This window comes from Flavobacterium terrigena, assembly GCF_900108955.1.
In the GTDB taxonomy this organism is placed as follows: Bacteria; Bacteroidota; Bacteroidia; order Flavobacteriales; family Flavobacteriaceae; genus Flavobacterium; species Flavobacterium terrigena.
Map to the genome: position 1 here is coordinate 1 of NZ_FNYA01000009.1, position 57,671 is coordinate 57,671.

A 57,671-nucleotide genomic window follows, 5' to 3' on the forward strand; every position below is an offset into this window, starting at 1 on the left:
AAGCCCAACTGCGCAGATGGTACTGCAGTTATGTGGGAGAGTATGTCGCCGCCTTCTTTTATTAAAGCCTCAATCTTTTAGATTGAGGCTTTTTTTTTACCTATATATCGTCTCGTTAGAATAACGAGACGATATTTTTGTTTATAGCAGTTTGTATCTTATGAAAACCTACGCGTTAGTGGGTGAAGCGGCATCCTTTTATTTTGTTGCTTATCTATTTTAGCTTCCTCAAGACAAAACGCTACAACAAAATAAAAGATATAGCGAAACACACGACCTCGTTGTAGTAATTAAATTGATTTGAAATGCATACTTCTGCAACGAGGGAACGCCCAGAAAAATGATAAAATTCTCTTATTTGAATTGAAAGAATGAGTTTTTTGAGTGAAAATTGCTTAAATTATGAAGTATTTATGTGTTTTTGAAGTAATTACAATCATTTTTTAGGAAACAAATGAGGCATTTTGGATTACTTGGTCGGCAAATTTCTCTTCCTAAAAAGGATAAAGCCATTCCAATTTCGTTCCAAATTTCTTTTGGTAAGACTGTCATTAATTGTTTTTCAATTTTAATTCCGTCTTTAATTTCGTCTGTTAAACCAATTCTGGGTGCGACTCTAATTACGTGTAAATCGGCGATTATGCCTTCGGCGGGTTGGTTCATTTCTCTTAAAATGACGTTGGCAGATTTTCTCCCAATTCCTTTAAGTTGAATTAAATTATGTAATGTTAAGGGTATATTTTCGTCCTTTTCTAGATTTTTTGCAATATCAAAAAGCCAAGAGGCTTTGTTTTTTGAATTCATAACTTTAGAAATTATGTTTTCAAGGGAATCTAGATTTGAGCTATTAATTGCTTCTAAACTTGGGTATTTCTCAATAAAAATGGGCATAATTTTATTGATGTGTGCATCAGAATCCTGTGCAGATAAAAGTACAGCAACCATTAATTCGTATAAATTAGAATATTCCAAAGGATGTTTTCTGCCTTTATACGTTTCAATAATTGGTTGGAGAATGGTTTTCCAATCTTTTGGAGGTGTAAATAAATCCATTCTATAAAATTAAGCAAAAAAAAAGTCCCGATTGGGACTCTTAATGTATTAAATTCTTTTCAATTGTTGTTTCATCATTACAATTTGATCTTTCAACATATTATGTTTGTCTAATTTTTTAGCTTCACCTAATAATTTCTCTGCTTCAATTTTTCTTCTTTTTGAAGCTGCAATTCCTGCTAATTGTAATTTGGCTAAAGCTAAGTCTTGATCCATGCTTAAACCTAATTCAATTGCTTTTCTGAAGTATTTTTCTGCTTGATTTAAGTTTGTTTGAGAAACCATTAAGCCATTCAGGTAGTTATAATACCCTTGTTGTTTTTTTACTAAAGCACCTTCTGGATTTTTAATCATATCCAAATATTTCTTTGCACCTTCAAAATTTTGCTTTCTTAATTGTAAAAATGATAAGATAATTAACTCATTTTTAAAGTAAAACAAGATAAAAATTGCTGATAATAATAGTAAGAAAATACCATTTCCTATATTTGCTTCTGTAAATTGATAAATTGCAAATGCTATAATACAAGCTGCAACTATTAGTTTTATGTTTTTATTGAACATGATTTTTAATTTAGATTGCAAAGGTAATAAAATCTATTAAAAATATTTTTAAAAAAGTATTTGTATTTGAAAAAAGTCTTTGTATATTTGCACTCGGTTTAAAGAAAGCCATTTTATTAAAGAATTATATAGAATTTAAAAATACTAGCAATGAGTAAGAGAACGTTTCAACCATCAAAGAGAAAAAGAAGAAATAAGCACGGTTTCATGGACAGAATGTCATCTCCTAACGGAAGAAAAGTGCTTGCTCGTCGTAGAGCTAAAGGAAGACATAAATTGACTGTATCTTGTGAACCAAGACACAAAAAATAATGTTTTTATTTAAATAAAATATCAGGGTGTTACTATTTTTATAGTAGCACCTTTTTTTATAATTGCGAAGTAATACAACCCACAACAACACAACAAGATGCCAAAAGACAATTCAATTAAATCGGTATTAATTATTGGTTCAGGACCAATAGTAATTGGACAAGCCTGCGAATTTGATTACGCTGGTTCTCAATCTGCGCGCTCTTTAAGAGAAGAAGGAATTGAAGTAATTCTTATCAATTCGAACCCTGCAACTATCATGACAGATCCAACTATGGCTGATCATGTATATTTGAAACCACTTACCACAAAATCTATCATAGAAATCCTTAAAGCACATCCACAGATTGATGCCGTTTTACCAACAATGGGTGGACAAACAGCTTTAAATTTGTGTATTGAAGCAGATGAAAAAGGAATTTGGAAAGATTTCAACGTAAGATTAATTGGGGTTGACATCAACGCAATTAATATTACTGAAGATAGAGAACAATTTAAAAATTTATTAAATAAAATTGGAGTTCCTCAAGCGCCTGCAAAAACGGCTAATTCTTTCTTAAAAGGGAAAGAAATTGAGCAAGAATTCGGTTTTCCTTTAGTAATTCGTCCTTCGTTTACTTTGGGTGGAACAGGTGCTGCAATTATTTATAAAAAAGAAGATTTTGATGCTGCTTTAACTTATGGTTTAGAAGCATCACCAATTCACGAAGTGTTGATTGACAAAGCTTTAATGGGTTGGAAAGAATACGAATTAGAATTATTACGCGATAGTAACGACAATGTTGTAATCATCTGTACGATTGAAAATATGGATCCAATGGGAATTCATACTGGAGATTCTATTACAGTAGCGCCAGCGATGACTTTATCGGACACGACTTTCCAAAAAATGCGTGATATGGCCATCTTGATGATGCGTTCAATCGGAAATTTTGCTGGAGGTTGTAACGTACAATTCGCGGTTTCACCTGATGATAAAGAAGATATTGTGGCGATTGAAATCAATCCTCGTGTGTCTCGTTCTTCGGCTTTAGCTTCAAAAGCTACGGGTTATCCAATTGCGAAAATCGCATCGAAATTAGCTTTAGGATATAACTTAGATGAATTACAAAATCAAATTACAAAATCGACTTCTGCTTTATTTGAGCCGACTTTAGACTATGTAATCGTAAAAATACCACGTTGGAATTTCGATAAATTTGAAGGTTCAGACAGAACTTTAGGTTTACAAATGAAATCTGTTGGTGAAGTAATGGGAATTGGACGTTCGTTCCAAGAAGCTTTACATAAAGCAACGCAATCTCTTGAAATTAAGAGAAATGGGTTAGGAGCTGACGGAAAAGGTTATACCAATTACGAGCAAATTATCGAAAAACTAACTTATGCAAGTTGGGATAGAGTTTTTGTAATTTATGATGCTATTGCGATGGGAATTCCATTAAGTAGAATTCATGAAATCACAAAAATTGATATGTGGTTCTTAAAACAATATGAAGAATTATTCCACTTAGAGAAAGAAATTTCGAAATATAAAATTGATTCTTTACCAAAAGAATTATTATTAGAAGCGAAACAAAAAGGGTACGGAGACAGACAAATTGCTCACATGATGGGTTGTTTAGAAAGTCAAGTTCACAAATTACGCGATGAAATGAACATTCAACGTGTGTACAAATTAGTGGATACTTGTGCGGCAGAGTTTAAAGCACAAACGCCTTATTATTATTCGACTTTTGAAGCAGAAATTGAAAAAGCAGACGGAACAAGATACGTTCATAACGAAAGTATCGTAACTGAGAAGAAAAAAGTAGTGGTTTTAGGTTCTGGACCAAATAGAATTGGACAAGGAATTGAGTTCGATTATTCTTGTGTTCACGGAGTTTTAGCTGCGAAAGAATGTGGTTACGAAACGATTATGATTAACTGTAATCCAGAAACGGTTTCTACTGATTTTGATACAGCTGATAAATTATACTTCGAACCAGTATTCTGGGAACATATTTACGATATCATTCAACACGAAAAACCAGAAGGTGTAATTGTGCAGTTAGGTGGACAAACAGCTTTAAAATTAGCAGAGAAATTATCGAAATACGGAATTAAAATTTTAGGAACTTCGTTTGATGCATTAGATTTAGCGGAAGACAGAGGAAGATTCTCAGATTTATTGACTGAATTAAAAATTCCTTTCCCACAATTCGGAATTGCGGAAAGTGCAGAAGAAGCTTCTCAATTAGCAGATACTTTAGATTTCCCATTATTAGTTCGTCCTTCATATGTTTTGGGTGGACAAGGAATGAAAATCGTAATTAACAAACAAGAATTAGAAGAACACGTAATTGATTTATTAAAATCGATTCCTGGAAATAAATTATTATTAGACCATTATTTAGATGGTGCCATTGAAGCCGAAGCTGATGCGATTTGTGATGCAGATGGAAATGTATACATCATTGGAATTATGGAGCATATTGAGCCTTGTGGTGTGCATTCTGGTGATAGTAATGCTACATTGCCTCCTTTCAACTTAGGTGAGTTTGTAATGCAACAAATTAAAGACCACACGAATAAAATCGCGGTAGCTTTAAAAACTGTTGGATTAATCAACATTCAGTTTGCGATTAAAGACGATATCGTTTATATTATTGAAGCGAATCCAAGAGCCTCTCGTACGGTTCCATTTATTGCGAAAGCTTATGGTGAGCCATATGTAAACTATGCTACGAAAGTAATGTTAGGTCATAATAAAGTGACGGACTTTACTTTTAATCCACAATTGAAAGGATATGCGATTAAGCAACCGGTTTTCTCTTTCAGTAAGTTCCCGAATGTAAATAAAGCATTAGGACCAGAGATGAAATCGACAGGAGAAAGTATTTTGTTTATTGATGATTTAAAAGACGATCAGTTTTACGATTTATACGCAAGAAGAAAAATGTATTTGACGAAGTAGTGGCAGTTTGCAGTCTCAGTCTCAGTCTCGGTTTGAGTCTCGGTCTCAGTTGCAGTCTCAGTTTACAGTCTCGGTCTCAGTGGCAGTTTTACAGTCTCTTTTACTAAATACATATCAATATAAAAAAATCCAAATTTCAGAAATGAAGTTTGGATTTTTTGTTTTTATATGTAGGAGTAGATTTTGTCGGGACGTTTTTAGAAGTTCCCGATGCATTTTTAGAAGTTCCCGATGCGTTTTTAGAACTTCCCGATGCGTTTTTAGAAGTTCCCGATGCATTTTTAGAAGTTCCCGATACGTTTTTAGAAGTTCCCGATGCGTTTTTAGAACTTCCCGATACGTTTTTAGAAGTTCCCGATGCATTTTTAGAAGTTTCCGATACGTTTTTAGACTTTTACTATAGTTTTACGATTAATCTTTATCTCTGAATTTTAATTTAACGAACGCTTTATAATACGGTTGTGCTGCTTGTCCTAAAGATTTTAAGTAGGATTTCGTTTCGTTCATTACTTTAATAATGTTGATTTCTGTTAAATACATCGCGTTGTTTCTGTTTAAACGAGCGGTTATTAATTCGTTTCCGGCAGTATTAACTAGACTACTTAAAGTACTTAATTCTTGTTGGTAGGTTTGTAGATTGGCTACCTTAATATCATTTTCGTTAGGTTGGTATTCTGGATGAGAAGCCACAAAGTTTATTAGTAACGAAAGATTTGCGATTCTGCTGTCGTAACTCATTTGAGAAGTTGAAATTCCGGTAGTTTCAGAAGTTTCTGGGTTTATTGCTTTTGCTTTAGCATGACCTCGTATTTTTTTTACTTGACTTAGTATGTTTTCTTTGTCGGTTGTTGAGATGTTTAGTGATTTTGAGAAGTTAAGGACCTTTGTAGATGTTTTCCCTAATTTTTCGATAGCAACTTCTCTGTTGGCTACTGCGTTTTTGTAACTTGGGATTTTACTATTTAATTGCGTAATTGTCCCTTCAATTGCTGCTTTGAAACTAATTAAACTGGTTAATTGAATGTTGGTGTTTGAGGGATTGTATAGTGTTCCCATTTCTTGTAAAATTTGGATGCCTGTGCCTAAATTTGCAACGTTTTTTGCGTGTCCAACTTCAGATGTTGATGCCATAGTTTTAAATGTTATGATTTATAAGTTTTTTACTACAATTTTATTGCGGGCAAAAGTATGACGTAGGGAAGAAGTATTTTACGGATTAGGCGTAAAAAAAGTTAAATTTTGTTTTATTTGAGTGGAGAGCACGGATTACTTCGTTAGTTCGCTGGCGTTAGTGTGCAAATCCGTGTTAGCGGGTTATTTTGGTGAATAGTGAATAGTGAGTGGGGAAAATATTAGTCGTAAATTACATGGATTTAACGAATTGATTTAGGAATGGGCACTCGCGCTAGCAGGGGAATTATTTCTGTTAAAGATAAAATTTCTTGCGAAATGTAAACGTGTATTTACTACAAAATTCGCAATGTAGCCAAACGCCTGTTGTGCGTTCGGTTTTTTACGCATTTCCACTTATGTTTAATTCTGAATAATTCTGTTTTGTTAAATTAACTTTTAGATTTATATTACAATTTCCGCCATCGTGCATTCGGATTATTGAATATTTATATTTGTCTTTTATGTGTTTTTCTTTGCAATAACAACTTACCCAAACTTCAATTTCTTTTCTGGATTTATCACAACAATACATTGTTTGACGTAATTATTTATGTCTTTTAGTTTAGAGTTATTTTCTGCAAAACATTTCTTCAATATATTATCTAGTTTTTCTAAATCATTTTGTTTTAAATCATATGCTTTTATTGATTTTGGTTTATATCCATAATAAATGTTACTATGGTATTTTTCGTCGAATGAGAAAATGGCATAATCTTTAATTTTGTCAAATTTTAAACTATTTTTTGATTTTAATTTATTTCTTTTTATTTCGATTTTCAGCGGAAATTCTCCATCAACAAATTCTACGAAATTATTTTTAATTACTGCTTTTGTTGAATAATTTGGTTTGAAATCAGATGGAAAAAAGTTTATTGTGTCATTTATTATTTTGAAAAAACCATCAAACTTTTCAGTTTTTTCATAATTTGGGCTTGTTTCGTATCGAACACAAGTGTAAGAACTATCGGAATATATTTTCAGATTAATTTTACCAAACATTCCATAATTGTTTTCAGCATATATTTGCTCAATTTTAGTTTGTTTTTCAATTTTAATTTTTTCTTTTTTACAATTTATGAATAAAGATAAAATTAGAAAATATAGAATTTTGTTTTTCATTTTTCTTTCGGTTTTCTGTCGCTCTAAACTGACGCACAACGTTCCGGCGCTTGGCGAGGTTGCGAACTTCGGAACTAATTATTTTCTGTTAAAGATAAATTTTCTTGCGAGAAATAAACGTGTATTTACTACAAAATTCGCAATCTTGCCAAACGCCTGTTGTATGCAGTTTATCTATATGTTGAATTTGACCTCAAGACTTTTGTCTTTTTTAATCCTACTGATTTTATAAAATTTTCCATTTCTGATATTTGCATATTACATTTTGGACCTAAAATTATTTCAGGAATTAAATTTGAATTGAATTTAGTTCCAAATTCGTATTCGAAATATGATTTGATTCTATTTTCTGAATAACGATATCTAAGTTCTGACAGATTTTCTAATGATTCTTCGTATTTCTCTGTTGGAGTGTGAATTATTCTCCATTCTTTTTCTTCCCTAAAGTTTGAATTTTTAAATACTAAAGCATTACTCACTAAAGATAAACCCAAATGAATTGAAGAAAACATTTTCTCAAACTTTTCAGAAGATTCAGCCATTTTTTTTACTTCATCACATAAATCGTTTACAATTTTTTTTTGAGAATAATTGTTATAATCAACTTTGGCTAACCCAAAAGTGTGTTGCGCATAAACATTTGGAGATGGGATTCTATTCTCAAATTCTAAGCACTTCGTATTGAATCCAATTGATACACCTTGCCCATCTTGAGAATATGCTCTCCACTGACTTAACAAATCTTTGTTAGCAGAAAGGCAAAATATAAAAGGTGGATTTTTATTCCATTTGTATGTATCTAATCCTTCTTTGAGTAGCTTTTTTTCCTTTTCACTTTTAAAACTATTTTTAAGAGTTTCAAAATGCCTTTCAATCCAAATATTTTCGTTTGAATCATTCATTTGGTCACTATTCGAAAGCCAAATTGATTTTGATTTTGTAATATTGAAAAAACTTTCAATTGAACAGTAATGATATAATCTAGATGATATTCTTTTTTTCAATTTTTACGTGTTTTTAAATTGCATACAACTTGTATATACCCGCTACTTTGTAGCGCTTATCAAATATATAATTATTTTTTCGCAAACTTGTTATTGGATTTTATTTGTTTTAGCTTTTATAGATTTATTTCATAAAATTATATTGAGAATGCGTGGTAACGTGTTTTGTGTGAGATGCTTTCAGCATGACAAACTATGGGGGTAATTTTTGTTTTATGTTTATTTATTGCTCAAAGTCGGGAGACTTTGTGTAGCGTACAAAAAAGCTGTTAGCGAAGTAGTTTTATTTACTCATTCTGGATCAACCATCATCCATGGTAATATTTCATCACAAGGGAAATTTTCGCCCCAATTAATTTCGATATTCATTTTTGAAATATCATTTTTGTGAATTTCAGAAAGATTAGAACATTCTTCAGTTGTCCAATATATTTCAACAGGAATAGAGAAAGAACCAGGAGTTATAAAATCTATTTTCGCAAACATTTTATTATCAACTTGTTTAATTTCAGAATCTTGCATTCCAATAATGATTTGAAAGTCAAGTTCTTCAAAATTTTTGAATCCAGTTCCAATACTTCCTTTTTCAAATAATTGTTTACTCAATTCTTTTTGAAATGTTTGATGAAATTCATCATTTAAAAATAACGCCCAATCGAATGCCATATATTTTACGTTCTTTTTTTCTTTACTATTACTGCTAACTTGTATATACTCGCTATAGAGTAGCACTTTTCAAATGTATACTTGTTTTTTTTATTTAAAGGTTATAAAATTCTTTTCAAACAAGGTTAATTCGTCATTATTTTTAGGTTCTTTTTGAAAGCCTAAATTTAATAATAACGCTATTTCGTTTACTTTTCCAAATCCAATAATTCTTGAACTTCCATTTTTCATATTATATACAAAACCTTCAAATGGTTGATTTTGAGAAAAGAATGTTATTGATTTTTTACTTTTATAATCAAACTGTCCTTCAATTTGTTTAAAAATTTGCTCGTTGATTTTTTGTTTGACCATTTCTTCATTAAAAAATAACCATTGAGCTGAAAATCCGTTGCAATCAAGTATTTCATATTCAGATTTTGCAGTACAGTTTTTTGGAACTTCAATTAAAGTTTCGGCATACTGTAATTTCTCTATCTTTTGTTGGGCAAATAGCTGAATACTTGAATAAAGTAAAATAGTTAAGAAAATTGATTTCATACGGTTTTTATTTTGTTTCAATTATGTTACCTGTTTCCACTAATCCAGGTGTTAATTTTCTTTTTAATTTTCCTTCTAATAAAAGTACATTATCAAAATAGGATGGAAGCCCTTCAGCGATATTAGAAATAGAATTTCTCACTTCAAAATGTAAATGTGGGAAAAATGAACTTCCTGAAACTCCTATTTGAGCTATTTCTTGATTCGTTTTCACCACATCACCAACTTTTACTTTTAAACTATTTTCTTTAAGATGTCCGTAAATACTAATTGATTTGTCGTCATGTTCAATTGCAATACAATTTCCATACAATTCTAATTGGTTGTCTTTTAACTTCATGACATCAAATTGTTTGTCGTCTTTATGATTGTTTGAAGCATAAATTACCTTTCCATTAGCAACTGCATATATTTGACTTCCAAAACTGTAATAATCTTCATTGGTTTCTCCTTTATTTTTGAATTGTTTATTTTCATCATCTAAAATAACAAAATCATAGGCATAACGCATAAAATTAGTGCTTATACCAAAGTTTTTTATTGGAGTAAAAGTATAATCAAATCTTCTGTGGTGCGAATTATGATCGTGTGCATCATAAACGAGTGTTCTACCTTTTAAAGGAAAAGCTAATTTGTTTTTTTGAGTATATTTTTCAGGATAAATAGTTGATTTGTAAACAAATTCTTTGTCCGCATTATTTAAAAAAGTCCATTCATATTGTAGGCTTTTTATTGGAGTTGTAATTTCAAATTCAGAAAACGGATTAAATATAAGGTGCGTTTCTTCGCCATTCCAAATTCTTTTTGATAATGTCTTAATGCTCGGTGCAGTTCCATTATTGTCAAGAAAACGAGTTTGTAATAAGTTATTATCTGCGTCAAATACTGAAACACTCAATTTGTATAGGTATAACGTATCTTTTGATGTATGAGTCACCAAAAAATCAAAGTTTATGATTTGTTTATGGCTTCCTTGTTCAATAAAAATAGTTGCTGGTTTGGGTTCAATTTGAATGTTTTTTTGCCCGAATACATTAAAAGAGGACAGTAAGGAAAAGAAAAGAATTGAAAAAATGTTCGATTTGATGTGATTGATTGATTTCATGTGATTGATTTTTTCCGCTACGCTCCAAATAATTCGGCTACGCCTCGGGTGATTGATTGATGATGATGATTACAGATTTGTTGCCAAAAAGGATTTTTTGTTACATAGTATTATAAAAAAATCCAAATCTCAGTTACGAAATTTGGATTTTTTAGATTTAAATGAATGTTTTAAAGCAAAATTATTTTTTTGATAAAGTTGCTAATAAGTTTTCTAAGTTATCAATTGACATGGTGAATCCTTCTTTGAAGCCCATTTCTATCATTTTTTCCAGACGTTCAAGTGATTCATTATAAATGGTAATTGCTACTTTTGTGATACCATTTTGCTCACTGAAAGTATAATCCCAATCTGAACCTGGCAATTCTGGATTTTCATTTTCATCGGCAAAAGTGTTGAACATTTTGAAATTGGTTTTCGGAGTAATGGATTTATATTTTTGGATTGCCCAACGTTCAAATCCTTCTGGACTTACCATCGCATAAAATCGTTTTCCACCCACTTCAAAATTCATGTATTTTGTTTTAGAACTCCATGGTTTTGGCGCAACCCATTGGTCTAATAGTTCTGGTTTTGTAAATGCATCCCAAACTAATGGAAGCTCAGCATCAAATTCTCGGTTTATGATTACCGTTTTTGTTTCTTTGTCAACGGCAAAATCAAATAATAAGTTGTTGTTCATTTTTTCTATTTTTTAAGTGTTGATAATACTTTGTCGAGTTGATTAAATTGAATTTCCCAAATTTTTCTGAATTGGTTAATCCATACATCAATCTCTTTCATTTTTTCAATTTCTAATGAATAATAAATTTCTCTTCCTTGTTGTTCTTGCTTTACTAATTCACACTCGGTTAAAATTTTAAGATGTTTTGAAACCGCTTGTCGAGTTGTGTTGAAGTTTTCCGCAATAGCATTTGGCGTCATCGCTTGCAGGGCAATTAAAGCGAGAATGGAACGTCTTGTTGGGTCGGCAATTGCCTGAAATATGTCTCTTCTCATTTTGTTTATAATTAAGTTACGAAACCAATCAGTTGCAAATATACGTGCAACTTTTCGGTTTCGCAATTTTTTTGATGATTATTTTGTTTTAAATGATGTTTTTTTCTAAAACCATGAATTCTAGTGGTTCTGAGTGTAAAACCACATCGTCCAAGTTAGCAGGGAAGGGTTCGCGTTTTCCAGTATCTGTATAACCGTTGCGTTTGTACCATGCAATAAGTTCTTCACGTATTGTAATTACGGTCATTACGATTTTTGGTAAACCTGAAGAATGAGCAAAATCCTCGGCAGCTTGTAATAATTTTTTACCTAAACCAGCATTTTGTAAATCGGGAGAAATGGTTAACATGCCTAAATACAATTCCGATTTTTTATTGGTTAATAAAACTGTTCCGATAATTTTGTTGTTTTCTTGATAGATTAGAAACGTATTATTGCTGTCTTGAAGTATTTCGGTAAGTTCCGTTTCTGTAATTCGAGTTCCTTCTAAAATATTGGCTTCAGTTGTCCAACCTTTTTTTGAAGTTTCTCCGCGATAGGCCGAATTTACGAGGTTGGTAATTTCGGTTATGTTTTCTAAAGTAGCTTTTGTAATCATTATTTTCCGTGTTTTTTCCAATACGATTTTCCGTAACTGCAAAAGATTTCTTCACTCGCTTTGATGTTTTTTAGCGCGATTAAACACACGTTATCTTCATCATCTAAAGCAATTTTGGCATTGTTTTTAAATTCGGAAACACTGAAACCAGAAGCATCATTGGCATATTTTGCAAAACATTCTACGAAATTCGAATCTAAAATAGTTCCGTCAAGTAAATTAATGAAATATTGATCGTGACCTAATTTGGCGATAGTTTCTGCTTCTAAATCGGATAGGATTTTTCCTTTGAATAAGGTAATCACTTCGTCTTTATAGATTTTTATAGCCGTAAACAACCCTTTTCCAGAATTTGGAATTTGAGATTGTTGAATGTATAAATAGTCTTCTTCTAAAGCGTTGATGTTGTTATCCAAAATAGTTTTGTTTAACATATAAGTCATATAAGTAATTTTAAAGAAAGCTTATAAAACTTATATGTTTTAGTATTATTTAAACATATCCATTCCTGGAATACTTGGCATTCCTGATTGCGCTACGGCAGCCATTTCAGCTTCGTTTACGTTTGTAGCTTTTGTAATGGCTTTGTTTAAAACCGTAACCAAATAGTCTTCTAACATTTCTTTATCTTGTAACAATTCATCAGCAATTTTGAAGTTTTTAATTTCTCTGTTTGCTGTAAGTGTTACTTGTAATAAACCGTCGTTACTTTGTTCATCCACTAAAACGCTGTTTAATCTGTTTTTAGTTTCTTCCATTTTTTGTTGGGTTTCTTTTAGTTTACCCATCATTCCCATTAAGTCCATTTTGTTTGTGTTTTTAAATTTTATTATTTTCTAGTTTCCATTTTACAGAGTTGATACGATAAATATTTACCAACATATCTTTAAATGTAATTGTTTTATCAATTGTCATCCCGTTATTTTCGGCTACTTTTTCAGAATTACTATTTTTAGTATTAATTATTGAAATTAGACTTTTTGAAAAATCATTTTCAAAGGCAAAATCTTTACATTTTTTAGTAGCTTCTGATGCGTATCCTTTTTGTCTATATTTTGGCAAAATCGAATAAGCGATTTCTATTTCTTGTTTTTCTTCAATTTCTCTAACTATAAGTCCACTTTGACCAACTATTTCATTTGTAGTTTTATCTATTATGATATTTGCACCACCTAGATTATTTTCATATCTATCAAAAGTAATATCAAACCAAAATTGACATCTTTCTTCAGGAGTTTTGATTTTGTCTACACCTAAAAATTCACAAATTTCAATATCTTCAAATAATTCAATCCAGATATCAAAATCTTCAATGTTTAGTAATCTGAATTTTAATCTTTCTGTTTCTTGACCTTCAAGTGTATATTTCATTTATTTCAACTCCTTAATAAACGTACAACGTTTCTTGTGATATACAGGATCAAAATGTTTCCATAAATTATGAACTGCGTGATTGTCTTCTAATTCTGGTGTTCGCATGCAAGTTTCAATACCTAATTCTGTAAATGTTTTGTGGTTTTCGTTAAAAATAATTGAAGTTACACCTTTACTTTGGTATTCAGGTAACACGCCAATTAAATAAAACACTGCGGTTTTACTTTTCTTTCGTGCTTGTAATAAGTGATAAAATCCAAATGGAAATAATTTCCCTTTGGCTTTTTGTAAAGCTTCAGCAAAATCGGGCATAACGATACTAAAAGCAACCATTTTATCATCTTTATCCATAATGAATTTTATAAATTCGGGATTGATAAACGAAATGTATTTCTTCTTAAAATATTCAATTTGTATGTCGTTAATTGGTACAAATGATTGTAAAGTTGCATAACTAGAATTAAACAAATCGAACATTTTGTCTACATAAGGCATAATGTCTTTTGTTTTTGTAAAATTCAAATGTGTTAATTCGTATCTTTTTTCAATCATATCTGCTATACGTTGAAAATTGGTCGGATCAATGTTTGAAAAGGGGAATTTACTTTCTAAATATACTTTTTCTTTGGCATAGCCTAATTGTTCAAAATGTGTCGCGTAATAAGGAAAGTTGTACCAAGTAATCATCAAACCTCTTTCGTCGAAACCTTCAATTAAACAACCTACTTTGTCTAGGTTTGAAAATCCCATCGGACCTTCAATGTTTTCTAAATTATGTGCCGCACCAAAAGCGGTAACTTTTTCTAAAAGTGCTTTGGTCACTTCAATATCGTCAATGACATCGAACCAGCCGAAACGTACTTTCTTTTTTCCTAAAATATTGACTTCGTCCCAATTGATAATCGCCACAACACGGCCTACAATTTTATTGTTTTTATAGGCTAAATAAAAATGTGTATCAGCGGTTTGAAATACTGGATTTTTAGTTTTGTCAAAGGTTTCTAATTCTTCCTGAATTAATGGTGGAACCCAGTTTTTATTATCTTTATATAGTTCGAAAGGGAATTTTACAAATTCCTTCATTTCTTTTTTAGAGAAAACTTCTTTTATTTCTATCATTATTCCACTTCGTCTTTTCGTTTCTTTTTATCGGCCTTTTTGTCCATTTTTTTATCCAATTTACTTCTTGTGCCTGGCTTGTCCATTTTTACTTCTTGGTAGTTTTTAGTAAAACGCCAAGTAAACCCAATTCCACCATAGAAAATCCCTGGAGTGTTTTTGATGTTTGTTCCAATTGAAGCATCAAACTGCATGTTTTTTTCATAAAGAAAAGCTGCTCCTAAACGCACAATTCCATCGCTATAGTATTTTCCATTATACCCTTGGTTTTCAACAAATACCGATAAGTTTTGGTTAATTCCTCGAGTTAAAGTTAAGATATAATCAATACTTGCCAAATCAGTTCCTATTTTATTATAAGCAATATTAGTTACTAAAACCGTTCTAGTACCAAAATGATTTTGAGCAATAATCATAGCTTTCGGACTAAAGCTTGGTTCTACAACATCAGGTGGAGCGTAATTAAATAAATTATCTTTTGCTAAATTAAAATTAGCACCAACATATCCGGCTAATGCAGGAATAAATTGTCTCCATTTGAAGCGGTGATTAGCTTTCCAACTGTATAAGTTTGGTTTTTCTACATAATTTTTAAATGGATCGTAAAATAAATATTTCGCGCCTAAAATAGTTTGACGCAAAGCACTTCGGTCTGTAGAATAATCTAGTTGTGTATATTTGTCTTTTTGGTATTGAAGTTCACCAATAATTTCTAATTCTTCTTTGAAAAATCCCCAACGGATTGCTAAGTCGGCATTAAAACCTTTAGCATTATATTGTAAAGTTTCATGATCTTCTTTGATGTAGTTGACTCCAGTTTCTGCTTGAATTACATTTTTACCTACTGAAAACGCCATCATTGATTTACCTGGTCGGTTCGAATTTACTTCGTCTGTAAATTGTGCATTACAAATTACAGATGCAAAAAGTGTTGCGAACAAAAATATATTAGTAGTTGGCTTCATAAGAATTTATTTTAAAACCCAAATGTAAATATTTTATAATAATTTTAAGTATTACATTTGATATATTCCTTATTTTTGACAAAAAAAATACAATTTATGGATACAGCAAGTGTGCCGGGATTTATTAGAACTTTATTCTACATCATTTTGTTTTATTATTTATTTAAGTTCGCAATGAGATTGTTAGCACCATATTTGATGCAAAAAGTCGCGAAAAAAGCAGAAGAACATATAAAGAAACAATTTGAACAACAGCAACAACAATATCAATCACCAACAGAAAACTCACAGGAAGTTCCTAAAAAGGAGAAGAAAGTAGTAGGTGATTATATCGATTACGAAGAAGTTGAATAAAAATTTCCCCCTTTCGGGGAATTTTTTATTTTTGTAGGATATTAACTTAAGAAGTAAAATGAAGAAATTAGAAAAATTTGCGCCACATTTATATGCCATTTTTGGTTTTATAGTAATTGCTGTTATTTATTTTTATCCAGTTTTGTCTGGAAAGCAAATCTTACAATCTGATATTGCGCAATACACAGGTATGGCTAAAGAACAAAACGACTTTAGAAGTGAATACCATGATGAGCCATATTGGACAAATAGTGCGTTTGGTGGTATGCCAACGTATCAATTAGGTGCAAAATATCCTCATAATTACATTAAAAGTTTAGATAGCGCATTACGATTTTTACCTCGTCCTGCGGATTATTTATTCTTATATTTCTTAGGTTTTTACTTATTATTAATGAGCTTAAGAATCAAACCGCTTCAAGCCTTTTTTGGAGCATTAGCTTTTGGTTTTTCTACCTATTTAATTATTATTTTAGGAGTGGGACATAACGCGAAAGCTCATGCAATAGCTTATATTCCTATGATTTTGGCCGGAATTGTTTTCATTTTCAACAAACGATATTTGGTTGGTGGAATTGTAACTATGCTTGCCGCTGGTTTAGAAATTCAAGCGAATCACTTTCAAATGACGTATTATTTCTTGTTTTTATTTGCTTTCGTAATCGGATTTTATATCTACGAAATTATCAAAGAAAAAGACTTCAAACATTTATATAAATCTTTTGTGATTTTAGGTTTAGGTGCCATTTTAGCTATTGGTGCGAATGCCACTAACATATTAGCAACAGCAGAATATGCTAAATATTCAACCAGAAGTAATAGTGAATTATCTTTCGACGAAAACGGTAAAAAGAAAACCGATAATAATGCGATGAGTTATGAATACATTACACAATATAGCTACGGAATTGATGAAAGTTTAAATTTAATTGCACCTAAATTATTTGGAGGTTCAAGTTATGACGATTTAGGCGCGGATTCGGCAATGTATCAATTTATTGTTGGGCAAAATGTTCCAGAAAGTGAAGCTAGAGAATTAGTGAAGCAAATGCCAACATATTGGGGTGATCAAACGAGTGTTGCTGCTCCAGCTTATATTGGAATTGTTGTGTTTTTTCTAGCGGTTTTAGCTTTATTTTTAGAAAAAAGAAGAATTAAATACGCTTTAGTTGCTGGAGCAATTTTCTCAATATTATTATCATATGGTAGAAATTTAGAACCTTTAACGAGATTCTTTATTGATTATGTGCCGATGTACAATAAGTTCAGAGCGGTTTCATCAATTCAAGTTATTTTAGAATTGTGTTTACCCGTTTTAGCCGCTTTAGGTTTAAATGCGTTTATTAATTCGGACGAAGAAGAAAGAAAGAAACCTTTGTTATATACAGGTGCAATTGTTGCTGGACTTTTAATAGTTATTTTATTAGCGAATGGTGTTTTCACTTTTTCTGGTGCAAACGACAAATATTATGCACAACAATACGGACCTGAAGTAATGAAAGTCTTGAAAGAGGATAGAGAAAGTATGTATTTTTCTACTATTTATCGTTCATTAGGATTTTTAGCAGTGGCTTTCGGAATATTATTTTTATACACTAAAAAAACGTTATCACAATTTACAACTGTGGTTTTAGTAGGTTTAGTAATGGTTATCGATTTATTCGTAGTTGCGAAAAACTACGTAAAGGCTGATGATTTTGTTTCAAAAAGTCAAATTGAAAGACCTTTTGGTGAGCCATCTGAAGCGGATACTCGTATTTTAGAAGATACTACTCATTTTAGAGTTTTTGATGTGGACGGACATATGAATAGTGCTAAAGCTTCATTTTATCACCAATCAATTGGTGGATATCACGCAGCTAAGCCTAAAAAAATGCAAGAAATATTCGATTATCAAATTGCGAAAAACAATATTGAAGTCTTGAATATGTTGAATGCTAAATACATTTTACAATCAAATAAAGAAGGAATTCAACAAGCTTTAGAAAACCCGAATGCGAATGGAAATGCTTGGTTTGTTTCGAAAGTTAAAGTGTTAAATTCTGCAGATGAAGAAATGAAAGCTTTAGATAAGTTAAAAACTAAAGATGAAGCTACTTTTATGAAGCCAGCTTTAACTAAAGGTGATTTTAACTTTGAAACAGGTAAAGATTCTACTTCAACTATTGAGTTAATTTCATATAAACCAAATCATTTAAAATATACTTCAAACAATTCTAAAAATGGTTTTGGAGTGTTTTCAGAAATGTATTATGCAAAAGGCTGGAAAGCTACAATTGATGGAAAAGATGCTGAAATTTATAATGTAGATTACGTTTTACGTGGTTTAAAAATTCCAGCAGGAAAACACACCATCGAATTTAAATTCGAACCTCAAGTAGTAAAAACAGGAAGTATGATTTCTTTAATTTCAACAGTTTTAATGCTTTTAGCTATTGGTTTGGGCATTTTTTATTGGAGAAAACAGAATAAGAATCTGGCTGAGATAAAATAATTTTATATAAAACCTGATAGATTTCAAAAAGCTGTCAGGTTTATTTTTCAACATACTATTTTGAGTTCAAACAAAGTTTTAATCATTACTTATTATTGGCCGCCTGCTGGTGGACCAGGTGTGCAACGTTGGTTGAAGTTTGTCAAATATCTTCCCGATTTTGGAGTAGAACCGATTGTTTATATTCCAGAAAATCCGAGTTATCCATTGATTGATGAAAAATTACTTTCTGAAGTTTCTGATGCAACCGTTATTCTGAAAAATAAAATCTTTGAACCTTATGCTTTAGCTTCTTTTTTATCGAAAAATAAGACGAAAAAATTAGGAGCAGGAATTATTACTCAAAAGAAAAAACAATCGTTTATTGAAAAAACAATGCTTTGGATTCGTGGCAACGTTTTCATTCCAGATGCACGTGTTTTTTGGGTAAAACCTTCTGTAAAATATCTTAAAAAATACATTCAAGAAAATAATATTGAAACCATTATAACGACTGGTCCGCCACATAGTTTGCATTTAATTGGTTTAGATTTAAAAAAGCAATTAAACGTCAATTGGATTGCCGATTTTCGTGATCCATGGACCACTATTGGGTATCATAAAGAACTGAAATTATCAAATTGGGCGAGTGCTAAGCATAAAGCTTTGGAAAAAGAAGTGATGAACACTTGTGATACGATTTTAGTGACTTCTCCAACCACAAAAACAGAATTTGAAAGTATTACGAATAAACCAATTGAAGTCATTACAAATGGTTATGATGTGGAGAAAATCGAAAGAAAATCATTAGATGAAAACTTTACGTTAGCACATATCGGTTCGTTTTTATCGGAAAGAAATCCACAAATTTTATGGGAATCTTTATCAGAATTAATTCAAGAAAATGAAGCTTTTGCGAAACATTTTAAGTTGAAATTAATCGGAGCAGTAAGTAAAGAAGTGTTACAATCTATTTCCGAATTTCAACTGGACAATTTTGTACAAAATTTAGGTTATGTTTCACACGAAGAAGCCTTAGTACATCAAAGAAGTTCACAAGTTTTACTGCTGATAGAAATTGATTCTGAAGACACCAAATGTATCATTCCAGGAAAACTATTTGAATACATGGTTTCCGAAAGACCAATCTTAGCCATCGGACCAAAAAACTCCGATTTTGAGAATATCATAAAACAGACAAATACAGGTGTTTTTTATCAATATAATGAGAAAAATGAGCTGAAAAATCAAATTTTAGACTATTTTAATCAATATTTGGACAAATGTCTAAAAGTAAACGCTGTAGGTTTACAACAATTTAGCAGAAAAAGTTTGACTGAAAAGTTGGTTGGAGTTTTGAGGCAAAAGGGATAAGGCAAAAGTAAAAAGTTGAAAATATAAATGTTGAATTTTGAATAACGAATTCTGAATTTTGAAATACATAAAACTGAATACTCAAAACTGAACACTGAATACTAAAAAAATATGGGAATCGTAATTAAACAATCTATTAAAAACACCATCATCACTTTATTAGGTTTTGGAATTGGTGCGGCAAATACGTTGTTTATGTATCCGTATTTTTTGGGGAAAGATTATTTTGGTTTAACAGGATATGTGCTTTCTGCAGCCAATATTTTGTATCCAATTATGTCATTCGGAATACAAAATACACTGATAAAATTCTTCAACGAAAACAATAAAACAGAGAAAGAATTAAATAGTTATATCACTTATATGCTATTTGTTCCGCTGTTTTTCATTACACCTTTAATGTTTTTGTTTTACTTTTTTTACGATGACATTGCACTTTATGAATCTCAAAAAAATAGTTTCATTTATGATTTCGTTTGGATCATTCCAATTATTGGAATTTTCATGGGGTATTTCGAGATTTTCTACGCTTGGTTAAGAGCACATATGAAATCGGTTTTTGGAAGTTTTGTAAAAGAAGTTTTCGTTCGAATTTTAATTACGATTTTACTTTTTGGCGTTTATTTTGAATACATTTCACCAGCAGATTTTATTTATTCTTTGGTTTTAGTGTACGGAATTGGGTTGCTTCTTATTGTTTTCTATGCGAATAAAGTCAAACAAATCAGATTGCATTTCAAAACACCAAAAAACAGTAAAGCTATTTTGACTTTTACGGTTTTCATTATTTTATCTGCAAGTATTGCGAATATGTTGTTAGACATCGATAAATATATGATTAAGCATTATATGAAAATTGACAATATTGCTTATTATTCAGTGGCGATTTTTATTGCGATGGTTATTTCTGTTCCGAGCAGAGCCATGCATCAAATTACGTATCCAATTACTGCTAAATTGATGAGCGAAAACAAATGGCAAGAATTAAACGATTTATATAAAAAATCTTCGATTAGTTTACAGGTTATTGGAGGCTTAATCATGTTGGGTATTTTCGTCAATATTAAAGAGTTATACTTGATGTTGCCAAAAGATTATGCGCAAGGATTATTTGTGGTTTTCACGATTGGTTTTTCAAAATATTTCGATTTAATTTTAGGAAATAACAATGCCATTATTTTCAACTCAAAATATTACAGAGCAGTATTGTTTTTAGGTTTAATGTTAGTGGTTTTAATCGTTTTGTTAAACATGTATTTCATTCCAAATTTCGGATTAAATGGCGCAGCTTTCGCCACCTTAATCTCCATTGGAATGTACAGTTTAGCGAAATTATTATTTGTGGTTTTTAAAATGAAATTATTTCCGTTTACCAAAAATACCATTGTTTCATTTGTTATTACTTTAGCTTTGTTTTTCGGATTTTATTTCTGGGAATTTCCTTTTCATCCAATAATCAATATTGGTTTAAAATCTGTTTTAATTTCTGTTTTATACTTGTCTTTACACTATTATTTCAAAGTTTCTAGCGATATTAATTATGTGATTAGAAATACGGTTGAGAAATTCTTGAAAATTAAGATATGAATAAACTAATCTGTTTTATTTTTCTGATTTTTGTTTTTTCATGTAAAAATATTGATCAATCGAATGAAGATAATATCATCAAAACGGAAACTATAGAAAGTAAATCAGTTAAAATTATCGAACCAAAAAAGGAGAATATTGTTTATAAACCAGATATTGATTGGCAAGAAAACTTTGGATTAACTCACGATATTGATAAAGATTCCATTTGGAAAAAACCCGTAAGATTTTATGTAGATAATCCTAATTGTGATAAAACAGCTATTGGTTTTTATTTTGGAAAATTTAGACCAAGAGATACTCCAGAAACTAGTAAAGTATTACAATTAGCTGTTTCAGACGATACTAATTTAAGACCTTTTTACAGATGGATTTTAAATAAAACGATTGAAATTCAAGATGGTGCTTTAGGAGAATTTACGGGAGTTCCGGCTAGAAAATACACTGAAAAATTTCCAAATGAGTTTTTTGAATATATGGATATTGATCCTTCAGGAGAGAAATATTCAAATTGGTACAATTCTATTTTATATAGTGGATCTTACGAAGATGATGATATTAAAAAATCTGAAGTCATTAGACAGAATTTGATAAAAACTATGAAATCAAATTGTAAAAACTGCAACCAAAAAATGAATAAGAGAATTGAAAAGTTTGCATTAGATTGTTTTCCAGAATCAGAGAAATAAACAAAAAAATCCCGCTTCGCTTTCACGTTACGGGATTCTCTCAATTAATCAACCAACCAACTATAAACTATCTTTTTCTTTCAACAGCATCTTTTTTGATGCCATCGATGTCTTCTTTTCTCATTTTTTCTTTGCTACCATCTTTTTTGTAGTAGTAAAAATCATCATCGTTTCCGTAATCATCATCGTGATAATCACCTCCGCTATAACCAGTAGGGCAAGGGTTGTAAGTGTAACCGTAGTTCATTCCGTTTATATAACCTGTTACTCCAACTATTTGTCCATGATAGTTATAAAACAATCTCATTCCTCCAATTCTTGTTAAAGCAAAACTGTTGTAAGTCATATATACACTACCAATTCTTCTTACTCTTCCGTAATAGTCGTAGTTGACAAAAACATTACCAACACGTCTTACTCTTCCATAATTGTCGTGCTCGATTTTTATTCCTCTAACACCTCTATCTATTGCATTTGTTGCTGGAATGCCACCACGTCTTGCAATATAACTTCCGTTTCCAGTGTTGAAATCGAAATCTCCGTTTGGGAAAACATAAAATGAAATTCCTCTTTCTCTAAACTCTATCGGTTCTGCGTCTCTATAATCAATTGCATAATAATTATTATGTCCGTTATGATTTCCGTTTGGATGACCGTTTCCGTTTCCACGTCTGTCAGTTCTTATTTCTTGTGCAAAAGTTGCGTTTAACATTAATAAAAAACTGGCAACTAAAAATGTAATTTTTCTCATGATTTCTAAATTTTAATTGTTAAACATTTTCGACTTGTTATCGTTAATTAGGTGTTTTCAATTGCTGTGCCAAAGCCCAAATTATAAGTGATAACGATATGATAATGACTTGTTAATGATTTCTAATGCATTGGTATTCATGTCATTGTCTCTTTGTTTTTAAACTTGTCCTTGATTTTTGAACTTGAATTTTGTCATTGCGTTTGAATTTAGTATTTTAGCACAAATCTAAAACCACAATGAAAAAGTCTATAGCCATTTTATTATTATCAGCCAGTCAATTTATTTTTGCACAGTATCCAACAGAATATTTTAGATCACCTTTAGATATTCCCATCAATTTATCAGGAACATTTGGCGAACTCCGCCCGAATCACTTCCATTCCGGTTTAGATATTCGAACCAACAATGTAGAAGGTTTACCTGTTTATGCCTCGGCAGAAGGAATGATTGTTAGAATTAAAGTTTCTGCATTCGGATATGGAAAAGCTATATATATTGCACATCCAAACGGTTACACTACAGTTTACGGCCATCTTCAAAAATTTAGCGATAAAATTGAAGCTTACGTAAAAGAACAGCAATACAAACAAAAAAGTTACGAAGTAGAATTGTATCCAAGTACTTTAAAAGTTACTCAATCTGAAATTATTGCTTTATCAGGAAATTCTGGTGGAAGTGGTGGACCACATTTACATTTTGAATTTAGAGATACGGCTACCGAAAAAATCATCAATCCGATGGCTTTTGGTATGAATAAATTAATCAAAGACGAAATGAATCCTGTAATTTCAAGTCTGATGGTTTATCCTGCAAACGATTCTACATTTGTAAATAAAAGTAGAAACCCAGTTAGTTTATCGTTACAAAAACAAGTTGATGGTTCTTTTTTAGCATCAAAAGTTGTAGCAAATGGGAAAATCGGTTTTGCTCTTAATTCTTATGATTTATCGACTAATAATTACAATAAAAACGGGATTTATAAAGTAGTGAGTTATTTGAACGGTTCTCAAAATTTCAAGTATGAGTTTGATACGTTTGCTTTTGACGAATCGAAACACATCAATTATTTTATAGATTTTTACAGATATAAAAAACTAAATCAACGTTTCCAGAAATTATTTATCAAGGAAAGTTATCCTTTGTCTATAATTAGCGGGAATACTAAAAGTGGTTTTGTTGATATTAAACCCAATGTGAATTATACCTACAAAATTGAAGTTTTCGATTTTCACGGCAATAAAACCGTTGTAAATATTCCAATTACTTATGAAAATGAAGTAAATCCAACACCTGTAACTTCAAAAGGAAACTTTTACATCAAAACTAAATCCGATTATAATTTCGAATTTGAAAAAACAGCTGTTTATATTCCTGTAAATGCCTTGTATGAAAATGCATATTTGAATATCAGCGAAAAAGATAGTGTCCTAGATATTGCAAACAATTACGAAGCTATTGAAAACGGATTAACCATAACTTTAGATATGTCACATTTATCTGAAGATGAACAGAAAAAAGCCTTTGTAGGAACAGTTTTAGGCTTAAAATTAGAATACAATTCATCTTTCAGAAAAGCAAATAAAGTTTCTGCAAAAGTAAAAGCATTCGGGAAATACAAAGTCGGATTTGATAATGTAGCTCCACGAATTTACAATCCGAACTTCATTGAAGGTAGCAATATTTCTAAATTATCTACGTTAAGTGTTTCTATCAGTGATGCAATTTCTGGAATTGATACGTACAACGCCTATTTAAATGGCGAATGGATTTTAATGGAATACGATTACAAAACGAAAAAACTGGTTCATAATTTAAAAGATGGAAAAGTGATTTCAGGAAAAAACGATATTAAAATTGTGGTTACAGACAAATTAGATAATACAGCCACATTTTCATCCAATTTTATTTATTAATTATGAGCTTGAATATAAAGTCAATTCGATTTATCTTATTTTTTGTTTTAATTTCTTCATTTTCTTTCGCTCAAAAGGCCAGAATTAAAGGAATTGTATTGAATGAAAGTAATCAACCTATAGAAAATGTTTCGGTAAGTTCACCAACTTCAAATACTGTTACGAATAATAATGGTTTCTATATTTTAGAAATTGATGCAAATACTGAAGTTACTATTACATATTCTCAAAATAACTTCAAAAAATCGACTTACAAAGTAAAGTTAAAACCGAATGAAGATTTTGAATGGAATCCGATTTTAGGAACAATAACAGAAACTATTGAAACTGTTGTTATTACAGGTAAAAACAGAAAAATAAACGGAGCAACCGCTGTTTCACCTGTTTTATTAAGAAGAATTCCTGGAGGAAATGCTGGTGTAGAAAATTTAATTAAAACTTTACCAGGTGTGTATTCTAATAACGAATTGAGTACTTCGTATGCCGTTCGTGGTGGAAATTACGATGAGAATTTAGTTTATGTTAATGAAATTGAAGTCTATCGTCCGTTTTTAGTTCGTTCTGGACAACAAGAAGGTTTGAGTTTTACAAATACCGATTTAGTTCAAAATATCGATTTTTATGCTGGAGGATTTCAAGCGAAATATGGCGATAAATTGTCTTCTGTTTTAGATATCGCTTATAGAAATCCAAAAGCGTTTCACGCTGGTTTAGAAGCGAGTTTAATGGGCGGAAGTATTTTTGCTGAGGGTGTTTCTAAAAATCAAAAATGGAGTAATATTACAGGTATTCGTTACAGAAACAATTCACTTTTAGTAAAAAGTCAGGAAACAGAAACCAATTATAAACCTTCGTTTTTAGATGTGCAATCGATGTTTAATTTCAATTTAAACACCAAATGGAATTTTAGCTTCCTAGGAAATATTGCTCAGAATAATTACAAATACCAACCTACAACTCGTCAAACGAATTTTGGAACAGTTAGTGAGCCAATTGCTTTGTTAATTGATTACGAAGGACAAGAAAAAGATAAATACACTACGTTTTTTGGTGCGATAAAATCAGTTTATGAGCCAAATAAAAACAACAAATACAGATATATTTCTTCCGCTTATCATACGGTGGAACAAGAATATTACGATATTTTAGCACAATATCGTTTAGGTGAAGTTGATGCCAATATTGGTTCGGAAACTTTTGGAGATGTTATTTTTTCTCGTGGAATTGGTTCGCAATTGAATCATGCCAGAAATAATTTGGATGCCTTAATCGTAACTAACGAGTTAAAAGGAAATCATAAATTAAATGATAATAATGGAATTGAGTGGAGTTTTAAACACAATTTTGAAAACATTAGAGATAGAGTAGTAGAGTGGGAAGTAGTTGACTCCGCTGGCTTTTCATTACCAAATCCTTTATTAGAGTATGTAAATGACCAACCATATAATCCATATTACGGACCTTTAGCGCCTTACCAAAATGTTAGAGCTAAAAATAATACCACAATTAATCGTTTCAGTGCCTATTTAAATTGGAATCACGAAGGAAATCTTGGCGAGCATACGTATTATGTGAATGCGGGTGTTCGTGGACAAAGTTGGATGGTTTCAAATAATGGTATTTCTGGTGACAATCAGTTAACTTTTTCGCCAAGAGCACAATTTATTTTAAAACCGAAATGGGAAAAAGAAATGATTTTCCGTTTTTCGGTCGGAGTGTACAATCAGCCGCCATTTTACAGAGAATTACGTGCTAATGATGGAAGTGTGAATCCAAACGTAAAAGATCAAAAATCGATACACTTTGTTTTAGGTCACGATTATAGTTTTAAAATGTGGGAAAGACCATTTAAGTTAGTAAGCGAAGCATATTACAAAACTATGAACGATGTAAATACGTATACAATTGACAATGTGCGTATTCGTTACCGAGCAAATAATGATGCTACAGCTTATGTTTACGGAATTGATGGTCGTTTAAATGGAGAATTTGTTCCTGGAGTAGAATCTTGGTTTACATTCGGATATTTAAAAACAGAAGAAAATCAAAATGGAAGAGGAAATATCGCTCGTCCAACGGATCAACGTTTAAAATTTGCTATCTTATTTCAAGATTATATGCCAAACATTCCAAGTTTAAAAATGTATTTGAATTTGGTGTACAATACTGGTTTACCAGGAGGTTCGCCAGCTTATGCGGATGCTTATGATTATCAAATGCGTTTGAACGATTATCGTAGAGCTGATGCCGGATTTTCATATGTTTTTAAAGATGCAAAGTTAGGCGCTCACAGAAAATGGTTAGCTAATTTTACTGAGATGTCTTTAGGTTTTGAAATCTATAATATGTTTAATAATCAAAACTCAATTACGAATACTTGGGTTCGCGATGTGTACACGAAAACACAATATGGAGTTCCAAATTATTTAACTACAAGAACGTTTAATTTGAAATTGAGTATGAGAATTTAATTTCAAATTACTATATTTGATAGACAAACTAATGAACATGAAAAATTTTATATATATCCTTTTAGCTTCTAGTGTGATGATTTTTTCTTGTCAAGAAGAAAAAGCCAAGCCAAAGGTGAAATACACCGAAAAAGAAGCTAAATCGCCAGAAAAAGACACTACAAAGTTAGAAGTAGCCGATTTGCCTATTCAATTTGTGGGTTCCAATGTTTTAGTTTATACAATAGGAAACTTGACACTTGGAGATATTAATAAAAAAGGAAGTTACGAAACAACTTCATATGAAGGTGTAGCGGGATTTAATGTCTCTAATTCGATGGAAAACGAAATTACGGGTTATTTACAAAACTTAAAATTCCAAACGATTGGAACAGATTCACTTCATGTTTTAACAGATAAAGTGATGCTTATTGAACGTGTTTCGTTTATTAAAAATAACAAAATGCTAGTTTATATTTTGGCTGATGCTGATACGAATCAAGATGGTGTAATTGATTCTAATGATATTAAATCGTTATATACAAGTACAGAATTAGGTAAAAACTTCACAAAAATTTCTACAGATTTACAAGAATTAGTAGATTGGAAACATATCGAATCGACTGGTAAAATATATTTCAGAACTATTGAAGATGCTAATAAAAATGGTGAATTCGATAAGAAAGACAAAATTCATTATCATTTCTTAAACTTAAAAGATAGTAAGGTTTCGGAATATTTTCCACTATAGAAGATTTTTTTGTCATTCCGAACTTGTTTCGGAATCTATTATAGTTTAGATGCTGAAATCAAAGATTCAACGAAGTTAAACGAGTTCAGCATGACAAACATTGTAGAAAAACTTTGCGGAGACTTTGCGGTAAACTTTTAAATCAAAATATCACTTTCTAAATCAGATTTTTCAATTTCAATGGTATAATCTAATTTCGAAACCAGTTCAATCACTAGCTTTTTATACCAGTTTTCCGATTTCGGATGAATGTATATTTTTTCAATTAATTGATTGACATCAACATCTATTTTTATTCCGTCGTTTATTTTAATCGCATTTTCAGATAAATCGGAAATAATTCTTACCTCTCTTTCATACTGAAAACTTTTTCGTTTAAACATAAAAGGGAAAAACATATCATCAAACGGAATGTATTCTTTTTTGTAGTCGATATAATTCACTTCACCAATAAATTGGCTATAATTGATTTCGGGTTTTAATGCTTTTTGTAGTCTTCCAATAGTTGATTGAATGGCCAAACCTTCATTATTTTGGGTAAAGATTTGCCACATTGCAAACGATTCGTATTCGTTAATGTGCCAACTGCTTACGACCACTTTTTCACGATGTGATTTGTAATAATCTAAAAATTCTGGATTATTCTCCGATAACTTTTTAATTTCCTCATACGTAGGTTCAGAAAATGTACCTTCATATTGATCTTCAAATTTATCAGAACGCGACATAAATAGCTTTCGCGACATCAATAAATCTAAAAATTTCGACAAGTCTAAGTATTTCCAAACAATAGTGTCTGGATCTTCAGGTAACTTAATGTTGTCGTTTTTTTTGTACATTTTAAGTTATTTCGAAAAATTATAATTAATTATTCTAAAGATTGTAGCGCTACTAATCTCGCGTACGTACCATTTTTCGCAATCAATTCGGCGTGTTTACCTTGTTCTACAATTTCACCTTTTTGCATTACAATAATGTTATCTGCTTTTTGAATTGTAGATAAACGGTGTGCAATTACAATAGAAGTTCGGTTTTGCATCATTTTTTCTAAAGCATCTTGAACTAATTTTTCACTTTCTGTATCTAAAGCAGAAGTCGCTTCATCTAAAATCATAATTGGTGGATTTTTCAATACTGCTCTGGCAATAGATAAACGTTGTTTTTGTCCACCAGATAATTTTCCACCAGCATCACCAATATTGGTATTAATTCCGTTTGGAAGCGTTGACACAAACTCGTAAGCATTGGCAATTTTCAAGGCGTCAATAATTTCTTCATCTGTAGCATCTGGTTTTCCGATTAGCATATTATTTTTAATGGATTCATTAAATAAGATTGAATCTTGAGTAACTAAACCAATTAAGCCACGTAATGCATGCATGTCCCAATCTCTAACTTCTACGCCATCAACAGATATTGAACCGTTATTAATATCGTAAAAACGCGTTAATAAGTTAGCAATCGTACTTTTTCCAGAACCCGATTGTCCAACTAAAGCTATCGTTTTTCCTTTTTCTACTTCAAAAGAAAAGTTTTTCAATACATTTTCCTCTTGATACGCAAAATTGATATTTTTTACAGAAATTCCTTTGTCGAAAGTATGTTTTACGAATGCATCCGGTTTATTAACAACCACATTTTCTTGTTCTAACAACGTAAAAACTCTTTCGGCAGCGGCTAAACCACTTTTTACTTGATAAGATGCTTTAGAAATTGCTTTTGCAGGAGTTAAGATAGTATATGCTAAAGCAATATAACCAATGAAATCTGTTCCTTTAAGTGAATGTTCCACTAAGACCATATGACCTCCAAACCAAAGTAAAACCGCAATGGTAACAATTCCTAAAAATTCACTCATTGGTGAGGCAAGGTTGTTTTTATTAGCTATACTAGTTGATAATTTCAATAACCTTTCTAAAGAATCATTAAATTTTTGAATGAAAGAACCTTCCGCATTATAACTTTTAACCACTTTTAATCCAGTTAAAGTTTCGTCTAAAGTAGAAATAAATAAACCTTGTTCTTGTTGTGCTCTTACGGATTTTGCTTTTAAATTTTTTCCAACTCTAGAAATAATGAATCCAGAAATAGGAATAAATGCAAAAACAAATAAAGTCAATTTCACACTGATAGCTAACATGGCAATGATTGAAAATACGATAGTTAAAGGTTCTCTAACCACTAATTCTAATATTTGGAAAAAAGAATTTTGAACTTCTCCAACATCACCTAACATTTTTGTCATTACATCACCTTTTCTTTGATTAGAATAGAAAGAAATAGGCAAATGAATAATTTTAGCATATAATTTTTCCCGCAAATCTCTTAAAACACCATTTCTAAGAATCGTAACTTGAAAAGAAGCCAAATAATTAAAAATATTTTTTAAAAGAGCAGTAATAATTACTATTCCGACTACTAACATTAAAGCATATTGCGCTCCATAGTCATCGTTTAATTTTGTAATATAAAAACCTAGATATTCTTGACCATATTTATTAATACTACCAATTCCTGTATATTCTGGTTTGGTTAAAACTTTTGTGGTTTTATCAAATAAAACGTCTAAAGTTGGTATTAATGACACCATTAATATTGTAGAGAAAAAAGCATAAAAAACATTAAAAATGATGTTTAAAATGGCATTTTTCTTATACTTTAGAGCAAAAGGTATTATTTTTTTTAAATTCTGATCCATTTAGTTTAATTTCATTTCAGTGATTATATTCTGAATTTTTGTATCTAAAAAGTGATTAGCTTCTTCAAAGTCATTTTTGTCTTCTAAAATAGCATTAACGCTAAAATAGAATTTGATTTTTGGTTCGGTTCCACTTGGTCTAGCGCAAATTTTTGTCCCATCTTCTAAGTAATAAATCAATACATTTGATTTTGGAATATCTAAATCGAAAGTTTCATTGTTTATTAAATCGCGAGCTGTTGTGTTTTGGTAATCTTCAATACAAACCACACGTTGACCGTTTATCGTTTCCATCGGATTGTCGCGTAAGTCCACCATCATTTGATTGATTTCTGCTAAACCTTCTTTTCCTTTTTTTGTTAAAGATATTAAATGTTCTTTATAAAATCCGAAATCTAAGTATAAGTTAATCAATTCTTTATACAAACTACTTCCAGCAGCTTTTGCTTGAGCAGCAATTTCGCAAACCAATAAACACGCAGCAACTGCATCTTTATCTCTAACGGCATCACCAACCATATATCCGAAACTTTCTTCGCCACCGCCAATAAATTTCTGATTCGGGAAGTCTTTAATAAATTTTGCAATCCATTTAAAACCTGTTAATCCTACTTTACATTCAATTCCGTAAGCACTTGCTAAATCTAACATCATTGGAGTTGAAACAATTGTTGAACCAATAAATTCTGTACCAGTAATTTTGTCGGCGCGTTTCCATTGTTCTAATAAAAATGCTGTCATAATAACCATAGTTTGGTTTCCGTTTAACAACATCATTTTTCCATCATTATTTCTAACGGCCACACCTAATCGGTCAGAATCTGGATCAGTTCCAATAACAATGTCAGCGTTTACTTTATCTGCTAAGGCTAAAGCCATTGTTAAGGCTTCAGGTTCTTCAGGATTTGGCGATTTTACTGTTGGAAAATTTCCATCAGGAATTTCTTGTTCTTTTACGATATTTACATTCGTATAACCTGCTTTTGCTAAAACCGCAGGAATTGATTTTACAGAAGTTCCGTGTAATGGCGTAAAAACAATATTTAAGTTGTCTTTTGCAGCTTTTGGCGTATTGAAACTTGCGTTTTCAACTGTTGAATTCACAAACGCTTCGTCAATTTCAGCATCAATATATTCAATTAAACTTTCGTTTGCCGTAAAGTTAATGTCGCTATATTTTAACGCTTCAACTTCTGCAATAATTTCTCCATCTTGTGGTGGTACGATTTGTCCGCCATCTTGCCAATATACTTTGTAACCGTTATATTCTGGTGGATTGTGAGAAGCTGTTAATACAATTCCTGAATGACAGTTTAAATGTTTTAAGGCGAAAGATAATTCTGGAGTAGGGCGCATTTCTGAAAATAAATACACTTGAATTCCATTTGCTGAAAAAATATCAGCAACCACTTTTGCTAAAGTATCACTGTTTTTTCTACAATCGTATGCAATAGCGACTTTTAAGTCTTCGTTTGGAAAACATTTTTTCAAATAATTAGACAAACCTTGTGTGTTTTTTCCCAATGTGTATTTGTTAATACGATTGGTTCCAACACCCATAACGCCACGCATTCCGCCTGTACCAAATTCCAAGTTTTTATAAAAAGCATCTTCTAAACCTTTTGGATCAGAAGTCATTAATTCTTTTATTTCTTCTTGAATATTTTGGTCGAAAGTAGGCGTAAGCCATTCGTTAACTTGATCTAATATATTTTGTTCTATGTGCATAATCGTCATTGCGAGGCACGTGGCAATCTCGCTTATTTTAATGTTAATTTTTTTTAACCGCAGATTCGCAGATTTTTTATTAGAATTACTAAATCTGCGAATCTGCGGTTGTTTTTTTATTTTGAGGTCGCAATTTACGTCCTTAGAACTATAAAGTCTCCGCTATTTTATAGCGTTCTTCGTTGCTTTTAGTGCGTAAAATAATTTCGCCTAAAAATCCAGCTAAGAATAATTGTGTTCCAATTATCATAGTAGTTAAAGCGATATAAAATTCTGGTCTATTTGCTATTAAACGCGCTGTTTTGTGAAAAAATAATTTGTCAATTCCCATATATAAGGCTAAAGCAAATCCAATGAAAAACATTAAACTTCCTAGTAATCCGAAGAAGTGCATTGGACGTTTTCCGAATTTTGAGATGAACCAAATCGTAATTAAATCTAAAAATCCGTTTACAAATCTGTCGATACCAAATTTTGAAGTTCCGTATTTTCTAGCTTGGTGAATAACAATTTTTTCTCCAATTTTTGCAAAACCTGCATTTTTCGCTAAAACAGGAATATAACGGTGCATTTCGCCTGAAACTTCGATGTTTTTAATTACTACATTTTTGTAGGCTTTTAGTCCGCAATTGAAATCGTTTAGTTTTACACCAGAAATTCTTCTTGCAGCCCAATTGAATAATTTTGATGGAATATTTTTGAAAACTACTGAATCGTAGCGTTTTTTCTTCCAACCCGAAATTAAATCGAAACCTTTATTTTGAACTAAATCGTACAATTCTGGAATCTCATCTGGACTATCTTGTAAGTCGGCATCCATAGTAATTACTACATCTCCCAATGCTTTTGCAAAACCAGCGTGCAAAGCTTGACTTTTACCATAATTACGTAAAAACTTAATTCCTTTTATGTTGGAATTGTCTTTTTGTAAGTCTAAAATAGTTTGCCAAGACGCATCAGTACTACCATCATCTATAAACAATACTTCATAAGAAAAGTTATGACTAGTCATAACTTTCTCAATCCATTTAGATAATTCTGGTAACGATTCTTGTTCGTTTAATAAGGGAATTACTAGTGATATATTCATTTATTCGTTATATGTTGTTTTGGTTTTCATTACTGCGGCAACAATTAATCCAACTATTGAAGAAAATATAATTGAAAAAGCACTACCTTTTATAATATTTGCTAATGAATATTGATCGCCATTTTCTTTCATTGCAGTAATCGCTTCTTTCATAGCTTCTTTTGGAGTGTCAAATTTTTCCATAAATTCAACAGTTTTAGTAATTGCCAATTCTAAAATTTGCTCTTTTGCAGCAGGATCAATAAAATTAAATAAAATGTAATTAAAAATGTTTGCAATTACAATCCCAATTGTGCAGTATATAAAGAAAGCTGTAAAAGCTTCTTTAAAATTAATTATACCACCCATTTCTTTTTTAGTAGTTGAAACAACATAAATTCCAAGAGAGATGTAAAAAACTACCATTCCAATTCCAATATATGAATTGGCAAATAAATTGATATCAATGGCATACATTAATACAGTTACAACAATTGAAATAACTGCTGAAATAAGTCCAAATTTAATCCCGTTTTTCTTAATAGCTTCGTTCATTTTTTTAGTTTTTAGTTAGTTTAGTTTTTAGTTAGTTATTAGTAGTGTATTCTGTAAAATTGTTACACAGACTTTTGTATTACTTCAAAAACTTTACCGTCTTCAAATTTTAAGGTTTTCGATGGATATTTTAATAGCAATGCATAATCATGAGTAGCCATGATAATTGTTTTTCCATTAGCATTAATTTTTCTCAAAACCTCCATAATTTCAATACTCGTTTGAGGATCTAAATTTCCTGATGGTTCATCTGCTAAAATTAATTCAGGATCGTTTAATAAAGCTCTTGCAATAGCAACACGTTGTTGTTCACCACCAGAAAGTTGATGTGGCATTTTAGTAGCGAAATTCCCCATTCCAACTCTGTCTAAAACTTCTTGAATTTGATTGTTCATTTCAACCTGATCCACCCAACCTGTAGCTTTTAAAACAAATAGTAGATTTTCTTTAATATTTCTGTCAGATAATAATTTAAAATCTTGAAAAACAATTCCAATTTTTCTTCTTAAGTAAGGAATGTCTTTTTCTTTAAGTGTGTTTAAATCATAATCAACAATAGTTCCTTCGCCTTCTTTTAAAGGTAAATCGGCGTAAAGTACTTTCATAATACTACTTTTTCCAGAACCTGTTTTTCCAATAAAGTATAAAAATTCTCCTTTTTGAACTTCTAAATTAATATCAGATAATATTAAATTGTTTTCTTGATATATAGAAACGTTTTTTAATGATAAAATCGTTTGACTCATAATTACATAATTAATGTGTAAAAATATAAACATTTCACGGCTAAACAAAATTATTGAACTAAATAATTTCAATTACAATATTTAAGATAATTTTTACGTTTATAGTCATATCGATTTGATATATTTGAAATCGAAAGAACAAAAAATTTGCTTTTGCAAGCACCAATAAAAATAAATTGATTCATATGTTACCAATAAAAATAAATTTTGACATATAATTTTAAAAAGAATCCAACTATGAATATTTTAACAAAGATATCCTTATTATTACTTTTTGTTTCACAAAGTACTATTGCTCAGCAATCTGCAGTATGTTTAAGTCAAAATCAAGATTTCGATAAGGCGGTTCAACTATACAAAGAACAACAATTTCAAGCTTCACAAATTTTATTTGATAAGGTAAAAAGCACTTCTACTTCCGAAGAAATTATATCAGATTGTGATTATTATATTGCGAATTGTGCGATTAAAACCAATCAACAAGGCGCGGATGCTTTGATGGAATCGTTTATAGAAAATCACCCTACAAGTACAAAAAGAAATTCGGCTTATCTTGAAGTGGCTCAGTATTATTTTACTGAAGGAAATTATACACAATCGTTAAAATGGTATGAAAATATTCATGAACCAGATTTATCAGCTTCTGATTTTGAAAAAGCAAATTTTCAACGCGGATATGCCAATTTCGCTACGAAAAACAATAAAGATGCTTCGAAATATTTGAATAAAGTTGTGAATTCTAAAGAATACGGAAATCAAGCAAAATATTACTTAGGTTATTTGGCTTATGAAGGTGATAATTACAAGGAAGCGAATGAACTTTTCGGACAAGTCTCTGACCAAGATAAGTACAAAGAAAAAATGGGTTACTTCCAGGCGGATATGAATTTCAAATTAGGGAATTTTCAAAAAGCCATTGATTTAGGTGAACCACAATTGAAAAAATCTTCGGCTTTAGAAAAAAGTGAATTGTCGAAAATTATTGGAGAAAGTTATTTCAATTTAAAAAAATATGATAAAGCTTTACCATATTTACAAGCCTATAGAGGTAAAAACGGAAAATGGACAAATACTGATTATTACCAATTAGGTTATGCTTTTTACCAACAAAAAGATTACGAAAAAGCGATTACCCAATTCAATAAAATAATTGAAGGAAACGATTTTGTGGCGCAAAACGCCTATTATCATTTAGCAGAAAGTTATTTGAATACAGATAGAAAACAACAAGCATTAAACGCTTTCAAAACGGCTTCTGAAATGACTTTTGATCCTAAAATTCAAGAAGATGCAGCTTTGAATTACACGAAATTGAGTTACGAAATTGGAAATCCATATGTTTCTACTCCGGAAATTCTAAAATCGTTTATGGATAAATATCCTGCGAATCCGAACAATCAAGAATTGAAAGGTTTGTTGATTAATTCGTACATCACATCAAAAAACTACACAGAAGCTTTGGTTTTATTGGAAAAAAATAAAACACCTGAGAACAAAGCGGCTTATCAAAAAGTGACATTTTATAGAGGTTTAGAAATCTATACAGATGGGAAATATCAAGAAGCTTATGCTTTATTCAAAAAATCGTTAACGGAAAATAAAGATGCTAAAATTACGGCTCGTGCCACTTTTTGGAAAGGGGAATGTGAATACAGTTTAGATCAATTTTCTGAAGCAGTTTTAACTTACAAACAGTTTTTAAATAGTGCTTCGGCAAGTGAAACTCCGGAAAACAAAACAGTAAATTACAACTTGGCTTATGCATATTTTAAAATTAAAGAATACGTAAATGCTATTCCGTATTTCAATACATACATTACAAATTCAAAAGATGATAAAAACCGATTAACAGACGCGTATTTACGTTTAGGAGATTGTAATTACATTTCGTCTAAATACTGGCCAGCAATGGATGCGTATAACAAAGCTATCGAATTAAAATGTGTAGATGCAGATTATGCAGCATTTCAAAAAGGAATGAGCTACGGATTTGTAAATAAAAACGATAAGAAAATTGAAGATTTAAACAAGTTTGTATCTACGTATAAAACATCTCAATATTTAGATGATGCCATCTATGAATTAGCCAATACATACACGGTTGAAGAACAAAATGAAAAAGCGATTTCAACATTTGATATCTTAATTAATAACCATAAAAACAGTGCTTATGTTTCTAAATCAATCTTAAAACAAGGTCTGATTTATTACAACACAGATAAAGATGATGCTGCTATTACGAAGTTCAAAAAAGTAGTATCTGAATTTCCAAATTCTCCAGAATCTTTAGAAGCAGTTGCCACAGCAAAAAGTATTTATATGGCTAACGGAAAAGTTGGAGAATATGCAACTTGGGTAAAAACACTTTCTTTTGTGGAAGTCTCTGATGCTGAATTGGATAACGATATGTACGAATCAGCTGAGAAACAATATTTAGCTAATAATCCAAAAAAAGCTATTGAAGGTTTTACGAGTTACTTAGCACAATTTCCAAATGGATTACACGCTTTAAAAGTGCATTTCTACTTAGCACAATTGTATTTTGCTGATAAATTAGAGAAAAATGCGATTCCACATTACGATTTTGTAATTGGAAAGCCTAGAAACGAGTTCACAGAACAAGCTTTAGTACGATTATCTGAAATTCATTTGAAAGAAAAAAATTGTGATTTAGCGATTCCGGCTTTAAAACGATTAGAAACAGATGCTGAATATCCTCAAAATACCACTTTCGCACAATCGAATTTAATGAAGTGTTATTACGAAAAACAAGATTTTGCAAATTCTGAAATCTATTCGGATAAAGTATTGAAAAACCCGAAAATTGAAGATAAAATCAAAAGTGATGCTCAAATTATCATTGCTCGTTCAGCGATAAAAACTAATAACGATGCTAAAGCGAAAGAAGCTTACGCAAAATTACAGAAAATTGCTAAAGGTGAATTAGCAGCCGAAGCCTTGTATTACGATGCGTATTTCAAAAACAAAGAAGGAAAATTTGATGCTTCGAACAAAGCCGTTGAAAAATATTCTAGCACATATTCTGGATATAAATATTTCGGAGCGAAAAGTTTAGTCTTAATGGCGAAAAACTATTACGGACTAAAAGATAGTTTCCAGGCAACTGAAATTTTACAAAGTATCATTGATAATTTTACAGAATTTCCAGATGTTGTGGCAGAATCTCAAACCGAATTAGATAAGATTAAAGCCGAAGAAGCAAAAACGAATTCGTCAGTTACGAAGTAAGTTAAATTACGATTTACGAATTTTGATTTATGTAGCATAAAATAAAAAACATTGCGAACCTTGCGAAAACCTTAGCGTCTTTGCGGTTAAAAAAATAAAATATGAAAAAGATAATTTTTAGTATCATCGCCATTTCAGCTATTCAAGTTGGTTTTTCTCAAAAGAAAGACGAAAACATTGGTAGTGAAGTTGTAAATATTGTAAAACCTTATACACCAACCATTTCTGATGCTTTTAAAGTAAAGGAAACTCCAGCAGTAGAAGAAGAAGTTGTGGAACCAAAAATTCCAATTAAATATCAGATATTTTCTTTTCCGGTAGCGTCAACTTTTGTTCCTTCAAAAGGAAAAGCGGCTGATGTGGATAAAGAAGAATTGGAAAAAGGATTTTCTAATTATGCTTCATTAGGTGCTGGAAATTATGGAACTGTTAATGCCGAATTATTTATAGCACATCAATTGAGTAGAACCGATTATGTTGGAGGATTATTACGTCACTTATCTTCGCAAGGTGGTATAAAAGGTTTAGTTTTAGATGATCAATATTACACAACTGGTTTAGATTTTACTTACGGAAGTAGAACTAAAGAAATGAGTTGGAATGTCGATTTAGGTGCGAAAAACCAAGTTGTCAATTGGTACGGATTGCCAGAAAGTATCATTTTTGATGACGCAACTATTAGTTCTATCCAATCTACTCAAAGTTATAATACGATTTCGCTTGGCGGAAGAATGGAATTTAACGACGGATTGTTTAATGATGCTTCTATGCAATTCAAACGTTTTTCTGATAAATTTGGTGCGGGCGAAAATAGATTTTTTGTAAAACCAGCTTTCGATTTTGAAGTTATGGATAGTAAAGTTAGAGCTTCTTTCGTGGTTGATTATGTTGCTGGAAATTTCAAAAAAGATTATTATAATGTGGAAGAAATGAAATACAGCAATGTAATTTTCGGAACAAAACCTAGCTTTTTATACCAACAAGATGATTTTTCTGTGCATTTAGGAGCTGGATTGTTTTATACTTCTAATAAATTCAATGGTGCTTCTGATGGAAAATTTTTCGTATATCCAAATGTAAAAGCTTCATACCGTTTGGTGGGCGATTTAATGATTGCTTACGCTGGTGCAGAAGGAAATTTACAACAAAATTCATATGCTGATTTTGTAGATGGAAATCCGTTTGTTTCACCAACATTATATGTTGCTCCAACTGATAATTCGTATGATATTTATGTAGGAATGAAAGGGAAATTAGCCAATGCGGTTTCTTTCAACGTTCGTGGTGGAATGAATAATGAAAAAAATAAGCCGTTTTTTGTTTCAAATGTTTATGATCCAAGTATTACGGAAAAAGAAGGTTACCATTACGGAAATTCATTTAACGTAGTTTATGATAACTTGAACACATTTAGTATTTTCGGAGAAATTAAAGCCGATTTTTCTAAGAGTGCATCATTAGCTTTAAGCGGAACATATAATACTTATAAAGTATCTAGTTTGCAGGAAGCATATAATTTACCACAATTAAAAGTGGAGTCTACATTAAACATCGATTTCACAGAAAAATTGTATGGAGGAATGAAATTATTTTTCGTGGGAGAAAGAATGGATTTAGTTACAGTTCAAGATAAAACAATGGTAATTCCAACTTTTAATCAAGAGAAAGTAACCTTAGACAGTTATTTCGATTTAAATGCTCACATTGGCTACAAATACAATAAAAGACTGACATTTTTCTTAAAGGGAAACAATTTAGCAAACCAACAATATCAACGTTGGGCTAATTTCCCAGTACAAGGTATTCAGTTTTTAGGTGGTGCGAGCTATAAGTTTGATTTCTAGTTTTTAAAACTTCAACATTCAAAATTCCAAGTTGACTATTCGGAGTTTTGTCATTTCGACGTTAGGAGAAATCTCATAATATTAGTTACTTACTTTATGTGATTTCTCCTAACGTCGAAATGACAATTTTGCTAAAAATAAACCATAATTAAAATAATGTACAAAATATTTTTATTATTACTGTTTCCAGTATTCGTTTTCGCACAAAATATTAAAGGAAAAATTACCAATTCAAACAATGAACCCATTGCTGGTGCATCGATTTATTTAGATGGAACCACCATCGGAACTTCATCTGATTCTGAAGGTTTATTTGAAATTTCGGCTAAAAATAAATACAATACTTTATTAATTGTACGGTTTTTAGGTTACGAAGATATAATCGTATCGAATCCATACGAAAAAGAGTTTTATACGTTTGTTTTAGTTCCAAAAACCAATGAGATTGAAACGGTTCTTATTGTAAAAGATGGTTTCACCAGAAAGCAAAAACTGCAATTGTTTAGAGAGCAATTTTTAGGAACAACCAAATATGGTAAAGCCTGTAAAATACTAAACGAAGATGCTATTGATTTTAATTATGATTTAGATACTTTTCTTTTCACGGCTACAAGTTCAGAGCCTATAAAAATTGAAAATCCTCAACTAGGTTATTTAATTGAATTTGATTTACATGATTTTTATGTAAAATTTAGTTTTAAAACGATAAAATCGGCTTATGCCATACAAAGTATGTTTTTAGGAACGGTTAGATATACTGATGTAAGTACTGATGAAAAAATCATTAAAAATAGAAACGATGTGTATTTCGGATCTTCGATGCATTTTTTTAAAAATATTATTGATAATTCATGGTCTTCAAAAAATTTCATTTTATATGAAGGAAAATTTAGTGTTAATGCTAATAATTATTTTAAAGTCGTAAAGTCTAACGATTTGTATGAAGTTACCGTGTCGCCAACAATTAAACCAGAATTAAATTTAGGAAGTATTAAAAATGATGGTTTTTATGCCGATTTTAATCTTTTATTTGATAAAAAACGACAATCCAGAGTGATTTTTAAGACAAAAACCTTCTTTATTGACAATTTTGGAAATAACACAGATAAAGAACAAATTATTTTTGGTGGCGATATCGGTCAGCAAAAAGTTGGAAATACATTACCTTTGAATTTTGAGCCAGAAATGGCTGTAAAATAAAATCAGGAAAATCCATTTATCTTCGAATCTATCCAATGCAAAATTTCAAACAAAAAATACTTTCTCAATATCAAATATTACTTCAAGATAAGATAGATATTTATCAGGATTTAATTAATTCTTTAACAGAAGACGCACAAAATGATGCCAAATCTTCAGCAGGAGATAAGCACGAAACTACTTTGTCTAAATTACATATCGAACAAGAGAAAATTGCCAATAAACTAAAAGAAGCTTTAGAACAACAAGCTATTTTGTTGAAATTAGATATTGAGCAAATTTCTAATAATGTTGTATTAGGAAGTTTAGTAAAAACCAACCATTTAACCGTTTTCGTAAGTACAGCTTTACCAAAAATTACCATTGACAATCAGACAGTTTTTGCCATTTCTCCACAATCTCCGTTGGGAATACAATTGATGCATAAAACCATTAATTCCGAGTTTCCTGTCAACACTGTGACTTATAAAATTTTAGAGATATTTTAAGATTTTAATTCAAAACAAGTTCAAATAAACAATTACGCATTTACTTTTTATTCTTCGTGACTTTGTGTCTTCGTGGTAAAATTTATAATTGTAAGTAAACCTTCATTATTTTTCCGTTTTAGTTTATTATTTATTTAAAAAATAAGTTTTTGGTTTAAAAATTAAATCAAAATAGCATATTTAGTTTTGTTAATAAACTTTATACCTCAATTTTGCTTCAAGAAATAAATATAAATATAAAAACTATGTGCGGAATATTAGCCATTATTGGAAAAGGTAAAGACGAAGAATTAGTAAAACAATTATCTAAACGTATGAGTCATCGCGGACCAGATGAAAGCGATATTCATATAACGGAACAAGGGCATTTTTTAGCTCATGAGCGTTTGTCGATTGTTGATTTACATACAGGAATTCAACCTATTCAAGGAACTTCTACAGCTTGGATGATTCATAATGGTGAAATATACAATCATCAAAACTTACGTGATACAATTTTAAGAGGTCATACATTCAGAACAACATCTGATTCGGAAGTTATTGTACACTTATATGAAGAATTTGGATACGATTTCTGTAACCTTTTAGATGGAATGTTTGCTTTTGTGGTCATTGATGGCGATGATTATATCGCAGCTCGTGATCCGCTTGGAATTAAACCATTATATTACGGAATTGATGAGCGTGGTAGAAAATATTTTTCTTCAGAAATGAAAACTATTGCCGACCAATGTGTTACATTTTCAACATTTCCTCCGGGTCATATTTATACTGAAGAAACTGGATTTGTAAAATATTACCAACCAGAATGGGAAGATGCTTCTAAAGCAGTGGAAGATGTAGATTATGAGGCAATTAGAAAATCGTTAACTCAAGCTGTTCAAAAACGTTTAATGGCCGATGTTCCTTTTGGAGTATTGCTTTCTGGTGGATTAGATTCGTCTTTAACATCGTCAATTGCGTGCAGATTATTAGAAGGAACTGGACAAAAAATTCATTCGTTTTCTATTGGTTTAGATGCCGATTCTCCTGATACAAAAGCAGCTAGAAAAGTAGCTGAATTTATTGGAACTGAACACCACGAAATTCATTTCACAATTGAACAAGGAATTGAGATTTTAGAAAAATTAATATGGCATTTAGAAACCTATGATGTGACGTCTATTCGTGCAAGTACACCCATGTATTTCTTATCTAAAGCAATTACAGAACAAGGTGTAAAAATGGTTTTATCTGGCGAAGGTGCTGATGAGGTTTTTGGTGGGTATTTGTATTTTAGAAATGCACCAAGTGCAGAAGAATTTCAACAAGAAACAATTGATAGAGTTCAAAAATTATTTACGGCCGATTTATTACGTGCTGACAAATCGACAATGGCACACGGTTTAGAAGCTCGTGTTCCCTTTTTAGATAAAGAGTTTTTAGAATTAGCAATCAAAATCAAACCAGAAGAAAAACAGCCAAAAACATATGATGGTGTTGAGAAATACATTTTAAGAAAAGCTTTTGATACGCCGAAAAAGCCATATTTACCAGAGGAAGTTTTATGGCGTCAAAAAGAACAATTTTCAGATGGAGTTGGATACAACTGGATTGATACGTTAATTGAATATTGTACGTCTCAAGTTACAGATGCTGATTTTGAAACTGCAAAAGAGTTATTTCCATATAACACACCAACAACAAAAGAAGCGTTTTTCTATAGAAGAATTTTTCATAAATTTTATCCACAAACAAGTGCGGCTGAAACGGTTAGAAAATGGATTCCGAAATGGCAAGAAAACCAAGATCCAAGCGGAAGAGCAAATGCAGCTCACGTGAAAGCAGATGTTTTAATTGCTTCGGAAACAGAAAAAGTTTAAAATTATAGAAGATAATGTTTAGTAGTAGGAAAGAGTAGCAAGATTTATTTTTGGTGCTCTTTTTTTATGAAAATATTCCAAAATGATGAAATTGTACCTCTAAAAATGAATTCTATCAAATCATTCATTAAACTTAATTTTAAAAAGCCTCTAAATTTGAGTTTTAAGCGATTTTTTTATTTTTTACCCTTTTGTGCTGAATAAAAAAAATGCTAAAATCTTATTTTTGACTGTTTTTAGCTTATTTGAGAGAAGATTGTCAGAAATTAACAAATGTTGATAACTTAAGCGTGTTTTAAATGGTTTTTTATTCCGATTTTTTAATCAATTGGTTATATTTGTTGATATAAAAATAGTTTATTAGAACAATTTATTATGAGTGAAGAAAATAAAAAAAGTAGTTATTCAGCGGATAGTATTCAGGCATTAGAAGGAATGGAGCATGTAAGAATGCGTCCATCTATGTATATTGGAGATACTGGCGTTAGAGGATTACATCATTTAGTTTATGAAGTTGTAGATAACTCTATCGATGAGGCGTTAGCTGGACATTGTGATACTATTTACGTAGCCATAAACGAAGACAATTCAATTACTGTTGAAGATAATGGTCGTGGTATTCCTGTAGATATTCACAAAAAAGAAGGTATTTCTGCTTTAGAGGTTGTAATGACTAAAATTGGAGCAGGAGGAAAGTTCGATAAAGATTCGTATAAAGTTTCTGGAGGACTTCACGGAGTAGGTGTATCGTGTGTTAATGCACTTTCTGACCACTTACGCGCAACAGTTCACAGAGATGGAAAAGTTTACGAACAAGAATACGAAAAAGGAAAAAGTTTATATCCTGTAAAACAAATTGGTACAACTGATAAAAGAGGAACAATTGTTACTTTCAAACCAGATCCAACAATTTTTACGCAAACTTTAGAATATTCTTACGATACGTTAGCGGCTCGTTTACGTGAATTATCTTTCTTGAATAAAGGAATCACAATCACTTTAACAGATAAAAGACATTTAGCTGATGATGGAAGTCAACCAGTTGAAACGTTTCATTCAAAAGAAGGTTTAAAAGAGTTTATTAAGTTTTTAGATGGAAACAGAGAACCAATTATTTCTCATGTAATTAGCATGGAAAATGAAAAAGGGGAAATTCCTGTTGAAGTTGCCTTAATTTACAATACTTCATACACAGAAAATATTTTTTCTTACGTAAATAATATTAATACTCACGAAGGTGGAACGCATTTACAAGGTTTCCGTATGGGATTAACTCGTACGTTGAAAAAGTATGCTGACGCTTCAGGTTTATTAGAAAAATTAAAATTCGAAATTGCTGGAGATGATTTCCGTGAAGGATTAACAGCTATTATTTCTGTAAAAATTCAAGAGCCACAATTCGAAGGTCAAACCAAAACTAAATTAGGAAATAGAGAAGTAGTTTCACCAGTTTCGCAAGCAGTTGCTGAAATGTTAGAAAACTATTTAGAAGAAAATCCTAATGATGCTAAAACAATCGTACAAAAAGTAATTTTAGCAGCTCAAGCACGTCACGCAGCGAAAAAAGCTCGTGAAATGGTACAACGTAAAACCGTTATGGGTGGTGGCGGATTGCCAGGGAAATTATCAGATTGTTCTGAGCAAGATCCTGAAAAATGCGAGATTTACTTAGTAGAGGGAGATTCTGCAGGTGGAACAGCAAAACAAGGTCGTAATAGATATTTTCAAGCGATTTTACCATTAAGAGGTAAGATTTTGAATGTGGAAAAAGCGATGCAACATAAAGTTTTTGAAAACGAAGAGATTCGAAATATATTTACTGCTTTAGGTGTAACAGTTGGTACAGAAGAAGATAGTAAAGCCTTGAACTTAACGAAATTACGTTACCATAAAGTAATTATTATGTGTGATGCCGATGTCGATGGTTCTCACATTTCTACTTTGATTCTTACATTCTTCTTTAGATATATGAAAGAATTAATTGAAGGCGGTCACGTTTATATTGCAGCGCCACCTTTATACCAAGTTAAAAAAGGAAACAAAAAACAATATGCTTGGAACGATGACCAACGTGATAGAATTTCTATGGAAATGGGAGGAAGTACAAGTATTCAACGTTATAAAGGTCTTGGAGAGATGAATGCTGAGCAATTGTGGGAAACTACAATGAATCCAGATTTCAGAACTTTCCGTCAAGTAACAATTGATAATTTAGGTGAAGCTGATAGAGTTTTCTCTATGTTAATGGGTGATGAAGTACCGCCTCGTAGAGAATTTATCGAGAAAAACGCGGCTTACGCTAAAATTGACGTATAATATATATGAAACGTAGTTTTGCATTTTGTATCTTGTTTTTTGGATTTTCTAATTCAATACAAGCGCAAACGCCTACACAATTAGAACAAATAGGGTATCTTTTAGAAGATGCCCTTTTGTATTCGAAGCAATATCTAATTCCGGCGACAGATGGCGCAGTTTACCAAGCATCATCAGCTTGGATGAATTCTGCAAAAAAGAAGAAAGATTGGGAAATTTTAGTGGGTATACACGCTAATACGTTTAAAGTCCCAAAATCAGATAGAAGTTTTACCATTAATAATTCCGATTTTAAGTTTTTACAATTAGAAGGAACAGCAACTTCAGCTGAGGTGCCAACCGCTTTAGGAAATGACGATACTTTTGTTTTAGTTGGTGATTTAGACGGACAAGAAGTTCGATTGAAAACACCAAAAGGTGTCAATCAAGAATATATAACGTATCCTTATTTAGATGTTGCTTTTGCTTTACCAAGTGGAACAGAAGTAATTGGACGTTTTTCGACTAAAACCAAGTTAAAAAGAGGAGATTATCAAGTGTATGGGTTCGGATTAAAACATAATTTGAGTCAATATTTTCCTAGATTAGAAAGTAATAAAATTCATGTTTCGGCGATGTCATTTTATTCTAATGAAGATATTAGTTTTGATTTTTTAGATGTTAATACATCATTTGGAAATTTAGGAATTAACAACTTAAACGGAATTGTAGATACCTATCATTATCAATTATCGGTTTCAAAGGAAATTAAACGATTTGAAATTTTGGGAAGTTTTATCGTAAACACCAGTGATTTCAATTATATAGTTAGTGGAGAAAAAGGTGAAATTGAAAATGTACTTCCAGTTCAGCAAATAATCAATCAGTTGTTAGATACCATTCAAAAACGAAAAACCAATTATATTGGTGAAGTTGCCGTTAATTATGGCTTCAAGAATTTTAATATTTTGAGTGCTTTTGCTTTCGGAAAGTTTATGAATTTTAATGTTGGAGTTTCTTATAAAATAAACTAAAAAAAAATCCCATCTTGAACGGATGGGATTTTTTATATCTCTTAACTTAAAATTAGAAGTTTGGCGATAATTCGTACTTTTTGTAAAAAGTATCTAAAACATCTACAACTTCATCTTCCGTATCTACAATTTTAAATAAGTTTAAATCTTCAGGAGAAGCATTTTTGAATTTATCAATAATCACTTCTTTTACCCAATCCATTAAGCCTGTCCAGAATTCTGTTCCTACTAAAATAATAGGGAATTTGGCAATTTTTTTAGTTTGGATAAGTGTAATTGCTTCAAACATTTCATCTAAAGTTCCGAAACCACCTGGCATTACTACAAATCCTTGAGAATACTTTACAAACATTACTTTTCTTACGAAGAAATAATCGAAACTTAAGTTTTTATCTCTATCAATATATGGATTATAATGTTGTTCGAATGGTAAATCAATATTTAATCCAACAGAAGTTCCGCCACCATTGTGCGCTCCCTTGTTACCCGCTTCCATAATTCCAGGTCCACCACCAGTAATGACACCGTAACCCGCTTTAGAAATTTTATAGGCAATTTTTTCTGCTAATAAATAGTATTTGTCTTCTGGTTTTGTTCTTGCTGAACCAAAAATAGATACACAAGGACCAATTCGCCCCATGCTTTCGTATCCATTTACAAACTCAGACATAATTTTGAAAATAGCCCAAGAATCATTTGCTCTAACTTCGTTCCAAGTCTTTTGTTTTAACTTATCTTGGATTCTTTCATCATCATTTTGATATTGATCTGCTGACATAAATAGTTTTTTTCTAATTTAATTAAAATACAAAATTAGCAGTGTTGTTGTGTGAAGTAATTAGAAGGCTAAGATAATTCTTTTTTCAAAAACTGAGCCGTATAACTTTTTTTATTTTTAATGATTTCTTCTGGTGTTCCTTTGCATAAGACTTCTCCGCCGCCTTTTCCACCTTCTAAACCAATATCAATAATATAATCGGCCAACTTAATTACATCTAAATTGTGTTCAATAATTAAAACCGTATTTCCTTTATCTACCAATTTGTTAATCACATCCATTAAAATACGAATGTCTTCGAAATGCAAACCAGTTGTAGGTTCATCTAAAATATAGAACGTATTTCCTGTATCTTTTTTGGATAACTCACCAGCTAATTTAATACGTTGTGCTTCACCACCAGATAGCGTTGTACTTTGTTGTCCAAGCGTAATATATCCTAAACCAACATCTTGAATGGTTTTTACTTTTCGATAAATTTTCGGAATCATTTCAAAGAAATCAACCGCTTCATCAACTGTCATATTCAACACATCTGAAATCGATTTTCCTTTAAAACGAATTTCTAATGTTTCTCTATTAAAACGTTTTCCTTGGCAACTTTCGCATTCTACATAAACATCTGGTAAGAAACTCATTTCAATTGTTCTCACTCCAGAACCTTCACAGGTTTCACAACGTCCGCCTTTTACATTGAAACTAAAACGACCTGGTTTATAACCTCTAATTTGAGCTTCAGAAGTCATTGTAAACAAACTTCTTATTTCCGAAAAAACATCTGTATACGTTGCTGGATTGCTTCGAGGCGTTCTTCCAATAGGACTTTGGTCAATATCAATAACTTTATCTAAATGTTCTAATCCTTCAATTTTTTTATAAGGAGCAGGTTTTTTAACCGCATTATAAAAGTGAGCATTTAAAATAGGATAGAGCGTTTCGTTAATTAACGTCGATTTTCCACTTCCAGAAACTCCAGAAACACAAATCATTTTCCCTAAAGGAATTTCAATAGAAACATTTTTAAGGTTATTTCCTGTCGCGCCAGATAGTTTTAAAAACTTTCCGTTTCCTTCTCTACGTGTTTTCGGAACTTCAATTTCCATTTTTCCGTTCAAATATTGAGCAGTAATGGTATTTTCTTTTAATAATTCGGCTGGTGTTCCTTGACTAATAATTTGTCCACCATATTTTCCTGCTTTCGGACCAATATCAATTACGTGATCGGCACGAACAATCATATCTTTATCGTGTTCCACAACTAAAACCGAATTTCCAATATCGCGCAAGCTTTCTAACGATTTGATTAATCTTTCATTATCACGTTGATGTAACCCGATACTTGGTTCATCTAAAATATATAAAACTCCAACTAATTGCGAACCAATTTGCGTAGCCAAACGAATACGTTGTGCTTCACCACCAGAAAGTGTTTTCGAACTCCTATTCAAACACAAATAATCTAAACCAACATCTAGTAAGAAATTAATTCTAGCTGTTATTTCTTTTAAAATTTCATGTGAAATGGCAGTTTGTTTTTCTGATAAGTGTTCCGGTAAATCAGAAAACCATTTTTTTAATTCTACAATATCCATGTGAACTAAATCGCCAATGCTTTTTCCGTTGATTTTAAAATATAAAACTTCTTTACGTAAACGTGTTCCATGACATTCAGAGCATTCGTTTTCATCCATGAATTCTTTAGCCCAACGTTTTATACTTGCCGATTCCGATTCTTCAAACTGATTTTTGATGAAATTTGAAATCCCTTCGAAATCAATTTTATAATCTTTCGTAATTCCCATGACTTTAGAAACCACTGAAAATTTTTCATTTCCACCATATAAAATCATATCCATTGCTTCTGCAGGAATACTTTCTATATTATCTGTGATTTTGAAACCATATTTTTCACCGATGAATTCTAATTGCTTAAAAATCCATGTGTTTTTATATTCGCCCAAAGGTGCAAAACCACCAGATTTTATTGATGCTTTTGGATTTGGGATAATTTTTTGAAGATTAATTTCATTTACAACTCCTAAACCATTACAGTTTGGGCAAGCGCCTTTTGGTGAATTGAAGGAGAAATTATTTGGTTCTGGATTTGGATAAGATATTCCAGAAGTTGGACACATTAAACTTCTACTATAAAATCGAACTTCTTGAGTATCTTGTTCGATAACCATCAAAATATCATCACCATGATGCATAGTAACTTTGATGCTTTCGGTTAATCTTTTATCAGTGTCTTCGTCTTGTTTTACAGCAACTCTATCGATTACAATTTCAATATCGTGTGTTTTATAACGATCCACTTTCATGCCGTATTCTAAATCTTTTATAACTCCGTCTACACGAACTTTTAAAAAACCTTGCTTGGCAATTTGTTCAAATAATTCTCTGTAATGTCCTTTACGTGAACGAATTACTGGTGCTAGAATATTGATTCTTTTTCCGTCAAATTCTTCGTGAATTAAATCTTTAATTTGATCATCAGAATACGAAACCATTTTTTCGCCCGTATTGTAACTATATGCATCAGCGGCACGAGCAAAAAGTAATCGAAGAAAATCGTAAATTTCTGTAATTGTTCCAACAGTAGAACGTGGACTTTTATTGGTTGTTTTTTGCTCAATGGCAATAACTGGAGACAATCCGTCAATTTTATCAACATCTGGTCGTTCTAATCCACCTAAAAACTGACGCGCATACGCAGAAAATGTTTCAATATATCGACGCTGACCTTCAGCATAAATCGTATCAAACGCTAATGACGACTTTCCAGAACCTGATAAGCCAGTAATTACGACTAATTTTTCACGAGGAATGGTAACATCAATATTTTTTAAATTATGAGTACGAGCCCCAATAATTTCAATAGAATTTTCTGTGTGTTGCATACAACTAAGTAGATTTTTGCAAAAGTACGATTTTTTGAGAAGAAATTAGTTGTATAATTATGAATAAAATGGTGAAAACTAGTTTACTTCTCAAAAATTCTATGGATAAATCCTAAACGCATTCTATCCAACATTTTTTTAATGAAATTCCAAAAGAAATTCCTTTGTCCGGCTAGTGTGCCAATCAACAAAAGTAATACTTTGTATATGGGTAAAATGATAATAATGTAAAGTGGGTAATACAACCACAAACCAACACTTTCTTTAGTGATGCCAATAAAAGTCAATATAGGTTTTGCAATTAATGCCGAAGTTGAACCCGTTATGGCAAAAACAATAAAAATAATGACTAATTGATAATTGCTAGATATGTTCCAGCGTTCTTTAAGTTTGTTCATAAATTATATTCGAGCAGTAAAACCTCCTAATTGTTGTTTGTTTTTTAATTGAAAATAAACTAAATAATTGTAAATCATATAATTTACATGATAACCATAATCTACATTTGTTTCATAATTTATTGGCATGTCGTATATATTTCCATATCGCATGGGATTTCTAGCACGATTATTCCATTCTAAAACCCAAAATCTATTTCTAGTCTCTAAATACGATTGCGTATAAAAGCCTTTTGGCTTAGCATACGAATTAAACCAATATGTAAAACCTCCATCAATAATAATCACCTCATATTCTAAATCTGGATTTGAAATATGAATGGTATCACTTGTTAGTTTTTCTTTATTTTCTGAACTAAAATTTTTGTTTGAGTTACAAGAAAAAAGAAAAAAAGAAGCAATAAAACCAAGAAATAGTAACTTTTTCATGACTTATTTATTGAAAGTATAAAGATAAAAAAAAAGTCCCGAAAAATCGAGACTAATTTATATTGATTTTAAATAAATTCTATTTTCCAAATAGTTTGCCTAACAATCCACCTAAACCGCCAGATTTTTTAGAAACTGCTGCAACAGCATCGCTCATTCCAACTTGTCCGTCACCATCTTGGTCTAAGCCAAATTGCCCACCATATTTGGTAACCATATCCATTAATCCGCCACCTTGACCATTAGAAATAGAAGCAATAATATCTTGAACATTAAATCCTGGTTGATTTGGATCTTGTGCTTTTTTTACTAATCCGCTTAAAACTTGAGGAATTAATCCGCCAGCTACACTTCCAGCTGCATCTGGAGATAAGCCAAATTTATTACCTAAATTTCCAGTTACTTTTCCAGCTAATTCTGCAACTACAGGATTATTCATGTCAATTGGAGTTTTACCTGAAAGCATTCCAGCTAAATCACCAACGTTTCCGCTAGCAACCATTTCTTTTAAACCTGAAAGAATAGAACCATTGGCTTCTTCCATAACGGCTTCATTTTGTTCATTTGGTACCGCTGGATTGTTAACAACCGCATCGCCACCATATTGCTTTACTAATTCTGTTAATTGTTCAAACATAGTTTTGTAATTTTAGTTTTAATAAAGATAATAAAAATTATTTATTCTTTAATAAACTGATAATTTGTTCTGCTAGTTCTGTTCCAATTCGGTCTTGCGCTTCTAATGTTGCTGCTCCGATATGTGGCGTTAACGAAATTTTTGGATGCATTAAGATTTGAATTTCTGGAGTTGGTTCGTTTTCGAAAACATCTAAACCAGCGAATAATACTTTTTCCGCATCTAAAGCTTCTACTAAAGCCACTTCATTAATTACACCACCACGAGCACAGTTTACAATTCCAACATCATTTTTCATGATATCAAATTCTGCTTTGTCTAAAACATAACCATCTTGTGCTGGAACGTGAATCGTAATAAAATCCGAATGTTTTAAAACATCTTCTAACGGTTCTGTAATCATATCAACATTGATAAATTGCCCGTTGTAAAAATCCACACGAATTGTAGCATCACTTACATATTTATCCGCAGCAATAACTCTCATTCCTAAACCTAAAGCCATTTTAGCAACAGCTTGACCAATACGTCCGAAACCAATAATTCCTAACGTTTTTCCACGAAGTTCTAATCCTTCAGCATAAGCTTTTTTCAAACCATTGAAATTCGTATCACCTTCTAAAGGCATATTTCTATTGGCATCGTGTAAAAAACGAATTCCAGTAAATAAATGTGCGAAAACTAATTCGGCTACACTTTCAGAAGAAGAAGCTGGCGTATTAATTACGTGAATTCCTTTTGAACGTGCATAATCCACATCAATATTATCCATTCCAACGCCACCACGACCAATAATTTGAATTCCTGGACAAGCATCAATAATGTCTTGTTTTACTTTTGTTGCACTTCTTACCAAAATCACTTTAATGTCGTGTGTATTGATATAATTGGCAACTTGTTCTTGCGCTACTTTTGTGGTAAGGACTTCAAAACCTGCTTTTTCTAATGTTTTGATTCCACTTTTTGATATTCCGTCGTTTGCTAATACTTTCATTTTATGCTGAATTTATTTATTTAGAAGTAATAATGTTGTTTCAATATTCTCCCAAATTTTTAAGATTGTTTTATTTTCGTTACTCGATTTTAAATATATTTCTTTTCCATTTTCAGAAAGTGAATATTTTTTTTCATTTTTAATTACTAAATCATTCTTTAATAAATAAGATATAGAAGAATTTATTTCTTTTTGATTTGGAACTGAGTGATTAATTCCATCTGGAATTAAAGAAATTCCTTCAAAAGTTATAGGTTCAAGTTGACTACCCATAGCAATTGATAAAAATATCCATGAAATTATATTAAAATCTTCATTCATTTTTTTATCTGAACACTAGATACTGATTACTGAACACTTTTTTTCTAATTCTTTCATCACATTCACTAATGCTTCAACACTTTCTAATGGAAGTGCATTGTACATGGAAGCACGATAGCCGCCAACAGAACGATGTCCAGTTAATCCAGAAATTCCTGCTGCTTTCCACATTGTATCAAATTTTTCTGTTAAAGATTCATCTGTTAATACAAAAGTCGCATTCATATTACTTCTGTCTTCTGTAACGGCAGTTCCTTTAAACAAAGGATTTCTGTCGATTTCTGTATATAATAATTGTGCTTTTTGTTCGTTGATTTTTTCAATAGCAGCGATTCCGCCTAATTTTTTCAACCATTGTAATGTCAACAATGATGCATAAATTGGGAATACTGGCGGTGTGTTGTACATGCTTTCTGCTTTGATATGTTTTTCATAATCTAGCATACTTGGAATGTAACGTCCTGTTTTTCCTAAGATTTCTTCTTTCACCACGACTAAAGTCGCACCAGCTGGACCCATATTTTTTTGAGCTCCGGCGTAAATTAAATCGAATTGAGAAAAGTCTAAAGTTCTTGAAAAAATATCCGAACTCATATCGCAAACCAAAGGCACGTTTGTTTTAGGAAATGATTTCATTTGTGTTCCGAAAATGGTATTGTTACTCGTACAATGGAAATAATTCGCATCTGAAGGAATTTCGATGTTTTTCGGAATGAAATTATAATTTGCCTCTTTTGAAGAACCAACGATTAGAGTTTCTCCAAAATGTTTTGCTTCTTTAATCGCGTTGTTTGCCCAAGTTCCAGTATCTAAATATGCTGCTTTTCCGTCAGATTTCATTAAGTTATAAGGCGTCATTAAGAATTGCATACTCGCACCGCCATGTAAAAAAAGTGCTTGATAACCTTTATTTTCTAGACCTAAAAGTTCTAAAACTAGAGCACGAGCTTCTTCCATAACCGCTACAAAGTCTTTACTTCTGTGCGATATTTCTAATAAAGATAAATCGGAATTATTAAAATTTAGAATGGCTTGAGCCGATTTCTCGAAAACTTCTTGAGGTAAAATGCAAGGTCCTGCACTGTAATTGTGTTTTTTCATTTTGGTAGTATGTTGTAGTTTTGCGCAAATTTCCAACATTTGAAATTTCCTCAAAAAAATAATTTAACAATTTTAAAACGATTTGTTAACGAAATCGTTTGCGTAACTATTTTATTTCTTCTTTTTCTCGTCTTTTCGATTCGAATTTACCTTTGCTTCCAAATTAAAATTAGGTTCATGTTTATGAACTTCCTTTTCTTTTTGATGCTTAATGATTTCTTTAATTTTTGATAGTGCCATCTTACAAATTATTTAAAAAAGCTAATGTATCTACATTATCAGCATAATCCCATAATTTTGGTTTTTGAGTTTCACCAAAATAAACTGAATTGTCAATAATTCCATTCGAAACCACACATTGAATGATTTCTGCATCTTGTTGTATACGCGCTTTGATTTCGTTTATGTCTTCGTAATATTCATAAAAAACAGAAGAAATAGGTGAGGCGTGACTCGTATCTTCTTTTATAGTTAAAAATTCATTGTCTAACAATTGAAAGTTACTCATTAAAAATACGGCTTTGTTGTAATCGTAATTATTGGCGTATTTTTCATAGTAAATCACATCTTTTTGAGCGAACATTCCGTTGAAAAATGAATCGAAATTATAATTTTTAGGAACAAATATTTTAGAAACATTTCGGCAACCTAATCCGAAATATCTAAAAACGTCTTCACTTAATAATGTCATTTCTTCTGGAGTTTCATTTCCAGTTAAAACCGCAATCGAATTTCTGCTTTTTCTAATAATTGAAGGTTTATCTTTGAAATAATATTCGAAATATCGAGCTGTATTGTTGCTTCCTGTAGCAATTACGGCATCAAAACCTTCTAATTTACCTTCTACAAAAGTTATTTTTTTATTGAAACGTTCATCTAAAGCAATTAGATATTTCGCTAAAAATTTAATTAAATAATCGTCTTTACTTGATGTTTTTACCAATACATTATTACCAGAAACTAAAACCGAAACAAAATCGTGAAAACCCACTAACGGAATATTTCCAGCTAAAATCAAACCTACATTTTTAGGATCTTTTTCATTGAATGAATACGCTGAAAGCCATTGAATTAGGTTCTCTTCAGTTAAAGCATCTGCCCAACTAGAAATGCTATAATGCACATTATCTGGTGTAAACCAATTGTTGTGGGATTGCGATAAAGCGATTAAATCTACAAACTGATCAAAAAATAAATCATTGTGTAATACAGTGTTATTTTGCTGATTATTGTCTAACGAAAATTGACTTAAAAATTTTCCTAATTCTACAAAACAATTTTTTATTTCAGATTGTGACATTTCTTTTTTGGTTATATTTAGTTTACGTTGTATTTTTGTACAAAATTAAACATTTAGTTAGACTTTTGTAGCAGAAATTTTTTAAAACTTCTGACATCTAATTTCTGACATCAAACTTTAAAAATATGGCAATAATTATAACGGATGAATGTATTAATTGTGGGGCTTGTGAACCAGAATGTCCAAATACAGCAATATATGAAGGAGCTGACGATTGGCGTTGGAAAGATGGAACGAAACTTTCTGGGAAAATAATTTTACCAGACGGAACGGAAATCGATTCAGATGCGGCGCAAACTCCAATTTCTGACGATTTGTATTATATTGTTCCAGGAAAATGTACAGAATGTAAAGGTTTTCATGAAGAACCACAATGCGCAGCTGTTTGTCCAGTTGATTGTTGTGTTCCCGATGATGAACATGTGGAAAGTGAAGAAACACTTTTAAACAGACAATCATTTTTACATAATGAGTAAAAAACAATCAAAGTAAAATAAAAAAAAAGCTCTTCATTTTGAAGAGCTTTTTTTTGCATAATTTTTTTAAAACTTATTCAATAATCAGTTTAGCGGTAAATAATTTTCTAGAATGTATTTTTATAATATACATTCCTTTTGCTAAATCTTGTGTAATCAATGAATACTTGTTATTATTCACGTTTTTCGTTGCATACAATAGTTTACCTTCCATATCAAATAATTTAATTTCATCAATTGGATAATCACATTGAATAAATGTTTGTTTGTTATTATTTGAAGGATTTGGATATAATTTTATACCATTATCGATTTTAAATCCTTCACTTTCTAATGGGCTCATCATTTGAAATTCAACTCTGTTTGAAACTTCATTATAAGAATCGTTTGTAAACATAACGATAAAATAGTTTCCTGGAGCTGTTGGCATATTTACATTGGTAATTTGTGCTGAACCTTGTGCTACACCATTAAAATATTGATAACTAATTAATGGATCAGAATTTGGATTGTCATTTTCATTATATATTCCCAACCAATCTTTTACAATTCCAGGCGCATCTGTCCAAGAAGCTGTAATTTGTTCACCTAAGTCATATACTGGACTATCTATCCAAAGTTCCGTAACAATATCACCAACTTTAAAGAATACTTTATTCCCAATGGCATTATTGCTGTTTTGGATGAAATATTGTGCATAATAATATCCTTTCGGTAAATTACTAAAGGTTTTTGTACCGCTTACAGTAGTTACATATTGCCATGATGTAGCAGGTGCATCACCAGCATTAATTCCCATTTTGTAAATCCCAATCCAATCGTTTGTGATATTCGGACCATTTGTAAAAGAAACAATTACATTTTGACCTAGAGGATATTCTGTTAAATTAGTACTTAATATTGGTACTGGTCCAACATAAAAATAAACTCTTGTTGCCACTTCAGTATAACCATTATTAATAAAAAGCGCTGCAAAATAACGACCGGCTTGTGTTAATCCAGAACTATAATTGGCGGTTCCACTCGTAGTTCCATTTGTATAAGACCAAAGTGTAGAATTATTAATTCCTGGGACTTGTCCATCTTTGTATATACCAATCCACGTGTTACTTGTAGTTGGCGCATTTACATAATTTACAGAAATAGATTGGTTAATTGCATATACATTATTGGTATTATTTAATGAAATTTCAGTAATTCCAACGTTGCTATTAATTACTTCGAAAGAAACCACATCACTCCAATCAGACCATTCTAAGTTTCTATCTCTATGACGAAGTTTTGCATAATGAATACCATTATCTATTGAATTAGCTAGAAGCTCCATTTTAGTAATATCAACACCTAAATTAATATTTACAGTTGAATCTTTTTGTGTACCATATTTTCCAAATAAATTTTCAAAATCACGATACGATTCTTTTTCAATAGTATTAAAATCAGCAAATTTTGAAACTACAAATTGAGTGGTATTTAAAAGTTCCGTTTCATTTGTTGAAAATGCAGATCCAGTAAGTGTTAAAGGAAGTTGAACTGGCGCAGTAAATGTGTTTGTAATACTAGGTTTGTTTGGTCTTTGTTTATTTTTATATCGATGAAACGAATCCATTAATTGATTGTTCTTCCATTGTAAAACACTTCCAATCGAATAACTTTCTACATCCATTTTACCGTTTGTAA

53 protein-coding genes (1 of these 53 running past the window's edge) are annotated in these 57,671 nt (G+C 31.2%); 19 read left to right on the top strand and 34 right to left on the bottom strand.

The features are described 5' to 3' along the window. Positions 1 to 411: 411 nt before the first annotated feature. A complete protein-coding gene (locus tag BMX42_RS13100) occupies positions 412 to 1,053 on the bottom strand; it encodes an endonuclease III domain-containing protein (RefSeq protein ID WP_091315343.1) in 642 nt (213 codons plus the stop codon). Between the two features lie 48 nt (positions 1,054 to 1,101). Beyond that, a complete protein-coding gene (locus tag BMX42_RS13105) occupies positions 1,102 to 1,617 on the bottom strand; it encodes a hypothetical protein (protein ID WP_091315347.1) in 516 nt (171 codons plus the stop codon). Between the two features lie 150 nt (positions 1,618 to 1,767). Here BMX42_RS13105 and rpmH point away from each other — a divergent pair, with 150 nt between their 5' ends. The 3 genes from rpmH to BMX42_RS13120 all read left to right on the top strand — a co-directional run bounded on the left by rpmH (position 1,768) and on the right by BMX42_RS13120 (position 5,310). Then, positions 1,768 to 1,929 carry a 50S ribosomal protein L34 gene (gene rpmH / locus BMX42_RS13110; protein WP_091315350.1) on the top strand — a complete coding sequence of 54 codons (162 nt, stop codon included), beginning with the start codon at positions 1,768 to 1,770 and terminating at the stop codon, positions 1,927 to 1,929. 97 nt (positions 1,930 to 2,026) lie between these two features. Next, positions 2,027 to 4,882 carry a carbamoyl-phosphate synthase large subunit gene (gene carB, locus BMX42_RS13115; protein WP_091315353.1) on the top strand — a complete coding sequence of 952 codons (2,856 nt, stop codon included), beginning with the start codon at positions 2,027 to 2,029 and terminating at the stop codon, positions 4,880 to 4,882. Between the two features lie 158 nt (positions 4,883 to 5,040). Next, complete coding sequence (locus BMX42_RS13120) at positions 5,041 to 5,310, top strand: hypothetical protein (protein WP_091315356.1); 270 nt, start codon at positions 5,041 to 5,043, stop codon at positions 5,308 to 5,310. On the opposite strand, the gene BMX42_RS13125 is transcribed toward BMX42_RS13120, so the two are convergent. From BMX42_RS13125 to BMX42_RS13190, 14 genes are all read right to left on the bottom strand, one after another. Next, positions 5,294 to 6,013, bottom strand: a complete 720-nt coding sequence (locus BMX42_RS13125) for a hypothetical protein (protein ID WP_091315359.1) — start codon at positions 6,011 to 6,013, stop codon at positions 5,294 to 5,296. The two genes, BMX42_RS13120 and BMX42_RS13125, sit on opposite strands and share 17 nt — an antisense overlap. A 528-nt stretch (positions 6,014 to 6,541) precedes the next feature. Beyond that, positions 6,542 to 7,174 carry a hypothetical protein gene (locus BMX42_RS13130; RefSeq protein ID WP_091315363.1) on the bottom strand — a complete coding sequence of 211 codons (633 nt, stop codon included), beginning with the start codon at positions 7,172 to 7,174 and terminating at the stop codon, positions 6,542 to 6,544. Positions 7,175 to 7,344: 170 nt separating this feature from the next. Then, on the bottom strand, positions 7,345 to 8,178 hold the full coding sequence (locus BMX42_RS13135) for a DUF2971 domain-containing protein (RefSeq protein ID WP_143055657.1): 834 nt from the start codon (positions 8,176 to 8,178) through the stop codon (positions 7,345 to 7,347). Between the two features lie 291 nt (positions 8,179 to 8,469). Then, a complete protein-coding gene (locus BMX42_RS13140) occupies positions 8,470 to 8,844 on the bottom strand; it encodes a hypothetical protein (protein ID WP_091315371.1) in 375 nt (124 codons plus the stop codon). 90 nt (positions 8,845 to 8,934) lie between these two features. Beyond that, positions 8,935 to 9,384 (bottom strand): hypothetical protein, encoded by a 450-nt coding sequence (locus BMX42_RS13145; protein ID WP_091315576.1) that lies wholly within the window; start codon positions 9,382 to 9,384, stop codon positions 8,935 to 8,937. A 7-nt stretch (positions 9,385 to 9,391) separates the two neighbouring features. Then, a complete protein-coding gene (locus tag BMX42_RS13150; protein ID WP_091315374.1) occupies positions 9,392 to 10,489 on the bottom strand; it encodes a M23 family metallopeptidase in 1,098 nt (365 codons plus the stop codon). A gap of 181 nt (positions 10,490 to 10,670) precedes the next feature. Beyond that, positions 10,671 to 11,171, bottom strand: a complete 501-nt coding sequence (locus tag BMX42_RS13155) for an SRPBCC family protein (protein ID WP_091315378.1) — start codon at positions 11,169 to 11,171, stop codon at positions 10,671 to 10,673. A gap of 5 nt (positions 11,172 to 11,176) precedes the next feature. Next, positions 11,177 to 11,488, bottom strand: a complete 312-nt coding sequence (locus tag BMX42_RS13160; RefSeq protein WP_091315381.1) for an ArsR/SmtB family transcription factor — start codon at positions 11,486 to 11,488, stop codon at positions 11,177 to 11,179. Between the two features lie 88 nt (positions 11,489 to 11,576). Then, on the bottom strand, positions 11,577 to 12,086 hold the full coding sequence (locus BMX42_RS13165) for a GNAT family N-acetyltransferase (RefSeq protein WP_091315384.1): 510 nt from the start codon (positions 12,084 to 12,086) through the stop codon (positions 11,577 to 11,579). Next, entirely contained in the window at positions 12,086 to 12,529 is a 444-nt protein-coding gene (locus BMX42_RS13170; RefSeq protein WP_245748295.1) for an SET domain-containing protein, read from the bottom strand. The genes BMX42_RS13165 and BMX42_RS13170 overlap by 1 nt, the downstream gene beginning before the upstream one ends. Positions 12,530 to 12,574: 45 nt before the next feature. After that, entirely contained in the window at positions 12,575 to 12,892 is a 318-nt protein-coding gene (locus tag BMX42_RS13175) for a YbaB/EbfC family nucleoid-associated protein (protein WP_091315387.1), read from the bottom strand. Between the two features lie 13 nt (positions 12,893 to 12,905). Then, entirely contained in the window at positions 12,906 to 13,457 is a 552-nt protein-coding gene (locus BMX42_RS13180; RefSeq protein ID WP_091315391.1) for a GNAT family N-acetyltransferase, read from the bottom strand. Further along, positions 13,458 to 14,579 carry a GTP cyclohydrolase gene (locus tag BMX42_RS13185; RefSeq protein WP_091315396.1) on the bottom strand — a complete coding sequence of 374 codons (1,122 nt, stop codon included), beginning with the start codon at positions 14,577 to 14,579 and terminating at the stop codon, positions 13,458 to 13,460. It lies immediately after the preceding gene. Continuing rightward, entirely contained in the window at positions 14,579 to 15,544 is a 966-nt protein-coding gene (locus BMX42_RS13190; RefSeq protein ID WP_091315399.1) for a transporter, read from the bottom strand. The genes BMX42_RS13185 and BMX42_RS13190 overlap by 1 nt, the downstream gene beginning before the upstream one ends. 96 nt (positions 15,545 to 15,640) lie before the next feature. On the opposite strand from BMX42_RS13190, the gene BMX42_RS13195 reads away from it, so the two are divergent. The 5 genes from BMX42_RS13195 to BMX42_RS13215 all read left to right on the top strand — a co-directional run bounded on the left by BMX42_RS13195 (position 15,641) and on the right by BMX42_RS13215 (position 22,021). After that, positions 15,641 to 15,898, top strand: a complete 258-nt coding sequence (locus tag BMX42_RS13195; RefSeq protein ID WP_091315402.1) for a hypothetical protein — start codon at positions 15,641 to 15,643, stop codon at positions 15,896 to 15,898. 58 nt (positions 15,899 to 15,956) lie between these two features. Then, a complete protein-coding gene (locus tag BMX42_RS13200; RefSeq protein ID WP_091315405.1) occupies positions 15,957 to 18,392 on the top strand; it encodes a YfhO family protein in 2,436 nt (811 codons plus the stop codon). Positions 18,393 to 18,452: 60 nt separating this feature from the next. Further along, entirely contained in the window at positions 18,453 to 19,745 is a 1,293-nt protein-coding gene (locus BMX42_RS13205) for a glycosyltransferase family 4 protein (RefSeq protein WP_091315408.1), read from the top strand. A 111-nt stretch (positions 19,746 to 19,856) separates the two neighbouring features. Beyond that, positions 19,857 to 21,332 (top strand): lipopolysaccharide biosynthesis protein, encoded by a 1,476-nt coding sequence (locus tag BMX42_RS13210; RefSeq protein ID WP_091315412.1) that lies wholly within the window; start codon positions 19,857 to 19,859, stop codon positions 21,330 to 21,332. Next, a complete protein-coding gene (locus BMX42_RS13215; RefSeq protein ID WP_091315416.1) occupies positions 21,329 to 22,021 on the top strand; it encodes a hypothetical protein in 693 nt (230 codons plus the stop codon). The genes BMX42_RS13210 and BMX42_RS13215 overlap by 4 nt, the downstream gene beginning before the upstream one ends. 67 nt (positions 22,022 to 22,088) lie before the next feature. Here the strand turns inward: BMX42_RS13215 and BMX42_RS13220 are convergent, their stop codons facing one another. Then, positions 22,089 to 22,772, bottom strand: a complete 684-nt coding sequence (locus BMX42_RS13220) for a hypothetical protein (RefSeq protein WP_091315419.1) — start codon at positions 22,770 to 22,772, stop codon at positions 22,089 to 22,091. Positions 22,773 to 23,011: 239 nt separating this feature from the next. On the opposite strand from BMX42_RS13220, the gene BMX42_RS13225 reads away from it, so the two are divergent. From BMX42_RS13225 to BMX42_RS13235, 3 genes are read left to right on the top strand one after another with little or no spacing between them, the layout of a single operon-like run. Further along, on the top strand, positions 23,012 to 24,688 hold the full coding sequence (locus BMX42_RS13225) for a M23 family metallopeptidase (protein WP_091315421.1): 1,677 nt from the start codon (positions 23,012 to 23,014) through the stop codon (positions 24,686 to 24,688). Between the two features lie 2 nt (positions 24,689 to 24,690). Continuing rightward, complete coding sequence (locus BMX42_RS13230) at positions 24,691 to 27,159, top strand: TonB-dependent receptor (protein ID WP_091315424.1); 2,469 nt, start codon at positions 24,691 to 24,693, stop codon at positions 27,157 to 27,159. A gap of 37 nt (positions 27,160 to 27,196) precedes the next feature. Beyond that, positions 27,197 to 27,889: a hypothetical protein gene (locus BMX42_RS13235; RefSeq protein WP_091315427.1), complete on the top strand. Its 693-nt coding sequence runs from the start codon at positions 27,197 to 27,199 to the stop codon at positions 27,887 to 27,889. Between the two features lie 137 nt (positions 27,890 to 28,026). Here BMX42_RS13235 and BMX42_RS13240 read toward each other — a convergent pair whose 3' ends face one another. The 6 genes from BMX42_RS13240 to BMX42_RS13265 form a co-directional block, all read right to left on the bottom strand. Then, positions 28,027 to 28,728 (bottom strand): DUF2971 domain-containing protein, encoded by a 702-nt coding sequence (locus BMX42_RS13240; RefSeq protein WP_091315431.1) that lies wholly within the window; start codon positions 28,726 to 28,728, stop codon positions 28,027 to 28,029. Between the two features lie 29 nt (positions 28,729 to 28,757). After that, entirely contained in the window at positions 28,758 to 30,587 is a 1,830-nt protein-coding gene (locus BMX42_RS13245) for an ABC transporter ATP-binding protein (RefSeq protein ID WP_091315434.1), read from the bottom strand. Continuing rightward, a complete protein-coding gene (locus BMX42_RS13250) occupies positions 30,588 to 32,315 on the bottom strand; it encodes a phospho-sugar mutase (protein WP_091315437.1) in 1,728 nt (575 codons plus the stop codon). A 148-nt stretch (positions 32,316 to 32,463) separates the two neighbouring features. Further along, complete coding sequence (locus tag BMX42_RS13255) at positions 32,464 to 33,405, bottom strand: glycosyltransferase family 2 protein (protein ID WP_091315440.1); 942 nt, start codon at positions 33,403 to 33,405, stop codon at positions 32,464 to 32,466. After that, positions 33,406 to 33,939: a DUF4199 domain-containing protein gene (locus BMX42_RS13260; protein WP_091315443.1), complete on the bottom strand. Its 534-nt coding sequence runs from the start codon at positions 33,937 to 33,939 to the stop codon at positions 33,406 to 33,408. Positions 33,940 to 34,001: 62 nt separating this feature from the next. Next, positions 34,002 to 34,685, bottom strand: coding sequence for a cell division ATP-binding protein FtsE (locus tag BMX42_RS13265; RefSeq protein WP_091315447.1), 684 nt, complete (start codon positions 34,683 to 34,685; stop codon positions 34,002 to 34,004). 237 nt (positions 34,686 to 34,922) lie between these two features. On the opposite strand from BMX42_RS13265, the gene BMX42_RS13270 reads away from it, so the two are divergent. The 7 genes from BMX42_RS13270 to BMX42_RS13300 all read left to right on the top strand — a co-directional run bounded on the left by BMX42_RS13270 (position 34,923) and on the right by BMX42_RS13300 (position 46,657). After that, the gene (locus tag BMX42_RS13270; protein ID WP_091315450.1) at positions 34,923 to 37,934 is read left to right on the top strand and encodes a tetratricopeptide repeat protein; all 3,012 of its coding nucleotides are present in this window, start codon (positions 34,923 to 34,925) and stop codon (positions 37,932 to 37,934) included. Positions 37,935 to 38,035: 101 nt separating this feature from the next. Continuing rightward, positions 38,036 to 39,778 carry a porin family protein gene (locus BMX42_RS13275; RefSeq protein ID WP_091315452.1) on the top strand — a complete coding sequence of 581 codons (1,743 nt, stop codon included), beginning with the start codon at positions 38,036 to 38,038 and terminating at the stop codon, positions 39,776 to 39,778. A gap of 156 nt (positions 39,779 to 39,934) precedes the next feature. Next, complete coding sequence (locus BMX42_RS13280) at positions 39,935 to 40,978, top strand: carboxypeptidase-like regulatory domain-containing protein (protein ID WP_091315454.1); 1,044 nt, start codon at positions 39,935 to 39,937, stop codon at positions 40,976 to 40,978. Positions 40,979 to 41,013: 35 nt separating this feature from the next. Then, positions 41,014 to 41,466 carry a hypothetical protein gene (locus tag BMX42_RS13285; RefSeq protein WP_091315458.1) on the top strand — a complete coding sequence of 151 codons (453 nt, stop codon included), beginning with the start codon at positions 41,014 to 41,016 and terminating at the stop codon, positions 41,464 to 41,466. A 245-nt stretch (positions 41,467 to 41,711) separates the two neighbouring features. Continuing rightward, complete coding sequence (asnB, locus tag BMX42_RS13290; protein ID WP_091315462.1) at positions 41,712 to 43,328, top strand: asparagine synthase B; 1,617 nt, start codon at positions 41,712 to 41,714, stop codon at positions 43,326 to 43,328. Between the two features lie 375 nt (positions 43,329 to 43,703). Then, positions 43,704 to 45,644 (top strand): DNA topoisomerase (ATP-hydrolyzing) subunit B, encoded by a 1,941-nt coding sequence (gene gyrB / locus BMX42_RS13295; protein ID WP_091315465.1) that lies wholly within the window; start codon positions 43,704 to 43,706, stop codon positions 45,642 to 45,644. A gap of 5 nt (positions 45,645 to 45,649) precedes the next feature. Beyond that, a complete protein-coding gene (locus tag BMX42_RS13300) occupies positions 45,650 to 46,657 on the top strand; it encodes a DUF6588 family protein (protein ID WP_091315468.1) in 1,008 nt (335 codons plus the stop codon). 52 nt (positions 46,658 to 46,709) lie between these two features. On the opposite strand, the gene BMX42_RS13305 is transcribed toward BMX42_RS13300, so the two are convergent. The 10 genes from BMX42_RS13305 to BMX42_RS13345 form a co-directional block, all read right to left on the bottom strand. Then, positions 46,710 to 47,435, bottom strand: coding sequence for an LOG family protein (locus BMX42_RS13305; RefSeq protein WP_091315471.1), 726 nt, complete (start codon positions 47,433 to 47,435; stop codon positions 46,710 to 46,712). 68 nt (positions 47,436 to 47,503) lie between these two features. Next, positions 47,504 to 50,335 carry an excinuclease ABC subunit UvrA gene (gene uvrA, locus BMX42_RS13310; protein ID WP_091315475.1) on the bottom strand — a complete coding sequence of 944 codons (2,832 nt, stop codon included), beginning with the start codon at positions 50,333 to 50,335 and terminating at the stop codon, positions 47,504 to 47,506. A gap of 83 nt (positions 50,336 to 50,418) precedes the next feature. Further along, positions 50,419 to 50,733, bottom strand: coding sequence for a DUF6787 family protein (locus BMX42_RS13315; RefSeq protein ID WP_091315478.1), 315 nt, complete (start codon positions 50,731 to 50,733; stop codon positions 50,419 to 50,421). 3 nt (positions 50,734 to 50,736) lie between these two features. Next, positions 50,737 to 51,162 carry a DUF6146 family protein gene (locus BMX42_RS13320; protein WP_091315480.1) on the bottom strand — a complete coding sequence of 142 codons (426 nt, stop codon included), beginning with the start codon at positions 51,160 to 51,162 and terminating at the stop codon, positions 50,737 to 50,739. 79 nt (positions 51,163 to 51,241) lie between these two features. Continuing rightward, a complete protein-coding gene (locus BMX42_RS13325; protein ID WP_091315483.1) occupies positions 51,242 to 51,799 on the bottom strand; it encodes a hypothetical protein in 558 nt (185 codons plus the stop codon). 37 nt (positions 51,800 to 51,836) lie between these two features. Further along, on the bottom strand, positions 51,837 to 52,793 hold the full coding sequence (locus tag BMX42_RS13330) for a D-2-hydroxyacid dehydrogenase (RefSeq protein WP_091315486.1): 957 nt from the start codon (positions 52,791 to 52,793) through the stop codon (positions 51,837 to 51,839). Between the two features lie 12 nt (positions 52,794 to 52,805). Beyond that, positions 52,806 to 53,114: a hypothetical protein gene (locus BMX42_RS13335; protein WP_143055658.1), complete on the bottom strand. Its 309-nt coding sequence runs from the start codon at positions 53,112 to 53,114 to the stop codon at positions 52,806 to 52,808. Positions 53,115 to 53,129: 15 nt separating this feature from the next. Further along, positions 53,130 to 54,215 (bottom strand): 3-phosphoserine/phosphohydroxythreonine transaminase, encoded by a 1,086-nt coding sequence (gene serC, locus BMX42_RS13340; protein ID WP_091315493.1) that lies wholly within the window; start codon positions 54,213 to 54,215, stop codon positions 53,130 to 53,132. Positions 54,216 to 54,326: 111 nt separating this feature from the next. After that, entirely contained in the window at positions 54,327 to 54,455 is a 129-nt protein-coding gene (locus BMX42_RS14640; protein WP_262487633.1) for a hypothetical protein, read from the bottom strand. Between the two features lies 1 nt (position 54,456). Beyond that, entirely contained in the window at positions 54,457 to 55,515 is a 1,059-nt protein-coding gene (locus BMX42_RS13345; RefSeq protein WP_091315496.1) for an acyl-CoA reductase, read from the bottom strand. A 125-nt stretch (positions 55,516 to 55,640) separates the two neighbouring features. On the opposite strand from BMX42_RS13345, the gene BMX42_RS13350 reads away from it, so the two are divergent. Continuing rightward, the gene (locus BMX42_RS13350; RefSeq protein ID WP_091315499.1) at positions 55,641 to 55,991 is read left to right on the top strand and encodes a 4Fe-4S binding protein; all 351 of its coding nucleotides are present in this window, start codon (positions 55,641 to 55,643) and stop codon (positions 55,989 to 55,991) included. 73 nt (positions 55,992 to 56,064) lie between these two features. Here the strand turns inward: BMX42_RS13350 and BMX42_RS13355 are convergent, their stop codons facing one another. After that, positions 56,065 to 57,671 carry the 3' portion of a fibronectin type III domain-containing protein gene (locus tag BMX42_RS13355; protein WP_091315503.1) on the bottom strand. Its footprint extends 1,129 nt past the window's final position, so only the last 1,607 of its 2,736 coding nucleotides appear in the window; the start codon falls outside the window, past its right edge; it ends in the stop codon at positions 56,065 to 56,067.

Bases quoted from the DNA above. Each gene is read 5' to 3' on its own strand.
- BMX42_RS13100 (WP_091315343.1), bottom strand. From the start codon at position 1,053: ATGGATTTATTTACACCTCCAAAAGATTGGAAAACCATTCTCCAACCA.
- BMX42_RS13105 (WP_091315347.1), bottom strand. From the start codon at position 1,617: ATGTTCAATAAAAACATAAAACTAATAGTTGCAGCTTGTATTATAGCA.
- rpmH (WP_091315350.1), top strand. From the start codon at position 1,768: ATGAGTAAGAGAACGTTTCAACCATCAAAGAGAAAAAGAAGAAATAAG.
- carB (WP_091315353.1), top strand. From the start codon at position 2,027: ATGCCAAAAGACAATTCAATTAAATCGGTATTAATTATTGGTTCAGGA.
- BMX42_RS13125 (WP_091315359.1), bottom strand. From the start codon at position 6,013: ATGGCATCAACATCTGAAGTTGGACACGCAAAAAACGTTGCAAATTTA.
- BMX42_RS13130 (WP_091315363.1), bottom strand. From the start codon at position 7,174: ATGAAAAACAAAATTCTATATTTTCTAATTTTATCTTTATTCATAAAT.
- BMX42_RS13140 (WP_091315371.1), bottom strand. From the start codon at position 8,844: ATGGCATTCGATTGGGCGTTATTTTTAAATGATGAATTTCATCAAACA.
- BMX42_RS13145 (WP_091315576.1), bottom strand. From the start codon at position 9,384: ATGAAATCAATTTTCTTAACTATTTTACTTTATTCAAGTATTCAGCTA.
- BMX42_RS13150 (WP_091315374.1), bottom strand. From the start codon at position 10,489: ATGAAATCAATCAATCACATCAAATCGAACATTTTTTCAATTCTTTTC.
- BMX42_RS13155 (WP_091315378.1), bottom strand. From the start codon at position 11,171: ATGAACAACAACTTATTATTTGATTTTGCCGTTGACAAAGAAACAAAA.
- BMX42_RS13160 (WP_091315381.1), bottom strand. From the start codon at position 11,488: ATGAGAAGAGACATATTTCAGGCAATTGCCGACCCAACAAGACGTTCC.
- BMX42_RS13165 (WP_091315384.1), bottom strand. From the start codon at position 12,086: ATGATTACAAAAGCTACTTTAGAAAACATAACCGAAATTACCAACCTC.
- BMX42_RS13170 (WP_245748295.1), bottom strand. From the start codon at position 12,529: ATGACTTATATGTTAAACAAAACTATTTTGGATAACAACATCAACGCT.
- BMX42_RS13175 (WP_091315387.1), bottom strand. From the start codon at position 12,892: ATGGACTTAATGGGAATGATGGGTAAACTAAAAGAAACCCAACAAAAA.
- BMX42_RS13180 (WP_091315391.1), bottom strand. From the start codon at position 13,457: ATGAAATATACACTTGAAGGTCAAGAAACAGAAAGATTAAAATTCAGA.
- BMX42_RS13185 (WP_091315396.1), bottom strand. From the start codon at position 14,579: ATGATAGAAATAAAAGAAGTTTTCTCTAAAAAAGAAATGAAGGAATTT.
- BMX42_RS13190 (WP_091315399.1), bottom strand. From the start codon at position 15,544: ATGAAGCCAACTACTAATATATTTTTGTTCGCAACACTTTTTGCATCT.
- BMX42_RS13195 (WP_091315402.1), top strand. From the start codon at position 15,641: ATGGATACAGCAAGTGTGCCGGGATTTATTAGAACTTTATTCTACATC.
- BMX42_RS13200 (WP_091315405.1), top strand. From the start codon at position 15,957: ATGAAGAAATTAGAAAAATTTGCGCCACATTTATATGCCATTTTTGGT.
- BMX42_RS13210 (WP_091315412.1), top strand. From the start codon at position 19,857: ATGGGAATCGTAATTAAACAATCTATTAAAAACACCATCATCACTTTA.
- BMX42_RS13215 (WP_091315416.1), top strand. From the start codon at position 21,329: ATGAATAAACTAATCTGTTTTATTTTTCTGATTTTTGTTTTTTCATGT.
- BMX42_RS13220 (WP_091315419.1), bottom strand. From the start codon at position 22,772: ATGAGAAAAATTACATTTTTAGTTGCCAGTTTTTTATTAATGTTAAAC.
- BMX42_RS13225 (WP_091315421.1), top strand. From the start codon at position 23,012: ATGAAAAAGTCTATAGCCATTTTATTATTATCAGCCAGTCAATTTATT.
- BMX42_RS13230 (WP_091315424.1), top strand. From the start codon at position 24,691: ATGAGCTTGAATATAAAGTCAATTCGATTTATCTTATTTTTTGTTTTA.
- BMX42_RS13235 (WP_091315427.1), top strand. From the start codon at position 27,197: ATGAAAAATTTTATATATATCCTTTTAGCTTCTAGTGTGATGATTTTT.
- BMX42_RS13240 (WP_091315431.1), bottom strand. From the start codon at position 28,728: ATGTACAAAAAAAACGACAACATTAAGTTACCTGAAGATCCAGACACT.
- BMX42_RS13245 (WP_091315434.1), bottom strand. From the start codon at position 30,587: ATGGATCAGAATTTAAAAAAAATAATACCTTTTGCTCTAAAGTATAAG.
- BMX42_RS13250 (WP_091315437.1), bottom strand. From the start codon at position 32,315: ATGCACATAGAACAAAATATATTAGATCAAGTTAACGAATGGCTTACG.
- BMX42_RS13255 (WP_091315440.1), bottom strand. From the start codon at position 33,405: ATGAATATATCACTAGTAATTCCCTTATTAAACGAACAAGAATCGTTA.
- BMX42_RS13260 (WP_091315443.1), bottom strand. From the start codon at position 33,939: ATGAACGAAGCTATTAAGAAAAACGGGATTAAATTTGGACTTATTTCA.
- BMX42_RS13265 (WP_091315447.1), bottom strand. From the start codon at position 34,685: ATGAGTCAAACGATTTTATCATTAAAAAACGTTTCTATATATCAAGAA.
- BMX42_RS13270 (WP_091315450.1), top strand. From the start codon at position 34,923: ATGAATATTTTAACAAAGATATCCTTATTATTACTTTTTGTTTCACAA.
- BMX42_RS13275 (WP_091315452.1), top strand. From the start codon at position 38,036: ATGAAAAAGATAATTTTTAGTATCATCGCCATTTCAGCTATTCAAGTT.
- BMX42_RS13280 (WP_091315454.1), top strand. From the start codon at position 39,935: ATGTACAAAATATTTTTATTATTACTGTTTCCAGTATTCGTTTTCGCA.
- BMX42_RS13285 (WP_091315458.1), top strand. From the start codon at position 41,014: ATGCAAAATTTCAAACAAAAAATACTTTCTCAATATCAAATATTACTT.
- asnB (WP_091315462.1), top strand. From the start codon at position 41,712: ATGTGCGGAATATTAGCCATTATTGGAAAAGGTAAAGACGAAGAATTA.
- gyrB (WP_091315465.1), top strand. From the start codon at position 43,704: ATGAGTGAAGAAAATAAAAAAAGTAGTTATTCAGCGGATAGTATTCAG.
- BMX42_RS13300 (WP_091315468.1), top strand. From the start codon at position 45,650: ATGAAACGTAGTTTTGCATTTTGTATCTTGTTTTTTGGATTTTCTAAT.
- BMX42_RS13305 (WP_091315471.1), bottom strand. From the start codon at position 47,435: ATGTCAGCAGATCAATATCAAAATGATGATGAAAGAATCCAAGATAAG.
- uvrA (WP_091315475.1), bottom strand. From the start codon at position 50,335: ATGCAACACACAGAAAATTCTATTGAAATTATTGGGGCTCGTACTCAT.
- BMX42_RS13315 (WP_091315478.1), bottom strand. From the start codon at position 50,733: ATGAACAAACTTAAAGAACGCTGGAACATATCTAGCAATTATCAATTA.
- BMX42_RS13320 (WP_091315480.1), bottom strand. From the start codon at position 51,162: ATGAAAAAGTTACTATTTCTTGGTTTTATTGCTTCTTTTTTTCTTTTT.
- BMX42_RS13325 (WP_091315483.1), bottom strand. From the start codon at position 51,799: ATGTTTGAACAATTAACAGAATTAGTAAAGCAATATGGTGGCGATGCG.
- BMX42_RS13330 (WP_091315486.1), bottom strand. From the start codon at position 52,793: ATGAAAGTATTAGCAAACGACGGAATATCAAAAAGTGGAATCAAAACA.
- BMX42_RS13335 (WP_143055658.1), bottom strand. From the start codon at position 53,114: ATGAATGAAGATTTTAATATAATTTCATGGATATTTTTATCAATTGCT.
- serC (WP_091315493.1), bottom strand. From the start codon at position 54,215: ATGAAAAAACACAATTACAGTGCAGGACCTTGCATTTTACCTCAAGAA.
- BMX42_RS14640 (WP_262487633.1), bottom strand. From the start codon at position 54,455: ATGGCACTATCAAAAATTAAAGAAATCATTAAGCATCAAAAAGAAAAG.
- BMX42_RS13345 (WP_091315496.1), bottom strand. From the start codon at position 55,515: ATGTCACAATCTGAAATAAAAAATTGTTTTGTAGAATTAGGAAAATTT.
- BMX42_RS13350 (WP_091315499.1), top strand. From the start codon at position 55,641: ATGGCAATAATTATAACGGATGAATGTATTAATTGTGGGGCTTGTGAA.